Raw genomic sequence first — 57,671 nt, 5'->3', positions numbered from 1 at the left:
CTTTATGCGTGTGAGTCCGGCAGCCGCGGCTGGGGTTTCGCCTCGCCCGACAGCGATTACGATGTGCGCTTCATTTACGCTCATCCGCTGCCCTGGTATTTGCAAGTCACACCGCAACGCAATGTCATCGAGTTGCCCGTTGCGGACGAACTCGATATCAACGGCTGGGAATTGCGCAAGTCGCTGGGATTGTTGAAAAAAGGCAATGCTACACTGATCGAGTGGCTCGATTCGCCGGTGGTGTATCGCGCCGATAGCGCTTTTTTACGCGCCATGCAGGATGCCGCCATGCAGATGCATCAGCCTGAGCGCAGCTTCCGCCATTATTGGCACATGGCGCGCGGCAACTATCGCGCGTATCTCACCGGAGCCACGGTGCGGCTGAAAAAATACCTCTATGTATTGCGCCCTCTGCTGGCCGCGCGCTGGATCGAACAAGGCCGCGGTACGGTGCCGATGCGGTTTGAGCAATTGGCGGCTGCCATGATCACTGACCCGATATTGCGCCGGGCCATCGATGAATTGCTGGCCGTCAAGCGATCAGTGCAGGAAGCGGAATACGGTTCGCCGCTGCCAGTCATCGATGCATTCATCGCCGCGGAATTGCAGCGGCTGGAATCGGTATCCCCGCCCGCATTCCGTGAAATAGACTATTCCGTGCTGGACCGGCTGTTAATGGAAACCGTGCTGCAACTCGATGCATCGAGAAAGCGCTGACTCCATAACTTCTTGTGATCTGGAATTTTCCCTTTTTCCTTTGACAAAAGGGAAAAACGTACAACGCAGGAAGATTCCAGGATCAAGCCGGATACGAATTTTGCTGCCACGTGTCAACCAAATCCGCAGGGCCGGTGTTTTATACAGACCGCCACCGCACATGCTTTAACCGATTATAGGACTGACATTCATGAACGATTTGATGTGCTTCGACAAAATCATCGTCGAAAAACCCACCGTTACCAAGCACGGTTTTCATACCCGTTATATTCTGGAAAAAGACGGTAAGCGCGTGTCATGCGAATTGCGCAACAAATACGAGGACAGCATTGAGGGTGATAACGCGCAACGCTTTGCCAATCTGACATGCGGCATTTCGGCGATCAATTACGGGTTGTACACCCGGGAAATTGTGTTTGAATTTGATCTCGGGCCGCAGGAATTCCGTTTTTTCGACGAGATGCTGAAGAAAATGAGCATCGAGATTTTCGTCAGCCGTTTCCACCAGGACCCGCTGTTCATCAAGCCGGAATACGCCGTGGCGGAACCCGATGTCACGCTGGCGAATGCGTCGTGCAAGGCCAAGCTGAGTGCCGGCAGTGGCCGCGATCTGAGCGGTTTCGATACCGATCCGGATAAAATCGTGGTGCTGTCGTCCGGCGGCAAGGAGAGTTTGTTGTGTTACGGCTTGCTCAAGGAAGCCGGGATGGCGGTGTATCCGGTGTATATCAATGAGTCCGGCGGCCATTGGCGCACCGCGATCACCGCTTACCGTTCGTTCAAGCAGCACGATATCCGCACCCGCCGCATCTGGACCAATGCCGACCGGCTATGGGCGTTCATAGTCAGGAATTCGCCGCTGGTTGAAACCAACATCCGCGGCATCAAGTCGATCACCGATCCGCTGCATTTCTTCAGTTTCGCGTATTTCATTTTTTCGTCGTTGCCGCTGATGGAGCAAGAAAAAATCGGCAACGTTTGCGTCGGCAACGAGTACATCGAACCGACCAGGATTCTCGACGGCCGCAACCGCATTAACGATGTCGATTTCTTCCCGGGGATTTACGACCAGAGCCAGGAATACGACCGCTACATGACCCGCTGGTTTGACGACGCCGGTTACGGCATCCGGCAATGGGCACCGATCCGTTCGATTACCGGTTATCAGGTGCAAAAAACGCTGGCCAGAAATTATCCGGCGCTATTCGATTTACAGGTATCGTGCCACCACGCGCATAAAGGCAGCGACAGGATCATGCCGTGCGGCACTTGCCAGAAATGCATGCGCATTCTGGCGTTCTGCCTTGCCAATCACCTCGATTATCGCAAGATCGGTTATGACCGGCGCAACGTCGACTGGCTCAAGGCGAATATTCACAAGCTGGCGCTGGCCGGCGACGAAGAACTGGAACACACGTTTCATCATTTGAGCCAGCACGGTTTTCCGGTCAAAGGCCGCTATCACAGTCATATCGAAAAGCTGCATTTTGATCCGCATTCATCGGATACCGCGAATATACCCGCCGAAGTCCGGCACAAAATCTATCCGCTATTGTTACGCGAAGCAACCGGCGCTGTGCGGATGACGGCTGAAAGGCATTGGGAGCCGGTCGATGTTCTGTCGCCGTCGAAATAAAAGTGGCGGATTCAACTTTGAAGCGCAACTTTTGTAGCGTCATCCACCGGTATTCATGGAGTTATCATGATTTTTTGCGGATGACGCACCATATATTAACCCGGTACTGAAGCGTTACTCATAATCGCGCAACAACACCGGCGAACTTCAGTAAGTCAGTCATTTTAAAATTATCTGCAACCGCACTTGGTAACGTGGGTGTCCATTCCGGATCTTGCTTCAGGTATGACATCGAATCGCCCTGCAACAAGCCAATAAAAACCTCGGCAACAATGCGTCCACCAACCGGCCCGAGCCGCTCTCCGTTTTGCTTCACTTCAGCTTCACGCAAAATATAAAACCAAAGCGGCGTCCGTAGGTGCAATTTGAGATCAACAAGATCGGCAAGGTCCGTCGCATCCAGAACAGGCAAATTCATAGCTTTGGCTACACTTTGGCCGGAAGGTAAGCTGAAAGTCAGACCCCGTAGTAAATTAAGCTGCGCTAGGGATTGAAACTCGCCCCGCACACCTGGCAAATCAAATAACACGGTCGACAGTTTCGTATCAATTTTCTTATTCGGCCGGACATTGCCATCACCAAAATCAAAAAATGTTTGCCAATCAATAAAGCGGGATGGGGCTCGCTTTCCACCTCGCAAATCATCCGGATCGGGGCCATCGGGCAAACCGTCATTAAAGATCAGTTTGAAGACATGCGAATTCACATCTGACGGTGTTGGCCCAAAGTTGGAGCGATAAGACGGACGCACCTGTGAATGCCCGAAACGATAGGCGGCTGCCGAAAATTCAACTGGAATATAGGGTTGATTGCGCCATTTATAAAACTTGCGTCCATTGTTCAAAATATCATCAACCAATGGTTTACCGACTGTTTTCTCCAAAAATTCGTGCACGATAATCCACTGGTAATGCCATCGAACCAAACGCTGCGCCTCTGCAAAAACTTCGTCAGGATTGCTAAGGCCAAACTCAGCTTTCACATAATCGACAACCGCATTGTGAAACCGCAACATCGCCAGATGCAATTGAGAGACAATCAAATTCTCATCATTGCGTGGATCACCCAACAGTGCAGTTCCCTGGTTGTTGCGTGGCAAATCGAAACGTGTGGATCCATCCGCAGAAACTGCCCCGGAACCGGGAATTTCTTCAAGATAAAACTTGATACCTTCCCCGGCTGGGCTTTGGTCGTACAAATGCGGCGATGCACCCGGTCCCGACCCATACATGCTGTCCAATTCAAACAGCGGTGTCCGGAAATTCTGAATGGATTCCGGATCCGATTGCCGTTCCAAACTCGATGTCGGATCGAATGTAATGTCATGGTCAAGAAATTGACCAAGAAAAGTCATACCGGCGGAAAGATTGGGATTATTCGGATTATTGGTATTTAATGCGGGATTCACGATCAAATCGCGAGCAAGATTTGGATTCGCCATAACATCCATACTTTCCATCGCATCCATAATGCCGCCTTTCTTGCCCAATTCTTTTAGCGCATCTTTTATTTGTTTGTTATCCGTAGCAAAAGGCGGCAATGACGGAAACATCCGGCCAAATTTACCTTGCTCGTAATAAGTCGACTTGGGAGGATTATCACCGCCTAATTTATAAGAACCGTGTCGTGTCATTTCTTTCTCCAATTGATTTATCTATATGGCACAAGCAGATCATGCCGTTACGTCTGTTAAGAAGCTTCCGGTTCAACAAAACTCCAAAATACAAGAAAGTAGCATTATTGTTCGATACGCGGAAACCCTACTTCGCTAAAAATTGCCGGTCAAAAAAAACTCCTATCCATGCATGAATTCTTAAAATCGTTTCAAGATACATTGCAAGTCAGGAAGTATAGCCACAAAAATCGTGTGACTCTGTGATAAAACCCACAAGTCCGTACCGCATTTGAAATAGGTTTTCTCAACCTATTCGATAGAACATTCGCAAAATTATGTTGGAAACCTGAAAATTAAAAGAAACCTTGTAGAAAATCACATCATTCAAAAGGCGAACTCAATCGCTGAAAAAGCGTTTCAGCACGCGGATCATGTAGTCATGATCGTCCACCCCGGCGCTTTCGCGCACGCTGTGCATCGCCCACATCGGGCAGCCGACGTCGACGCTGCGGATACCGAGCTTGGCCGAGGCGATCGGCCCGATGGTGCTGCCGCACGGCAGGTCGCTGCGGTGCGAGTAGCGCTGGTACGGCACTTCGGCGTCCTCGCACCAGCGGATGAATTGCGCGGCGGAGACGCTTTCGGTGCTGTAACGCCGGTTGGCGTTGGATTTGATCACCGGCCCCTGATTGACGTACACGCGGTGATCGGCGTCGTACGCTGCCGGAAAGTTCGGATGATAGCCGTGCGCCATGTCGGCGCTGATCAGGAAGCTGTTCGCCAGCGCCCGGGCGGTGTCTTCGCGATCCATCCCGGTGGCGATGCAAATCCGTTGCAGAGTATCGGCGAGGAAGCTGCCGCCGGCGCCGACATGACTCTGGCTGCCGATTTCCTCGTGATCGAAAAACGCGCACACCAGCGTGCTGTGCGCATCATTCATGACAGTGTCGGCCAGCAATGCTTGCAAGCCGGCGTGGCACGACGCCAGATTGTCGATCTGGCTGTCGGCGTAGAACTCCCGGTTCGCACCCCACACCGCGCCTTTTTGGGTGTCATACACCGCCAGATCCCACGACAGGATTTGCGCCGCGGGAATGCCGCTGGCTTGCTCCAGCAGCGCCAGAAAATACGGTTGCGGCAATTGCTCGCCGGTCAGTTGCGCGAACAACGGCGGCAATTCGTTTTGCTTGTGCAGTTTCAAACCATCCTCGTTGACGCCGCGGTTCATGTGAATCGCCAGGTTCGGCAGACGCAGCAGCGGCTGATCAAAGCGCACCAGCCGGTACGCCAGCTTGCCGTGCTCGTCGAGATAGCTGATACGGCCCGCCAGGCTCAGGTCGCGGTCGGTGAATGTCGCCAGGATCGGCCCGCCGTAAATTTCGACGCCGAGCCGGGCAAAGCCGCTGCTCACCGTGGCGGCGTGCGGACGGATGCGGAATCCCGGCGAATCGGTATGCGCGCCGACGATTTTGAAACCCGCTTCAACCGGCGCTTTACTGCCCAATACGAACAGCACAATCGACGAATCGTCGCGCACCACGTAATAGCGCCCGCCGGCTTGCAGTTGCCATTTGGCGGTTTCATCGAGTCTGGCAAATTGAAAGGTTTGCACCGCGGCTTCAACCGAAGCGGCGGCATGCCACGGACTCGGGCTGCGATCAATGAAATCGAGTAAATCTTGAATCGGATTGTCAGGGGGCATTGGCGTTGTCATGATCGTTTATGAATCCGGTTTTCTCAGGACTGCTGAAAATAGAGCAATTCCATCAATCCGGCAATCCCCATAAATGCTATTTTTTACCGGTTGTTCATTTCATGGATGCAATGATGGATTTTCATTTTCCAGAAATTCGTTATAATGCCTTCTGTTGAAGTGAGTAAATTGAGAAATCAATCACTTAGATAACAAAAAAACAATTCTCATGTATCGGATTAATTATGCGCGCTATCGCAATGATACGACAGATTAACTTAAACCGTTTAGCAGCAATAACTATCCGGTTTGCTTGTTATGATTATCATTTTTTAAGCGCGGCTCACTCCAATAAACGGATTTTTTACCCAATCAATGGTTACTCACAGGATTAAAATTATGAATCATAAATTGCACCACTTATTAATTTCGTTTTCGGTTGCCGCAGGGCTATCGGTTTCGGCTCATGCCACAACACTGCCGGTGATTGATCTCGACGCCGCCAAAGAGTACATGCCTTTAATGGTTGCCAGCGATGATCCTGCTAATTGGATCGCGCCGCTGGGCTTGCCGTTTGACGGCGTGGCGAAGCTGTTGTTGAGCCGCAGCGACGGTAATTTCGGTTGCAGCGGTTCGCTGCTGGACGGCGGCGCCTTTCTGATGACTGCCGCACATTGTGTCACGGATGATGACGGCAATAATCTGCTCAATTCCGCTACCATTTCTTTCCAGGGCGGCACGGTCACCACAACTTCCACCGAGGCTTTTGTCTTTCCAACCTGGGATGGCCATTCGCTCGGCAACAATGACGATATCGCAATCCTCAAGCTGGATACACCGGTCAATTCCATTCCCGGTTTCGGGCTTGCGTCCGGCAGTCCGGTTCTTCAGCCGGTATTACACGCTGGCTACGGTTTGATCGGCACCGGTTCAACTGGCGCCATTCCCGGTACTTTTGGCACACTGCATTACGGTTACAACGTTTATGATGCGCAATGGAGCGGCGGCAGTTTGGCATATGACTTCGATGACGGCACCGCCGCGCACGATGTCTTCTGTATCATAGCCGGAACCTGTAACACCGGTTTACCGTTCCCTAACGAAGCCATGATCGCTTCCGGCGACTCCGGCGGCCCCAGCTTTGTTCTCGAAGGCGGCCTATTTAAACTGGTCGGCGTGCATTCGTTCGGCGCCACTTTCGGTGTGGGATTCGGCGATATTAACGATGAACTGGATTCCTCTTTCGGTGAGGTCGGCGGTGATACCTATCTGCTGCCGCATGCCGCCTGGATTGCAAGCATCACAGCAGTACCCGAGCCTCAAACTTATCTGATGCTGCTGGCCGGCTTATTCGCCATTGGCATGTTCGCGCAACGCCGCACCAATCATCATCAGGCCTAATGCCTCAGGATGATTTTTTTGTTTTAGATCTTTTCTAACAGGAGAATTATTATGAAAACATTGACTTATGCATCCATCATCGGTGCAGCTTCATTTGCTCTGTCAGGGGTGACACATGCCGCCGCCATCACTTTTGACGATCTCGCGCCTACCAACAATGGTATTTCTACCGCCGTCACTTCGGATGGTTTTGATTTTGTTGGCGATCATTTCCATATCATTGACACCTTCGATTCGAGGCTCGTTTCGAGCGGATCGAATTATCTTTCAGCCGAAGCAGCCTCTGCTTTAGGAAAATCGGTAACAATGACACACGCGGGCGGCAGCCTTTTCAATCTGGTTGGACTTGAAGTGGCTGAGCTATGGCTGCCCGGTGAATCACTCAATGACTTCTCGGACGTCATCATCACCGGCAATCAATTCGGCGGCGGCGTACTCAGCACCAGTATCACGCTTGATGGAATACGCGATGGTGTAGGCGGTGTCGATGATTTTCAATGGGCGGCCATCGGCTGGACCAACCTGGTTTCAGTGACTATCACTGGCGCCAATAGCACCGGCGCTTTCGGAGATTATTCAATTGATAATATCAATGTCTCATTGGTACCGGAACCTGAAACCTATGCTCTTTTGCTGGCCGGATTAGGTATTGTCGGTGCATTTGCACGCCGTCGTGCGATCAATGGCTAAACTTCTGAAAATCTGAAGTTACAATCGCTATCGGCTGCAAACCGGTGACTGGATGAAAAAAAGCCCCGCAAATTATGCGGGGCTTTTTTTATTGGCCGCTTAGTTGCCGTCTTTCCGCTACTTCCCCATTCTTTCGTTAAATGCCCTGCAGCTTGTTGATATCAAACTGCCATTTGAGCGGATCTTCAACGCCTACGATACTATCCGCGCCTTTTGACAAATCCAGAATTTCCGCCTGAATGTAACCGTTAGCGCGCGTGGAAAAAAATATCTTGATAATCGGCGCGGTCAGGCTTTTTTTCGATTGTTCGATGATCACGCCCAAGCGGCCGGATTTCAATTTGACGAGCGTGCCATTCGGGTAAATTCCAATGGTTTTCACAAACGCATGAAATACGGTTTCGTCGAAATGGCCGTCTTTCCATGACGCCATTTTATGAATCGATTCCGAGGGCGACCAGGCTTTCTTGTAGCATCGTTCCGAGCTGATCGCGTCATACACATCGCAAACCGCGCCCATGCGGGCAAAGAGCGTCAATTGATCGCCCTTCAGTTTTTCCGGATAGCCTTGCCCGTCGATGCGTTCATGGTGATGTAAGCACACATCCAGCGCGGATTCATGCACTTGGTAGCATGATTTGAGAATTTCCCAGCCGCGCCGCGGGTGGCTTCTCATGATCGAGAATTCTTCATCGGTCAATTTCCCCGGTTTTTCCAGAACTTCGTTAGGAACCGCCATCTTGCCGACATCGTGCAGCAATCCTGCCACACCGGCTTGCCGGAGTTCTTCGCCTTTCAAGCCTAATTGCCTCCCAAGAGCTACCATCAGCATGCAAACCGCAACGGAATGCAAATAGGTGTATTCATTGGCAGTTTTCAACCGCGCCAGACTCAGCAGCGCGTTCGGGTTGCGTTCCATGGATTGATTGATCTCATCCACCAGCTCAGTCGCTTCCGCGATTTCCAGCGCTTTCCCCATGCGTACATCGGAAAACATGCTGGTAACCGCTTCTTTGGCTTTGCTATGAATTTTCTTAGCCGCATCCATTTCTTCTGCAATCGAAACCGGTGTTTGAGATTTTATAACCGGCTTCGGAGATTCAACACTAGAATTCGGACTGATCTTGATGTCGGATTGGAGATTCTTGATATCCAATCCCTTATCGGTATCAATCCATATCTCATCGAAACTGCATCCAAGCAATTTATCCAGATCCTTCTGTTGATCCAGCTTAAATGATTTTTTCCAGAACGGGTGTTCCAGCCAATTTCCACGCAACTCATGGATATACATGCCTAATCGAACTTCATTAGCTTGAACTTTTTTTATCATAAAAAAACCACACAAGAATAATAATCAATCGACTGAACTGACTTCGCACCGGCCTCAGAGTTTATTAACGCGCCCGGTTTTCCTTTTATAATGTAGCGCTTGCCAAACGGTCCTTACATCAACAAGCTCACGATGAATCAGCAATGTGATCGCAATCTCTTCAATGGCAGCGTACAAGCAGAAAACGGCGGCCACTCTAATTGGCCAGTCGAGTAGCTCTGTGAATAACAAAACATAACTTACTACGGTTACTGCCACCGCTAGCTTTACACTCCAGGTGTGATAACTGCTAATCGTACGGAATTTTATGAGACTTACAATTACCGGCAACGTAAAACTCAGCACGATAATCAACCAGTAAAGCTTTTCCCGGATAATGATTTCCGGCCATAAAATCCAGGCGCAAACCGCCATGGTGGTGTAGATGAAAAAATCCCCCCAGCTATCGAGCCGTGAGCCCACCGCGGTTATTTGATTGAGCAATCGCGCCAAAAAGCCATCCAACACATCCGTGAATACCGCAAATAACAACACACCTATGAACCAGTGGGGTTGATGCGTGAACGCAAAGTAAAATAGAAACGGCGTCGTCAATATGCGAATCAAACTGACCAAATTGGGAATATTAATGATCTGATTCTTTCTACGATCCATGACGAAACTCCCCGGCAATTAAGGTTTCTTCCTTAGAATTCTCCAGTGATAAAGCATGTATGTGATTACAAGATCGATGATCAAAAAAACAAAAACCAGCAGCAGAATGTCAGAGAATCCTAGATTAAAAATTTTCATCACTGCCAGGGCCGGAAAAAGCGACTCCGGAACTTGATCAAGCAAGTACGCCTTGCTGCTTGGCACCATCCCCAACCGGCGCTTTATGAAACTCGATAACAGGTCTCCCAAGATCGCAAAAACTGCAATATGCAGGCCGGTTTCAAGAGAATACCCCAATACAAAGGCCGCAATGGGTGTTGCTAATAAAGCAGCGATAATTCCTCGCCAGGTTTTTGAAGATCCAAAGATACGGTTGCTATCTGCAAATTTTGCGCCGAAATCAACCGCAACATCTAAATGATCTTTCATAAGCAGCCGTACCAATACTGGCGCACCATTTGCGATTATAATTAAAAACAGTAGTTGTAAAAATTCGGTCGGCAATGTCACTAATCCATTTTGAGAAATATGCTTTTTGTCCGGTTTTTTTGACCGGTTTTTTTGACCGGTTTGGAAGTCAATAATTCAGGAACTGTATGACCGGCATATCGCTAAAAGTACTCACCTATAATATCCATAAAGGATTCAGTGCGAGTAATCTTCGTTTCATTCTTCATGAAATCAAACGTTCATTGCAACATATCAATGCCGATATCGTTTTTCTGCAAGAGGTTTATGGTGAACGTAATATTACCAATAACCGCTTTGACGACTGGCCGAATAACCAGCAATTTGAATTTCTAGCCGATCAAGTTTGGCAGCATTACGCCTATGGCAAGAATGCCATTTATAAGTCAGGCCATCATGGCAACGCCATTCTGAGTAAATATCCATTTATAGAATGGGATAATATCAACGTGTCATTATTCCGGTCGGCCAGCCGGAGTCTGCTGCACGGAGCCATTCAAATCCCCGGTATCAGTCGCAAAGTTCATATCATTTGTGTTCATCTGGGCTTATTCGGGCTGGAGAGAGAACGCCAGCTCTCCACATTGGTAAAGCGCATCAATTCGCATGTGCCATTTGATGAGCCTTTGATAATCGCAGGGGATTTTAACGATTGGCGCGGGCGCGCCGAACACTATTTACATCGTGATTTGGGTGTGAGAGAGGTTTTCAAACTCACTCACGGCACTTATGCCCGCACATTCCCTGCTTGGCTTCCGGTATTATCGATGGATCGGATTTATTTCCGGGGTCTTGATGTGATCGATTGTAACTTCTTGCATGGTCAGCCATGGCATCGCATGTCTGACCATATTCCGTTACTGGCTGAATTTCGATTGACTTAGAAAAATTACCAATAGCAAAGAACCGTATAGTCCCGCCCACTCAATGCTTTATGACGGCTTCAATAATCTGTTCTTCCGATCCTGACGGTAGTGATGATTGCGGTATGGGCGCCGGAAGCAGCTCCGGCTTATGCTCCAGTGCTAAATCAAGCACTTGATCAATCCACTTAACAGGATGAATCGTTAGCTGACTTTTCACGTTCACAGGGATGTCAGCTAAATCCTTAACATTTTGCTCGGGAATAATAACCACTTTGATACCACCACGATGCGCCGCCAGTAATTTTTCTTTCAATCCCCCGATTGGAAGTACTTCACCCCTCAGAGTTATTTCACCGGTCATGGCTACGTCAGCGCGTACAGCAATATTTGTCAAAGCCGATACCATCGCGACACAAATCCCAATCCCGGCGCTCGGACCGTCTTTCGGCGTTGCGCCTTCCGGCAAGTGGATATGAATATCGTTCTTTTGATAGAAGTCTTCCGCTAATCCAAATATATGAGCGCGGCTCCGTACCACTGACAATGCCGCTTGTATCGACTCTTGCATTACCTCGCCCAGTTTACCGGTTGTAATGGTTTTCCCTTTGCCGGGCAGCACTACTGCTTCAATCGTTAATAACTCACCCCCGACTTCCGTCCAGGCCAAGCCGGTAACCTGCCCAATTTGATTTTTTTCTTCAGCAATGCCGTAAGTATAGCGACGCACCCCCAAGAATTTATCGAGATTCTTGGATGTCACGGCCACCTTGCCTTTTCCTTTTTTGAGCAATAACGCTTTTACAGCTTTCCGGCAAATTTTTGAAATTTCCCGCTCCATTGCCCTCACCCCTGCTTCTCTCGTGTAATAACGGGCAATATCCCTGAGCGCCGATTCTGAGACAGTCAATTCACTCTCTTCAAGCCCGTGATTACGCATTTGCTTGGTTAGCAGGTAACGAGTGGCAATATTTAATTTTTCGTCTTCCGTATAACCGGATAATTTGATCACTTCCATGCGATCAAGAAGAGCAGGCGGAATATTTAAGGTGTTGGCGGTTGCCACAAACATTACGTCGGACAGATCATATTCCACCTCGATGTAATGATCCACGAAAGTATTATTCTGTTCTGGATCAAGTACTTCAAGTAACGCAGATGATGGATCACCTCGAAAATCCATTCCCATTTTATCCACTTCATCAAGCAGGAATAACGGATTCTTGACTCCCACTTTACTCATATTCTGTAAAATTTTTCCTGGCATAGACCCGATATAAGTCCGCCGATGTCCACGAATCTCGGCTTCATCACGCACGCCTCCAAGTGACATACGTACAAATTTCCGATTCGTCGCACGCGCAATGGACTGACCGAGTGATGTTTTACCTACCCCCGGGGGGCCAACTAGGCAAAGAATCGGAGCTTTCATTTTGCTAACACGCTGTTGAACCGCCAGATACTCTACAATCCGCTCTTTAACTTTTTCTAAGCCGTAGTGATCTTTTTCCAGCGCATCCTCGGCGGCTGTCAGATCCTGATTAATTTTATTCTTTTTCTTCCAAGGCAGCGCAACAAGTGCATCTATATAGTTACGCACGACCGTAGCTTCAGCGGACATCGGCGACATCAACCGCAGCTTCTTTAACTCGGATTCGGCTTTGGCGAGTGCCTCCTTGGGCATTTGAGCAGCTTTTATTTTTCTTTCTATTTCTTCAATATCAGCACCGTCTTCGCCTTCGCCCAATTCTTTCTGAATGGCTTTTACTTGCTCATTCAGGTAATAATCACGTTGGCTTTTTTCCATTTGCCGCTTAACTCTGCCGCGGATTCTTTTTTCCACTTGAAGAATGTCAAGCTCAGTCTCCAATAAACCTAGCAAATGTTCCAGGCGTTTTGGAATATCAAATATTTCAAGAACTTCCTGCTTCTGTTCCAGTTTAAGCGGTAAGTACGCTGCAATTGTGTCAACTAAGCGTCCCGCATCATCAATACCACCCATTGATGTAATGATTTCCGGAGGTATTTTTTTATTAAGCTTCACATATTGGTCAAACTGCGCAAGAATAGCGCGTCGCATTGCTTCCGCTTCCGGATTATCAGCGACATCAATTTCAATCTGCGAAGCCCTTCCGGAATAATGCGTTTCAGAATCAATCAATTCATGAATACGAGCGCGATAGTTGCCTTCAACTAAGACTTTGACAGTTCCATCGGGGAGCTTGAGCATCTGCAACAAACTGGCAATGCTGCACACTTCATAGAGATCTTCAGGAGCTGGATCATCCTTCGATGCGACTTTCTGAGCAACAAGAAGGATATTTTTATTTGACTCCATGGCCAACTCAAGTGCTTTAATCGACTTTTGTCTCCCAACAAACAATGGAATGACCATATGCGGAAAAACCACCACATCTCGCAAGGGAAGCAACGGCAATATCAACTGTTCGGAGTGCTCTAATAAAGAATTCATATCGGCTTTATAAAATTTATGACTATTTGTGAAATTATATGCACAATTCGGAGAAACTCGGCATTTACAATAACAATAACGGCTACACTAGCACAGAAGCATCGGCTTTAATCGGGCAATTAGACGTGTAAATACGTAATAATTACCCTTTATCACGACTTCCTATAAATACCGTTTGGAGAAACCCGGCAATTACTGCCATTATCAACTTTTGTTCAGCTCACTAACCGGCTATTATTTAGAGCGCTTAGCTACTTTGGGTTGATCCGAATAGATTAAAATCGGTTTAATATCATTACTCGACGAGTTGTAATCAATCACAACTTTTGAAACATTATCCAACGATGGCAAATCGTACATGATATCCAGCAATATCTCTTCCAAAATGGAGCGAAGCCCGCGAGCGCCTGTTTTCCGGGTCAGAGCACTTTTTGCGATGGACTTGAGGGCTGGTTCCCGGAACTCAAGATCAACCCCTTCCATATTGAACATCTTCCAATATTGTTTAACCAGTGCATTTTTTGGTTCTGTCAGAATCTGAATCAGTGCTGCTTCATTGAGTTCTTCCAGTGTTGCAACAACCGGCAAACGCCCGACGAATTCAGGTATCAATCCGAATTTCACGAGATCTTCCGGCTCAACTTGTTGCAAAACTTTGTTTACATTACCATTCGCTGTATTTTTCACTTCAACGCCAAACCCGATTCCGCCTTTCTCAGTACGTGCTCTGATCACCTTATCCAATCCATCAAATGCACCACCGCAAATAAATAGAATGTTTGTTGTGTCGACTTGAATAAACTCTTGATTGGGATGTTTCCGGCCTCCTTGAGGGGGAACCATCGCAATTGTTCCTTCGATCAATTTCAGCAGCGCTTGTTGCACACCTTCACCGGATACATCGCGTGTTATCGAGGGGTTATCAGATTTTCGAGAAATCTTATCGATCTCGTCAATGTATACAATCCCTCGTTGCGCTTTCTCTGCGTCATAATTACACTTTTGCAACAATTTCTGGATGATATTTTCGACATCTTCACCAACATAACCAGCTTCCGTTAGAGCTGTTGCATCGGCCATAATAAATGGCACGTCCAGTAACCGGGCCAGCGTTTGCGCGAGTAATGTCTTACCAGATCCAGTAGGCCCAACCAGCAATATATTACTTTTTGACAACTCGATATCATCACCGTCTTCCGATTTAACGACGTTTCTTAAACGCTTGTAATGATTATAAACTGCAACAGAAAGTATCTTTTTCGCCGATTCTTGCCCAATTACATATTGATCAAGTATTTGGCATATCTCACGGGGAACAGGCAGATTTGATTTAACCAGTTTTGTGGCTTCATCACCTTGCATTTCTTCACGGATAATGTCATTGCAAAGATCAATACATTCATCGCAAATAAATACCGAAGGACCTGCAATGAGTTTTCGTACCTCATGCTGACTCTTGCCGCAAAAAGAACAATAAAGAAGTTTTTCACCACTCGTTTTGTCTGGCATATTCTTTTCCCACCGTAATGAGTTTAACGACTCTTATCTTGAATAAAAATAAAACAAGAAATCCCACTTACTTAAGCACTCTCATCTCTCTGCGACAATACTGCGTCCACTAAACCGTAATTAACTGATTCAGTTGCACTCATAAAGTTATCACGATCTGTATCTTTTTCAACTTCCGAAACAGGGCGCCCTGTATGCTTTGCAAGAATTTCATTTAGACGCGCTTTAAGGTATAAAATTTCCCGCGCATGTATTTCAATGTCAGAGGCTTGCCCTTGAAAGCCCCCCAGCGGTTGATGAATCATGACGCGCGAATTGGGCAGGCAGTATCGTTTTCCTTTGGCACCGGCAGTTAATAACAATGCTCCCATGCTTGCTGCTTGCCCGATACATAAAGTACTAACATCCGGTTTGATATATTGCATCGTATCGTATATTGCCATACCGGCAGACACCATTCCGCCGGGAGAATTAATATAAAAATAAATATCTTTCTCGGAATTCTCTGATTCAAGGAATAATAACTGCGCAACTATCAGATTCGCACTCGATTCCGTAACCGGACCTACTAGAAATATTACTCTCTCTTTTAGTAATCGCGAATAGATGTCGTACGCTCGCTCACCTCTTCCGCTCGACTCAATGACCATTGGGATTAGCCCCAGATTCATTGGTTCCATATTTTTTACATCATTATTTAATTGGATCATTTCAAGAGATTCCCATGAGCTCATCAAAAGTAGCCGGTTTATTGATCTGTTTTATTTTTCCCAAAGCCCAATTTACAACGTTTTCTTCTAATGCAAGCGACTCAGCTTCCTGCAAGCGCTCAGGAGAAGCATAATGCCATTTTACTACTTGTTCCGGATTTTCATAACTCTGTGCCACGTCTTCAATAATGCTGCGCACTTGTTCTGATGTAGCTTTAAGCGCATGTTCTTTAACAAGTTCTGACAAAATGAGACCTAGCTTGATGCGATACTCCGCTTTTCCCTTAAACAGATCCGCCGACAACGGAATCTCTTTGGATTTCATACCACGTGCTTCAAGATCTTTCCTCGCATCCTGCATCAGCCGCTCAATTTCTTGGTTGATCAAAACATTCGGTACTTCCAGCGGGGTACTGTCTAGCAATACTTGCATAACCTGCTCTTTAAGTTTTGTCCTGACTCTTCTGGAAACTTCACGTTCAAGATCTTTTTGTATTCCCTCGCGTAGTTTTTTCAAATCACCGTCATCAATACCCAATGATTTGGCAAGATCAGCGTCTACTTCAGGTATTATTGGTTCTTCAAGCAAAATAAGCGTTACTTCGAAAGTAACGGTTTTTCCCGCAAGATCTTTATTATGGTAATCTTCCGGAAAAATGACATCAAATGATTTATTGTTTCCCGGCTTCATACCAATCAATGAGTTCTCAAAATCCTTAAGGAACTTCCCATCACCGATAATCAATTGCACATCGTCAGCTGTTCCACCAGTGAAATCTTTTCCATCGATCGTACCACGATAATTTATCTTGACCCGGTCACCCGCTTTTGCTTCTCGGTCAATGGATTGATAGGTTGTGCGCTGTTTACAAATCATCTCCAGCGTTTTATCAATATCCGCTTCTGACAAGCGGACTTCAGGCCGCTCGATACTGTGCTGGCTTAAATCGCCCAACGCAACGACGGGATAAATTTCAAATGTGGCACTGACAGTATATAGTGTTGCAGTATCATCACCTGAGAGCTTCTCTTCAAAACGGGGATAACCCACGACTTGCAAATTATGCTCCTTGACCGTTTCCTTAAATTCTTTGTGCACGGCATCATTCAATACATCTTGCTGCACCTGCGCACCGTACATTTGCACAACTATTTTCAAAGGAACTTTTCCTGGCCGAAAGCCTTGCAACCTCGTTGTTTTCGCAATCTGCTTCAATCGATTATCAATTTCGTTTTGCAAATTTTCTCGAGAAATCGTGATATCAAAACGGCGCTCCAGTGCACCCAGATTTTCTACATTTGATCCCATTAAAATTCCTGATTGATTAACTATTTTTAGAAATATTCTTTTTTAGCTGACAATTATTCGTTTCAAATTGATAAAACGAGTTCTCAGCAGTCATCCCATTTGGTGCGAAAGGGGGGACTCGAACCCCCACACCTCTCGGCGCCAGAACCTAAATCTGGTGCGTCTACCAATTCCGCCACTTTCGCAATTCCTGATATTTTAGGAGATTATACCGATTAATCCCGCCAACCGCAGCCGGATCGTCTAATCCAAGCGTATCGCTAACACTAAACAACCACCGGCTAAAGCCGGTGGGTTTGAGTTACGGACTGAAAGTCCGGATACGCGTCGACTAAACGACGCGTCTTATTCCGGCTCCATTTTAAAATTGTCGTTTGGATTTGGCTCAAAATGATGCTCCAAGTATTGTTTGATCATCTCTTCTGTCATCTGACCTACTGTCACGCAGAAATACCCTCGCGCCCAAAAATGCCTTCCCCAGTACCGCTTCTTCAAGTGAGGAAATTCTTCAAACAGATAGCTCGATGTTCGTCCTTTTAGTCGCCTCATGATCTCACTCGGAGCCATCTCCGGCGGACAACTCACCAGAATACGCACATGATCCTTACTTACTACACCCTGTACAATTCTCATTTCAAATGCTTCACACGTCTGACGAACCAACTCTCGTACTCGTTCTGCTACTTCTCCCTTCAGAATCTTATATCTATACTTCGTTACCCATACAAAATGATATTCAATCTGATAAACCGTATGACTTCCATATCTATAATCCATGCCACACCTCCTGTGTGGCATATTCTCGCAGCTAAAGCTGACCGGCTGAAGCCGGTGGTTTTAACCTTATGATGGACAATAAAAAGTCTGGCCACTGATGCCTTTGCTATCAGGTCCCATCAAATACAGGTAATTCTGCATTAAGTCATCGGGTTGCCGTATGGCGCTTTTAAGTTCACCAGGATGAGTTTTAATTCGCTGAGGCGAATTCACGATCCCTGGCACGATGCTATTGATGCGGAGGTTAGGCATTGTTTCCCACTCATCCGCTTGAATCCTTACCAACGCTTCAATGCCAGCTTTAGCTACCGCAAAACCGCCCCAATAAGCGGCAGGCTGATTGCCTTGCGTGCTTGAAGTCATGATAATGCTCGCATCAGGCGAAGCCTTCAGTAATGGGAGGCAAGCTTTCGTGACTGCAAAAGGTGCAATCACATTAATTTGGAATATCACTCGCCATTGCGCAGCCGTTTGATACTCTAATGGACTCAAGTCATATAGAAAAGCTGCATTATGTAAGATTCCATCCAGCCGCCCCAACTGCTCCCCGATTGCCTGAGTTAACACGGCGTAATCCTTTTCTTCTGCGCGCTCGAAGTCTAATGGAAAAATTAATGCCTGAGCTTTACCGATGGCTTCGATCTCATCATAAACGCCCTCCAATTTCTTGACTTTCCGCCCGTGAAGAATCACCGTTGCCCCATGACGCGCATAGGTTAACGCCGCCGCACGGCCCAGACCTTGTCCTGCACCTGTAACAAGAATCACTCGATCCTTGAGCAGATCTTCAGACGCAGAATAGTTTTCCGATAGGTTCATAACTTAGAATTTATCATGTTAAATTATTTTTTAATCAAAAATTACAATTGAAAAGCCCTTGATATTCCATCGATCGATAGATTCGCCATAAAAAAACAGACCCCAAAATAATCGGGGTCTGTTTAATACTTTGAAGTTGGATTCTACAGTTATGGATATTGCTGTTACATATCCATGCCGCCCATTCCACCCATACCGCCCATTCCACCCATGCCGCCGCCAGGCGCTGCCTCTTCCTTAGGCAATTCCGCGACCATCGCATCCGTCGTCAGCATCAAACTTGCAACCGACGCCGCATTTTGCAGTGCCGAGCGAGTTACTTTGGTTGGATCAAGTACACCCATTGCAACCAAATCGCCATATTCACCGGTAGCCGCATTGTAACCAAAATTGCCTTGTCCCTCAGCTACTTTATTAACCACAACCGACGGTTCATCGCCACAATTGGTCACGATCTGGCGCAATGGCTCTTCCAGTGAACGCAATACAATTTTAATACCGGCGTCTTGATCGTGATTATCGCCTTTCAGCTTTTTGACGATCGGGACCGTACGCAATAATGCAACGCCACCGCCTGGAATAACCCCTTCCTCCACCGCTGCGCGGGTTGCATGCAACGCGTCTTCGACACGGGCTTTTTTCTCTTTCATTTCAACCTCGGTCGCGGCACCGACTTTGATCAGCGCTACACCGCCGGCAAGTTTAGCCACACGCTCTTGCAGTTTTTCCCGGTCATAGTCGCTGGTCGCTTCTTCGATTTGGGTACGGATTTGTTTAACACGGCCTTCGATATTGGCAACATTGCCTGCACCATCGATGATCGTGGTATTTTCTTTACCCACTTCGACTCGCTTGGCTTGACCCAGATCGTTCAAAGTCGCTTTTTCCAGCGTTAGACCCACTTCTTCAGCGATCACGGTACCACCGGTGAGAATCGCGATATCTTCGAGCATGGCTTTACGGCGATCGCCAAATCCTGGAGCTTTAACCGCACAGGTTTTAAGAATGCCGCGGATGTTATTGACAACCAGTGTCGCCAATGCTTCACCGTCGACATCTTCTGCGATAATCAACAGCGGTTTGCCAGCCTTGGCAACTTGCTCCAATACCGGTAATAAATCACGGATATTAGAAATTTTCTTGTCGTGCAGCAGGATGAATGGATTGTCTAACAGTGCAATTTGTTTTTCCGCGCTACTGACAAAATAAGGCGACAAGTAACCACGATCGAATTGCATACCTTCTACCACTTCCAATTCGTTCTGCAATCCTGAACCGTCTTCCACCGTGATGACGCCTTCCTTGCCTACTTTATCCATGGCATCGGCGATGATCTTACCGATTTCGGTATCCGAATTTGCTGAGATGCTGCCAACTTGTGCAATTTCTTTTGCCGTTGCGCAAGGCTTAGACAGTTTTTTCAATTCTTCAACCGCCGCACCTACCGCTTTATCAATCCCGCGTTTCAGATCCATCGGATTCATACCGGCGGCCACAAACTTCATGCCTTCCTTAACAATCGCCTGCGCCAATACCGTCGCTGTGGTCGTTCCATCACCCGCCACATCGGAAGTCTTGCTGGCGACTTCTTTCAGCATTTGCGCGCCCATATTCTCGAATTTGTCTTTCAGTTCGATTTCTTTAGCAACTGAAACCCCATCTTTTGTAATGGTCGGAGCGCCGTATGAACGCTCCAGAACAACATTGCGCCCTTTGGGACCCAGCGTTACTTTAACTGCATCGGCCAGAACATTGACACCAGCCACCATTTTATGACGTGCTGAATCATGAAATTTCACTTCTTTTGCTGACATAACTTTTCTCTCCTAATCTCTCAACAATACATTATCTATAGCAAGTCACCGAACCGACGCAATTAACCTTCAATTACACCCATGATATCTTCTTCTCTCATGACTAATAGTTCTTCGCCATGAACTTTAACCGTCTGACCGGCATATTTCCCGAACAATACTTTATCGCCCACTTTAACTTCCATTGGGTACAGTTTTCCATCGTCGCCCATTTTTCCTTTGCCAACAGCCAAGATCTCACCTTGATCTGGTTTTTCCGCCGCCGAATCGGGAATTACGATACCCGACGCGGTCTTACGTTCATCTTCCAATCGCTTGACAACCACACGATCATGCAAAGGACGAATTTTCATACTGTTTTCTCCTGTAAAAATAATGGATCCCATATTAGATGCCGCCACGTGACAGCACATTTTTCTTGCAATTACCAAACAGTCAGGGTGCCAATACAGATAAACATAGTGTTAGCACTCTCAAACCATGAGTGCTGATAATAGGGATTGTGCTTCAGAATTTCAAGGGCCGGCAGTAAAAAAAATCACAACCCATTAAATCTAAGATCTATTTCAAATCGATAAGGATTGGAATGCCGCAGGTTAACAGTGGCGCAGCTTGCAATAATTACGCGATATCCGCGGTGAATACAGAAAACTGGATAAACGTTCGAAGCTAAAAAGCCAGAATCGCTTTAACCGGTAATGATCCCGCCTCCCAGACACACTTTACTTTCGTAAATCACGACCGATTGACCGGGCGTTACGGCCCATTGGTTTTGGGCAAAATCAACCTGGCAATGCTCCGGCGTCAAAACACTAATTGCGCACGGCGCATCGGCTTGGCGATAACGGGTCTTGGCGGCGTAGACCCAATTGCAATGGGGCGCTTTCCCGCTGATCCAGGTTAAATCCGTGGCGCTGAGCGATGGTTTAAATAAATCCGGATGATCATGACCCTGAACAACAATAAGCACATTCCGGGTCATATCCTTGGCGGACACGAACCACGGCTCATCAGTACCGCTGCGTGTGCCGCCGATACCCAGCCCTTGCCGCTGTCCGATGGTGTAATACATCAACCCGAGATGCCGGCCAATCACTTGACCATCAGGGGTCTGAATTTCGCCGGGCTCATGCGGCAAATAGCGATTCAGAAATTCCCGGAACGGACGCTCCCCGATAAAACAAATGCCGGTGCTATCTTTCTTCGAAAAATTGGGCAGATTGGCTTGCTTCGCGATAGCGCGCACCTCGCGCTTATACAAATGCCCGATTGGAAAAAGCGTATTCGCCAGTTGCGCCTGATTCAACCGGTACAAGAAGTAGCTTTGATCCTTGCTGCCGTCTTCGCCTTTCAACAATTGAAAAGATCTATCGGCTTTGCGTACCTGCGCATAGTGCCCGGTCGCAATATAATCGGCGCCCAGTTTATTGGCGTGATCCAGAAAAGCTTTGAATTTAATTTCGGCGTTGCACAACACATCGGGATTCGGCGTCCGCCCGGCTTGATATTCCGCGAGAAAATGCGAAAAAACCCGCTCTTTATACTCCGCCGAAAAATTCACGACTTCAATCGGAATATCGATCACATCCGCAACCGACACCGCATCCAGAAAATCCTGGCGGGAAGAACAATAATCGTCGGTATCGTCATCTTCCCAATTCTTCATGAACAGACCCAACACATCATAGCCTTGCTGCTTCAACAAATAAGCGGCAACGGAAGAATCAACACCGCCGGACATGCCGACCACCACCCGGTATTTTTTCGTCGAATCAGGATTCATAATGTGTCAGTAATTCCAGCGGATAGCGCTTGCCGGCCCGGTGATCGCGGATGCACTGCATGACCAGCGGACTGCGATGCCGCTGGCTTTCTTGCATGATTTCATCAAAACTCAGCCAAACTGCGCGGACAATGCCGGCATCAAGCACCCGCAGCGGGTCATGATGCGTGACCCGGCCACTGAACGCAAAACGGATATAGGTAATGCCGGCGCGCTGCGAATGCCATTGATAAATACCCAGCAAATAATCGGGCACAAAGGTATAAGCGGTCTCCTCGAGCGTTTCCCGGATAGCGCCCTGAATAATCGATTCGTCAGGATCCAAATGTCCCGCCGGTTGGTTGAAAAACAAGCCAAGTCCGGCTTCGGGTTCTTCTTCAACCAGCAAATACTTGCCATCTTGCTCAACGACAGTCGCAACTGTCACACTGGGTTTCCAGATCATAGATTCTAACGAAATAAAAAAACGAGGGGGCCATGCGTCTCATTGCAGCGCATATGCCATGCTTGCTAGCAATTATCGCATTGATACGATATTTCCGGTTACGATTAATTGCTGCCATGGCAACTTTTCCGGTCAGGACAAATGAACCGGAGCATATTGCTGCAGTACTTTCTCCAATTGTTCATAACTGAAAGGCTTGCTGAGGTGCGCATTCATTCCCGCGTCAAAACACTCGTTCCTGATATGTTCAAAGGCATGCGCTGTCAACGCCACGATGGGAATCGGCGGCTTGTTTTGTTGCTGCTCCAAGCTGCGTATCCGCCGCGTTGCTTCAAACCCGTCCATTACCGGCATGTTGCAATCCATCAAAATCAAATTGAACGGCTGGGTCTGATAAGCGTGAATCGCTTCCGCACCGTCGGCGGTCATCACCACTTCACATTGCATCCGCTCCAGCATCGCTTTACTAATCATCTGATTGACCGGATTGTCTTCCACTACCAATACCCGCGGACGGTATTCGCCGGCAGCCTTGAATTCGATTCCGCCCGGATCGTTCTCCCCCGCCGCGGCAACTTCAGCGGCCGCAACTTGCAATGGAATCCGCGCGCAAAATTGCGACCCCTTGCCAATCTCGCTCATTAATGAAATTTCCCCGCCCATTAATGTCAGCAAATTACGCGTAATCGCCAGCCCCAATCCGGCTCCATGGATATGCCGGGTAGTTTCGCCAACCTGGGTGAATTCCTCGAACAAGCGCGTTTGGTTCTCGGCGGAAATACCGGTCCCGGTATCCGTTACCGTCATTTCCAATTCCACGCGATCTTTCCCGGGCACCGGCTGGCATTGCACCGACAGCTTTACTTCCCCCTGTTGCGTGAATTTAAACGCATTTCCGAGCAAATTAAATAAAATTTGTTTAATCCGGTCCGGATCACCGATCAACCGGCACTGACTTGTACCATCGCGAATCACAACAAAATTCAGCGACGTTTCCTTGGTTTTCTGTTGAAACAACAATTCGACATCGGTGAGCAGAAGATCCAGATCAAATGGACGATTAGCGATCGTCAGCTTGTGCGCTTCGATTTTCGCAAAATCCAAAATATCGTCGATAACGCGTAACAACGTCCGCCCGGAATCGCGAATAACATTCAAGTATTTTTTTTGCTCAGGGTTTAAAGCGGTCATTGCCATTAATTCAGTCATTCCCAGAACACCGTTCATCGGCGTCCGGATCTCATGACTCATTGCTGCCAAAAAGACCGATTTGGCTTTATTGGCATTTTCCGCTTGCAAGCGCGCCTGCTCCAGATCGTCCGCCTGTTGTTGCAATAAAACCGCCTGCTCCCTCGCAATCCAATAATTCTGATGCTGCAACTTACCGTTGTGAATCAAAAAAATAAAATAAGCCAAGCCGATCGTCATCAATACCCACCGGCCTTCATCGGGAATAAACATGGCCAGGCCGGCAAGGCTCGGCAAATAAATCAACACGGCAAAAACCAGCATCAGACGAATCCGGGGTGAAATAGCCGCAATACCGCCTGCGACAAACCCTACGGTAGCAATGACCGCCAGCGCCGCACCGGTGTCGATTGTCTGAATGGAAGAGAAAATCCAAACCAGCAAACTGCCCCAGGTTAAAGCCGTTGCCACGTAAATTGCAGCAATCGCGAATTCCAGCAATACTTGCTTTTCATGGCTGAATTTTGCTGAAAACCGGTGAATCAACAGCCGTAAAATTGCCAATACGGTAAAAAAAACATCAAAACCCCAAATGTAGGGCTGGGCGGTTAGTTCCGGAGACATCAAGAGCGAAGCACTGCAACACAGCACATAAAACAAACCGCCCAATCGCATCCGCTGCACCATATCTTGGTTGGTGCTCATTCGTACCGCTGCAAGGCGCGCCACCTCGGGATCCGACCACATACCATTTCCTTTTGGAATAAGTTCTTATTCCATGAAATTGTATCTGAAGAACCGGCGTAACCGGTAAAAGGCTGAAAACCAGCAGCACATCGGATCGAACGATTCATTCTGCAACTTCTTGGCCGAAACGCTGCAGAAATAAATTACGCTTGAAGCAACTAGCCAAAATCAGCGCTAAAAGGTATGATGCGCAACTGATGAAACAAGGAGGTGTGGCCGAGCTGGTTTAAGGCAGCAGTCTTGAAAACTGCCGTAGGGGTGACTCTACCGTGAGTTCGAATCTCACCGCCTCCGCCATTTACAAATCCGCACACCTCCGCAACAGTCCAGAAAACCCTTGAAAATAGCTTATATAAAAGCATTTCCTTTCCGTAGCAATCCGAAATAATCCGCTAGAATCCAGTCAAAAAATGTGGTAAAAAGAGTGGTAACAATTTTTACCACATAAAGAGTTACCACACTATGGCCAAAATGGAATTGCTGACTGATTTGGCTTGCAAGAATGCCGCTACTGAAGGCGTCAAAATTCGCAAGCTTCATGATGGCCGTGGGCTGTATCTTTGGGTCTATGAAGATGGCCGCAAATATTGGCGGTTACGCTATAAGATTCATGACAAAGAAAAAAGCATTTCACTAGGCGTCTATCCTGTTGTGGGATTAAAACAAGCAAGGCAGCTTGCACAGGCTGAGCGGGTGAAGCTGATAAGCAATATTGACCCTTCGATTGATCGGCAGATCAACAAACAAAAAGCGAAGGAAGCCGCAGCTAACAGCTTTGAAGCCATCGCCCGCGAATGGTACACAAAGCAAATGCATACATGGGTAATCAGTCATACAAAGGATGTGCTGAGACGGCTTGAACTCAATGTGTTTCCTTTTATCGGCATGTACCCTATCAGCGCAATTGAAGCCCCGCAATTGCTCAATATGATCCGCATCATTGAGCAGCGCGGCTCTTATGATCTAGCGCATAGGGTGCTGGGTGTATGCGGTCAAGTATTCCGCTATGGTATATCAACAGGTCGTTGTTCTCGTGATCCTTCCGGCGATCTACGCGGAGCACTTACACCGCATAAGAAGAAAAACCAAGCTGCTGTCAAACCGGAAGAGTTACCCGAATTGCTTCGAGCAATCGCCACCTATGAATGCATTGGTGACAGACAAACACAGCTTGCATTGAAGCTGCTGGCTTTAACCTTCGTTCGTACCAATGAACTTATTGGCGCATCATGGGAAGAAATCGACACGGATAACGCGCTATGGATTATTCCATCCACGCGCATGAAAATGAAAAATGAGCACGTGGTGCCACTTACAAGTCAGGCAATGAACATACTAGCCGAATTAAAAAACATCGCAGGTAATAGCCGTTACCTGTTGCCCGGAAGAAACCCGAATAAACCTATCAGCAACAATACATTGCTTTTTGCACTGTACCGCCTTGGATACAAGGGCAAGATGACCGGTCACGGTTTCCGGGCGGTTGCTTCAACAGCATTGAATGAATCAGGCCTATTCAGCCCCGATGCTATTGAACGGCAATTAGCGCATGGTGAAAGAAATGAAGTTAGAGGCGCATACAACCGGGCGGAATACTTGCCGGAACGGAAAAGGATGATGATGTGGTGGAGTAACCACATCGAGGCACTAGAAAAGGGAGCCGAAGTTATCCCGTTATTCAGTAAATCGGTTTGATCTTTTCAGTTTCTTTTTTTGCGTTTTTATCCTACCCCCTTCAAAACTTGTCGGAATTGTCGGAATTGTCGGAACAAAGCTCAAAGAACCTCATGAATAAATGCTTTCAGCGTTCCGACATTTTTATAAAACGTTCCGACAAACCCGGATTTGTTCCGACATTTTGGGTTAATTCCGGGGTTTTTATGCTTCGATAACCGCTCTTTTCAGACTACACAAGCCGATTAAATGCAAAAATCCCGCGCGGAATTATCCTGTTGTCCACCTCACACCTGGCAAATAACCATATCGTTGTCATTGTTATGCACACGTACTATTTATTATGCGTAATCGCACACGAATAATTATTCAATGTGTATGCGAAAACGCATAAAATCCAGCGTAACTAATTGTAATAATTGGATTTCCCACTTTAACCGCACTATAAAAACCGACTGCGTATAACGTACGTTATGTTAAATTCACTAATTTAACGATTATCCACTTTTTATTAAAATTAGTTTACTTTATTAATATAATTTCCCACTTTCTATTAAAGTTGCTTTACACCTATAGTTCTGCTACCCTTGAAACTCTCATGCGCGCGCGAAGGAATTGATATGACACCGCAAGATTTCAAAAAAGGTTTGGATAAATTAGGCTGGAAACAGAGTGATTTTGCATCGGGTACAGGCGTTTCCCGTGTCAGCGTTTGCCATTGGGCGAACGGTTCCGCGCCCTTGCCAGTATGGGCACAGCGGCACCTTCAGCTATTGCTAACACTCCATGATTTAACCGCCACCCTACTCGAGCCGCCCACGAAAAAAGCCAAAATGGCGCGGCGCGAAGCTGTCGATTCTGTTGATAAGAATCTTTAGATATTATGGCTTGCAGGATGCCTACCCATCACAAAGCCTGATCAATTTTGCAAACTTGGTACAGAAAGAATTGACACGAAACGAAGAGCAGGCAGCCAAAAAGACGCGCCTATACTTGGATAGAATCATCGATTCAATAAAGTGATCACTGTGCACCGTTGATGCTCAGAATGGATTCATATCATCACTTGAAATCATTTATTGAAGTCATTCTGTATTTCTTAACATTTAAATTTACCCGCAAAGTTACCCGTTTTTTGAAAAGTACCCCCCTGTTTTTCATGTCGATTGCCTAATATTTGGGCAGTAAATTTCATGCTTCAACCGTCAAGAATTCAAGAAAATTTTTTGACTCAGAAAATTGAATTGTTCTGTAAAATATTTTTGATCACCCCATAGCCCGGCCAGGCGAAAACGGTTTCCTTCAACCGCTTGGGGTGTTTATCTCGAAGGGCAGCGCTTTGAAGGGAGTGCATGTTGAACGAAGATTTATCCGCAAGCTTTGCCGATCTGCTTGATACTGATTATCAAGATCATGTCATTACTGCAATGAAAGGGTGGTGTGACAATTACCGGTACACCAGCGGTGAAGCGTATGCCAATCTAGTAGAAACACAAATTTCAAAGCCGCTCAAATTGTGGATCAATGAAACGCTGAAAGCGGATAACTATCCTGATATTGAAGCTGCTAATACATTCGCAATTAAAGCTGACAATATTATCTACATACTGCGATATAAAACCAAACCACTTTATCCAGAGTATGTGTCCTTGCTTAATGATGCATGGTCAGAGTTCCAGCGTTCAACTGTCTATAGCTTGTATATAAAGGCTCGCGTATTAAGTAAAATTATTGACAACCAACCCGATTTGCAAGCTGCTGTTGCTGAAAAACTGCGACAACTGGAAGATGAGAAGTTCCAAGAAATTGAAGCCAGAAAACAAGCTAATTTAGAGAAGTGGCGAGATGCTGGCCCAGAAGCAGCAAGGAAGTATCACGCTGAAGACGTGGGAATCTGGGTTAAAGCAGCAAAAAAAATCTTAAAGCGTGATATGGCAAAGATTAAATCATGTCGGTTGCTGGCAAGGAAAATTATGAAAGAAACTGGGTATGCTTCTGCGGCATTCGATACGATACGAAAAGAAGAAAAAATCATAAAACTGTATAAAAAACATAATGCTAAAATAATTCTGGGTAAACAGGAACCCAGGCTCTGACATTACCCAATTTAAAAAAATAAACTACTCCGTGCATTTGGTAGCTGTGCATACACATTCACATGGAGATGTTTATTTATGGTTCAAACATTATCAACCCAGCAACACCAATTAACCCATGAAACCGGAAAATTGCCCGCAATACCGGCAACAGAAAGATTATTACCACTTCCGGAAGTTGAATCACGATCTGGATTCAAATCCAGTTTCATCTATCAGTTAATCAAAGAAAATAAGTTCCCCGCACCGGTGAAGATCGGCAATTCTAGCCGGTGGCGTGAATCTGAAGTACAGCAATGGATTCACGATCAAATCAACGGTGCATCCGGCAAGCATCCCGGGGGGGCGGCATGAGCAATCAGCTAACCCCTACCGACCTGATGCTACAAGCACGGGACACAGCGGAAACATACCTCAATCAGTCTATCCGCATTATTGATTCTAAATTCGGTGAAGGCTACGCCAAAGCACACCCCGAATTGATCGCTGGTTTTATGAAAACCGCAGCATCAGATTTTCATACCATGATTCTGAATCAGAAACTAGATGATCTGATTGCGGAAGTTCGTGATTCACTCATGCTGAGCCGGGGTAATCATGGTTAATCAAATTATCCCGGCATCGGGAAATATAGCATTGCCGTGCAATTGCGGATTGCCGCCACTTCCACCCGGTCAGATTCATGACCTGTTGCAAGAGTGGATTGCGGATCATCCATATCACACGCGGAAAGAACACATTCTTGCGTATGACCTTTTCAAGTGGTTAGAGCGGCGATCAATAGGGGGCATTCAAGATGAATGATTTTCTATTGACTTTACCGTTCTGCTGGGTTTATGCTCGCTGTGCCATTGCAAAATCAATGGACGGGTTTGACAGCCTGTTACTTGAGCGGATACCGCCGCTGAGCGGTTTTTTTGTATCCGTTATTTATTTACCCCTTTGTTTCTATGGGTGGGTATTTTGGGGAGCCGAAAGGCTCGCCGGTCTCAAGTCCGGTCTGTCAACCCGATTTATCCGCCCGCCCCGTGTTCCGCACGGGTGGCGGTTTTCTCGAAACCGTTCAGACAAAGGAGCATGAATCATGAGTAAGTCAAAAAAAACCATCAATCAAACCCCATCAATCAGTAATTCAGAAATCCTGAAGGAACTCCGAAAAGCGCGTAATTGTGTCTCAGATATAAGTTGCGCACTGGAATTTATAGACTGTGGCGACCTTGTTGATCTTGATGGGTGCAACATGTCCATCAGCAGGGAACAAATGGAAGGGCTATTTAATTTGCTTGATGGCGCTGTTGATAACCTTGAGCAAATCCAGCAAACAGTAAGGCAATACGGAACACTTAAAGAAACCACGAAAGCTATTTGTGATTCCATCGAAAAAGCCGTGAGGATTATTCTTCTTGCCGAAAAAATAGAAAGGGTGCGTCTTGCTGAGTACGAAGAAGAAAACGGCAAAAAGGATCTTCATTATCAAGTAAGTTTGGTTAAGGTATGGACTGCTGGTTTTTTGGTGTCGCTAAGATTAGCAAAGGAGTATATAGCCAATCTTTTTTATTCGATTGAAGAGTTGTGCGAAGCGATCCCTGCACCTTCTGAAGGGGGTGGTAATGCCCACGATTCCCTACATTAAACGGGTGGCAACCGCTGGGCTGGGTAGCATTGATTCCGTTCTGAATCGGTGGTTGCCCAATGGCAAGCGTGAAGGGCATGAATACCTGCCGCTGAATCCCCGGCGCTCTGATAATACGCCGGGATCGTTCAGTATTAATACAACGACAGGACAATGGGCTGACTTTGCCGATGATGCGAAAGGCGCTGATCTGGTTGCCCTGGTTGCCTATCTGGAAGATTTAAACCAAGGAGCCGCCGCCAAAAAGCTGGCTGCTTTTCTTGGAATCGAACCGGAAAAAAGCAGTCCGTCAAAACGCGCCACAAGCGATTCAAAGAAACCGGGCGATGCCAAAGCATTAACGAATTCAAAAGAAACAAAAGCCGCCCCGGTTCCGCCGGGCGGTGATATTGATGGCGATGGCTGGCAGTGCGTTATGCCGATTCCCGATAATGCGCCAAAGCCACCGGCTGCACATGCGAGACACGGGAAACCATCAAAGCGTTATCCATATCTTGCACAAGATGGCCGCATTAATTATTTTCATGATCGATATGACAAACCCAAGGGAGAGAAGAAACAATTTTCACCGCTGACACTTTGGCAAAAAGGCAATAAGTACGAATGGCGGTTCAAGGTTCCGCCAGGATTGCGCCCGCTGTACGGCTTGCCTGGATTGCTGCAATTCCCTGATGCCGCTTGCTGGTTTACCGAAGGCGAAAAGGCGGCCGAAGCCCTGCATAAACTGCTGCCTGATCATCCCGTCCTATGCTGGCAAGGTGGCAGCCAAGCGGTCGAGAAATCCGATTACGCCCCGCTTGCCGGGCGTGATTGCGTGATCTTCCCGGATTATGATTTGCCCGGAAAGAAAGCCGCCAATGATTTGATGAAGCGATTGGCCGCTGCGGGTGCACGTTCGGTTCGGGTGTTGGATGTCGACCGGTTGGAACGCGGAGCCGGTGAGCCATTGCAGCCGGGAGACGATGCCGCCGATTTGGTGGCGTGCGGCTGGGATGCTGCCCGGTTCGGTGATTTCATCAAGCGTGAGGATGCATTCCTGCCTGATGCCGGTAATGGTGAAACAAAGCCAGCCAGCAAACAGGAAGAGCCGCAGGCGGAAGCCGTGCAACGGGGATTTGAATTGTTCGATGACGGCCTGTACTTTCTGGAACCGACCAAAGACGGGCGGTTACGCCGCCGCAAGGTATGCGCCCGGCTTGAAGTGTTGGCATTGGCGCGCGATGTCGATTCGCGGGAATGGGGTACGCTGGTTCGTTTCGCTGATCCGGATAGCAAGGTTAAGCAATTAGTCATCCCTGCCCGCTCGTTCAATGGCGATGGTCTGGAAGCTTCAGGCCGATTGCTATCTGAAGGATTAACCATTGCCCCCAAAGCCCGGCAATTAGTCATTGAATACCTGCAAACACAAACACCAGAAAAACGCGCAAGAACTACGAACCGCACCGGCTGGCATGGTTCGGGCGATGGTTTGACGTTCGTATTGCCTGATACCTCAATTGGCCAATCCGATGAGGAATGGTTATTCAACGATAACCGCCCGGATTCAAATCCATTCAAACAGCGTGGCACGCTGAAGCAATGGCAAGAACACGTGGCGGGTTTGTGCGTGGGAAACAGTCGGTTAACGTTTGCGGTGTCGGTTGCGTTTGGCGCGCCGCTATTGCATCCGACCGAAATGGAATCCGGCGGCTTCCATCTTCGCGGCACGACTTCCAGCGGCAAGACTAGCGCTTTAACCGTAGCCGGTAGCGTGTGCGGTTCGCCTGAGTATTTGCAGCGGTGGCGGTCAACCGATAACGGACTGGAAAGCACCGCCCTGTCTCACTGTGATGCACTCTTGACCTTGGATGAATTGAAGATGATCGATGCCCGCATTGCCGGGGAATCGGCTTACATGCTGGCTAACGGTTCTGCCAAGGTGCGGGCAAACGTGAGCGGAGGCGCACGCAATACCGCTAAATGGCGGCTGCTGTTCTTATCCGCTGGTGAGTTGAGTCTAGCCCAGCATGTGGCTGAAGCTGGCAAGAAAACACCCGCCGGTGCTGAACTGCGCATGGCGGATATTCCCGCCGATGCCGGGCAAGGGTTGGGCTGCTTTGAGAATCTGCACGGCTTTGAGAACGGGCACGAATTCGCCAAAGCGTTGAATGCGGCCGTCAATAAATACTATGGTGCGGCCTTCCCTGCTTTCATTGAACAAGTGCTGAAACACCGGGAAACGTTGCGGGAATCGCTCTTCGATGCCCGGCAAAAGTTCGAGAAGGCAACGCTTACCAATGCCGCCAGTGGACAGGCGCAACGGGTAGCGGCAAGGTTCGCCCTTGCGGGTGCTGCTGGCGAACTGGCTACCGATTGGGGTATTACAGGCTGGCCACCGGGTGAAGCGATGCAAGCCGCTATTACATGCTTTAAAGCATGGCTGCAAGGTTTCGGCGGTGAAGGCGACAAGGAACAGCGTGCAATGCTTGAGCAAGTGCGCCACTTTCTTGAATTACACGGTGAATCACGATTCACGGATATTGAACGTACTGTGGTTGACGATAACCACACACCGCGCACGATGAATAAGGCGGGTTTCCGTGAAAAGAATCATGAGGGCAATCTTGAGTATTACTGCTATTTGGAAGTATTCAAGGCGGAAATATGCAAAGGGTTTGATCATCGGGCGGTTGCCCGGCTGTTGATCGACAAGGGGTATATGCGGGCTGGCGATGGCCGCAACCTTCAAGTAAAGAAAACCCTTCCGGGGGAAGGTTCAAAGCGTGTATTCCATGTACTGCCAGCCATTTGGAGCGAGCAAAATGATTGACTGGGACACGCTAATTACACCGGAAAGCAGCGAGCAAACCGCACAAAATACGGGTAATTGTCGGAACAAAGCCGGGTTTGTCGGAACGGAAATAGCAGATTGTCGGAACACTGAAAGCATTGATTCATGCGGATCTTCGAGCTTTGTTCCGACAATTCCGACAATTCCGACAAGTTTTGAAGGGGGTAGGAAAGAAAAAGAAAATCATGCACCCGGTGAAGGGGTGGCTTCAGATAATTTTCGCGCCACGGAAACCCACCCGATTAACCCGATAGCCGTTACCTTGTTATTAACCTGTTGTAATAAAGCAACAATCAACAAAGAAGAAACCTTAGAAGCAATTTGGAAACTTCAAACAATCCCGCAATGGGAACAAGTCAAATCATGGGCGATACTTTGCCATAATCACGGCATTGATCCGGTAAAGACAATCCGCCCCTACTACGAAGCTAGAACCACTGGCACAAGCTGCCACGGTTGCAAACACCTTGATATGAAACTGATCCCTACTGATGGCCGCTCGGTCTATCGTTTCACGTGCGCTAAACATCACGGCATGTTAGAACTTCACTTCATTGGTGAACGTGTGCTGATTGCGCCTGATTCATGCAGCGATTACCAAGCAAGAACAGCAAGCCACTGAAGCGATAAGCTACCCGAGAAACATAGCTATAGCCAAGGGGTGGGGGCGTGAAAATCTCTACAGCCTTCCGGCTTAGGTACCGCTCTCAGCCTACGTTCGCAAAAAATAGCAATTAAAGTAGGGGGGGGTGTTGGAGAAATGAATACTAATTTATATAAGGAGTTACGATGGGAAACTGTGTGAAATGTAAACAACCAATCGAAGAAAGCCAGGGCACGGGAAGGAAAAAAGCGTATTGCTCTGTTGCCTGTAGACGTTCGGCTGAATTGGAAATCAGACGGATCAACGAAAGAATAACAGGGTTAGAGAGAATCGCAGAAAGTTACCGGCTGAAAATCCCCATACTTGATCTTTACGGAAAGGAAGAAGATGTACTCGCCGAACTCAACAGACAGGAAAGTAGATTGAAGGAATTACTAGCCGGAATGGATGGCTGACTATCACCCCGGTTTGGGCCAATCAACTGCCTAAAAACCGAGAAGCGATGAAAAAAATGTGGTAAAAAACGTAGTAACTTTTCAAAAATCAAAAATAAATATGATTAACAACATTAACTTACAATACGAGTGTGAATGCCACCGCCCCAATAAAAACAAATTCCTATGCAGCATCGACCAACACGCACAAAGCGCTTGCAAAAGTAGACGAGAAGTTCCATTAGTCGAGGCTTCTTTACAGTAGGGCAAAACTGGTGGCGCAAGCACACTATAAGCAATCTATAACAGCGACCATTGTCTTTCTTGTTTAGTAAAGAAATATCAAAATCAGCTAGTTAGTAGTTAGTATTCAGCGGTTCTGCGATATGATGGAATCTGTGTTCTTGTGTTGCGTCTTATGGACAGTAAGAGCCTTTCGGGGTAAAGGAAGATGACTGACTACAAAGACCTGAATCTGAATCGCGAAACGCTGGATGCGAACATCCAGAATTTCTTGGAGTCGAACGGCTATACGCTGGACGGCGGGATTCAGTTGTTCGAAAAGCGTAAACGAGTTGTCTTTGGTGCCGCAGGCAATGAATTTGCCACTGTTGATCTGCACCTCAATGCGGCAGGCACAACCACCATTCAATGGAAAACGGGAAAGAATCAACCACTAGGCGAGCAACTTGCCGTTTACTTGAAAGCCACAATCAATCCCGCAGAATTTGAAAATGTAAATTACTCTCTCAAAGGGATAACCGATGATTCGTTTGATCCGATTCTGGATTTCCTTAACGAATCAGATGATATTGAAATCATTACTCTTCATGATGAAGCCATTTGCAAGCAGGTGACACTAAGAAGCATTGCTCACCAAGACAGTCTTACGCTTACCCACCATCGTTCTACAAGGGTTTTGCAGATACAGGGAAAGCCTCTTTCTTGCTATCGGCGCGTGATATTTATGCTCACCGGTCTTTTAGACTTAAAAGGTCTTGAGCAAGTTTTATATCGCAAAGATGACAGCAGCACGGAAATAGTTCGGAAAGAGATGGCCGAAGACTACCTCAAGGGATTTTTCCATCATAGCTATATTCATCTCCCCGAAGCAGTTAAAAAGCTTCTAATCTCTAGCTGCTGCGTCAAGCTCGCAGCTCCAAAACTACCTGACTATTGCTTATTGCTTTACCCTGATCTACGGTCGCTTGAAGGCGTCTTAAAACAGGAGATGGCCAGCTACAAGATGTCTGTGGAGGATGCTGACAATGGATTCGGCGACTTCTTCGACGTTAAGAGCGGTGTTTGCACGCTCAAGCCTGAACATGCGAAGACTGTCGGGAATGCGAAAATGGTAAATGCCTTCAATAGAGGCTATAGTTTTTTCAGAAAGCACCGTCATACAATTTCCCACATGGAAGAATTCCCCGATGGCAGCAGGATGATAGATACTTTAGATAAAGCCATTAGTTTGTCAAAAGATGCTTATGCAGCCATTGACGATCTCTATACAGCAAGAATGTAGAAATGATTAAGACATTACGCATCGTTGGTAAAATCGCTGTGGTTACTGCCACAGCCGATTTTCATCCTTTGCGCCAGCTAAAGCAACTAACCACAGAGCTCGTAAGCTTAGACTTCGAGGGTTTAGTATTGTTTGATTTGCTTGCGGTCAACGGACTGGCTCCGAATCGTTTTGTCTCCATGAAGTTCAGCAAAAGCGGATTTGAACGGGCATCGTTTGCAGTTGAAACCGAAGTGAGTTCAAGCATCCAAAACGAGCAAGATTTGATTGCCAAGAGCGATCAAACGTTTCTTCTCGGCAGCATCCTCTCATCAAGTGAATTGCAAAAGTTCAAACACTAGCCTCGCCGATTTCGTTTGCGCTGTTTACTTTACGCTTATATTCCAAGAGTGAGCGGTGTTTCTCTCAGAACTACGACGAATCCTTAGCGGACAAGCTCGAATAATCGACCTAGTCAATCTGACATTTTACATCTCAGTACCGCGACAACAGTACCAGCGAATATGTCCGCGAATTGATCCGTGCCGATGAAAAGCGCAAAGCTGAAGAACAACTTGAAGCCAAGTTACTGGAAGGATTAAGCAACCCAGAAAGTGAGTTGGCCTCTACGGACTGGAGTGAGATTCGCAAGGAAGCCTTAGGGAAGCGCTGATTAATTGACTGCACGAGCGAATTGCTTCGTTGCGCGGTACTCACTCCCTCGCCTATCAGATTGATATGTCCCGGTTGTTGCGTTCCGTGCGCCTCGCCCTTCATCACGTTCGCTGAATTAATCAGCGCTTCCTTAGCTAAGTTGGAAGCATGAAAGAAAAAACCTTGATGCCTAAAATCTATCAACGCGCGACAGCGAGGAACGACTTAGTAGAGCATCTCGTCTATCGTTCAAAAAGTATAAGCTTGGAAACAGTTGCACACTCTCCAGCATAGACGAAAGCCAGCCTCAACAATCCGGCTTAGCGCCAGAGATCGGAGCACACGTAACTTGTCACATCGATAATGGGAATTTCCTGAATCAGACAGACCGAGAGTTTTGCAAGATCGGAGAAAAATTTAGGATATCAGATGCATGTATGTCGAAGAATTATCACCGTGAGCAACAATCAACGTTTGCACATGCATCTGAAAATTTATTTCTTGAGTGCAGCCAGCTGTTCTTTGAGCGATTTGATTTCTTCTTCGGCACGAATCTGCGGTGTGATGTCGAACTGCACGCCGAGAAAATAAAGCAAGTTACCATGCGAATCGAAGAGCGGGGAAACCAGCAGGTGGTTATAAAACAGCTCGCCGTTTTTGCGGTAATTGCGCAACACCACTTCAACGGGTTTTCTATTTTTTATCGCGTCGCGCAGTTGTTGAACGCCCGCTTGATCGTGTTCGTTGCCTTGCAAGAAACGGCAGTTTTTACCGACCGTCTCTTCCAGTGTATAACCGGTGATTTGCTCAAATGCCTTGTTAACATACACCAAGGGTAAATCTTCTTGGTCCGGATCGGCCAATGTCACCCCGTTTACACACGAATCAAGAATCTTGGACAATACTTGCGGAATTAATCCAGGGTCTTTTTCAACAATAAAATCCATGATTTTTCTCCAGGTTAACCAACAATTCGCTTACGAAGACACTACCATGACTAGTTAATTGGAATTAGTCTGATCGGCTTCGATTAATTTTTTAATATTCTTGACGGTTCTTTCGGTGCCATCTTGAATCGCAATGCGCACCAGCTTCTCGAAAGGTCTTACATGCAAGTCCAGACTGAGTAACTCAAAAACAAATGTAATGCGGCTATCCAACGAATTGACCGGCTCAATCAAATAATCGCACCGGTAGGGATTGGAAACTCCCTCAAAACAGATGCGCGATCCGTTATCAAATACTTTGACTTTAAATGTCGATTCCGAGCGGTTACCCTGATCTATCCGTACTTGACGGCATACCGTTCCCAATTTAACAGGGCCATCGGTGATTTTTTCCAGTTCTTTAACTTCCGGCGACCACCGGGGATAGTTGGTGAGCAAATTATTTCCAATAAAATCGAAAAGCTTATCGGGCGGACTCTGAACGATTGTACTGGCTTTGCCAACTACCGGATTATCTTTGAACAAACCAAGCATATAATATCTCCCGCAGGATGTTCTAAACTACGTAAGTATCAACTCCTGCCAATAATAAGTCATATTGCGCTTCTACCAGCTCTTTGATGGTTAAGGCAGGGATGCCGGTGATGATGTTGCCTTCCGCAACCAACCACCCGACCGCATCCGCAGCCCCCAGACTCACAACATACCCTATCTCATGGTGTAGATACGGTTCAAGTAATCCAGGGAAGCCGGCATGCCGCAGAATGTTACGCGCCACTAGTTTACCTTTGCGAACCGCTGATTGCGCCGTCAGGGTATTTGATCCTGGCGATTGAAAATGCGAACAGTCCCCGGCTATAAAAATATTGTGCAACAGCTTCTGGTCAACAAGAATCTGTCCGAACGCATTGGCAGAAAGCGTATTCCGTTGCTTCTTGCCCAAAAACAAAATTGCTAAATCGGATGATAGCACTATTTGCGTTTTCGTTTCCTTGTCGGTCAATAAAATTTGATTCGCTTGCTGTTCGCAAAAATAAGTGTTCGGATAGAAGGCGATACCCATGTCATCCATACGCGACTCGACGTAAGCCCCAAAACCGCGAGGAAATTGTTCCAGCACGTGCTGTCCCGAATGAATCAAGGTTAGCTTGGCTTTACTGTTGACACGAAGCAGGTATTGCCGGATCTCAAAAAGAAACTGGACGCCGGTTGCGCCGCCGCCAACGACAGTAACCGATGGCGCCGTCTGATCGTAGCCATTCAACCTAGTCGACAACAAATCGGCGCCGCTGGCTCTCATAAAATCATCCAAAGTCAGTATATTGGAATCCTGCCCGGAATCGGCAGCGTTGCTCTCACAACCCGCAGCGATGACCAGATAATCAAAATCGACTATCTCACCGTTGATCACCAGTTGCTTTGTATCCTGATAGCTTTGCAAGGCTTCCGGATCAATCGGTAAGGAGGCTTGAATATGCCGGCAACCGTAACGGTTTTCAATTGTTTCAAAAGGTACCAGCAGATCCGATAGCGGGTATCTGAACGTTTCGTGTAAATGCGTTATTTTGATGTGATGCGATCGCGGATCGATGATTGTAATTCCGGTATCCGGAGCAAATTGCAAGAGATTCGTTAATGCCGCCAGTCCGGCATAACCGCCTCCGGCGATTACCACCTTTAATTGCTTATGTCTTGCGATATTAAAAGGCAAAAAAGCCACAGTCATTCCTCATTCAACGCGCTGAAAGTCGATTCCAGCGAGCAGACTAGCACAAATCTCAAACCAGCGGCTTAGGGAAGCGCTGATTAATTCAACGAACGTGATGAAGGGCAAGGCGCACGGAACGCAACAACTGAGACATATCAATCTGATAGGCGAGGGAGTGAGTACCGCGCAACGAAGCAATTCGCTCGTGCAGTCAATTAATCAGCGCTTTCTTAGAATCCAAAAAAGTGTTTAGGGTGCATTCACACCGTTGATTAGCCCGGAACGAGCGCCGCTTGCCAGTTCCGTTTGGCCCATTGCCAAAATGAGGAAACATCTCCTTGCAACAGCTCTGCTGGCGGCCGTTGCCCCAAACAATGCAACGCTTTGACTAATAGCGATAAGGCATCTTTGACATCAATCGGTATCGCGTTGGTTTGCTTGCTGAGCTTCTCACCTTGCAGATTCGTTACTACCGGCAAATGCATGTATTCAGGCGTTGGATAGTCCAGCGCTTGCTGCAGGAAAATTTGGCGCGGCGTTGAATCAAGAAGATCCGCGCCACGCACGACATGGGTAATATGCTGCATCGCGTCGTCCACCACCGCGGCTAATTGATAAGCAAATATTCCGTCCGCCCGGCGCAAGACAAAGTCACCAATATCACGGCTCAATATTTGCGAATACTTCCCTTTGATTCGATCCTGAAACAAAATGATTTCATCGTTTACTCGAATCCGTATCGCATAGGATTTTTTTCCCTGCGGCGGATGGTTCCGGCATGTTCCCGGATAAACAGGACCGTTGACTCCGCGGATGCTGGAATCCGCAATTTCCTTTCTTGAACAGGTGCAAGGATAAACAAGACTGCATTGTTCCAGGACATTCATCGCATTCAAATAAGCCTCGGCGCGCTGACTCTGATAAACCACTTCCTCATCCCATTCGAAACCAAAGCCTTCCAGCGCCGTCAGAATTTCGCTGACGGCTCCCGGCACCGTCCGCTGCCAATCGACGTCTTCGATTCTGACCAGCCATTTACCATTCTGGGATTTTGCATCAAGATAACTGCCTACCGCCGCAACCAGAGAACCGAAATGCAATGGCCCGGTTGGTGACGGCGCAAATCGCCCACGATAGGATTGACCGGCTAATCGCATATTTTCACAAGCACATTACATAAAAATAAAACCATAACATTTTCCGGCAAAATGATTCGATCGATGCATCACAATACTCTTCACAGATTCTCTAATCGTCAGGTAGATAAACTATAATTCCGGACAATTAACATCCATAATCGTATTTTCCACTTCTTGCAATTATTCTGACAAAAAAACTGAGCATGCACATTCATATTCTTGGAATCTGCGGTACTTTCATGGGCGGCATTGCCGCCATTGCACGCGAATCCGGACATACCGTCACCGGTTGCGATCAGGATGTTTATCCGCCGATGAGCACACAGCTTGAATCGCAAGGTATTCAATTGATCGCGGGCTATACACCCGAGCAAGTTGAAATCCGGCCGGATATCTTCGTGATCGGTAACGTGATTACGCGCGGCAATCCGCTTATGGAGGAAATTCTCAACAGGAATTTACCGTACATTTCAGGTCCGCAGTGGTTATCGGAAAATATCCTCAGAAACCGTTGGGTGCTCGCAGTTGCAGGCACGCATGGCAAAACCACGACCAGTTCCATGCTGGCGTGGATCTTGCAGTATGCCGGTTTAAATCCGGGATTTCTGATCGGCGGCATCCCGGAAAATTTCGGCATATCGGCACGCATTGGCAGCCTGCCGCTGTCTGCCGGTCAGGCCGGTTCGAATACTGCTGAAGTTTCACCGTTTTTTGTCATCGAGGCCGACGAATACGACACCGCGTTCTTTGATAAACGTTCAAAATTTGTTCACTATCACCCCCGGACAGCCATTTTAAACAACCTTGAACTCGATCATGCCGACATTTTCCCGGATATCGAGGCGATTAAAAGGCAGTTTCATCATCTTGTGCGGATTATTCCCAATAACGGCTTGATCGCCGCCAACGGCACAGACAGCAATCTGAAACATGTGTTGGAACAAGGATGCTGGACGCCGGTTGAGTACTTCGGCATTGAATCCGGCTGGCATACGCGATTGCGCGGAAATGACACCGGGATCTATCTGGGTGACAGCAATCAAGGATCCCTGCAATGGGATTTGCTGGGCGAGCACAACCGGATGAATGCGCTTGCAGCACTGATCGCTGCTCGGCATGCAGGAGTATCGGTGAATATCGGGCTCGAAGCGTTAGCACAATTCAGAAACGTGAAACGCCGCATGGAAGTGCGAGGTACGGTTAACGGCGTCACGGTTTATGACGATTTCGCGCATCACCCGACTGCCATCCAAACAACCCTGGACGGCTTGAGAACGCACGTTAATCAGGAAAGAATCATCGCCGTGCTGGAACCGCGCTCAAACACGATGAAGATGGGTGTGTGGAAGGATCAACTCGCAACCAGTCTGCAAACCGCCGATCATGTTTTTTGCTTTACGCGGGATTCGCAATGGGCAATAGCCGCAATGACGGCATTAAAAAAGAAAGCGCATTGTCACGATGATTTGAATCAGCTCATCCAAGCCATTACAGCCATCGCACGGCCGGGCGATCATATTTTGATTATGAGCAACGGCGGGTTTGGCGGCATTCATGACAAATTACTGACGGCTTTGCAGCAAGCTTGAGATCGCGTGAATTCCCGGCACACACTTCCGACCATTAACCACCGGCGAACTCACACAGCGCGAACACTGTATGGCCGAGATTCTCCAAGCGCTGCCGCCCGCCGACATCGGGTAAGTCGATCACGAAACAGCACTCAACCACGATGCCGCCCATGTCCTGGATCAATCCGGCAGCGGCTTCCGCAGTTCCGCCTGTGGCAATCAAGTCATCCACCAGCAACACGCGATCCCCCGGCTGTATCGCATCAACATGAATCTCAATCCGGTCACTGCCATATTCCAATTGATAATCCCGTCCAATCGTTTTCGCGGGTAATTTGTTTTGCTTTCGAACCGGTATAAACCCTTTGCCTAACTGATAAGCAACCGGCGCGCCGATAATAAAACCGCGCGATTCGATACCGGCTACCTTATCAATCGCTGCAGCCTCATAACGATGTGCAATTTCCTGGATCGTCGTGCGCAACCCGAGCGGGTCTTTCAATAAAGTCGTAATATCACGGAACATAATGCCGTGATGCGGATAATGCGGAACTGTCCGGATATGCGATTTGATCGACATGGCACAATTAAAGAATAAGGGTATAAAAACAAAAGGCCTCAACCTGAACTGGTTGAGGCCTTTATAATGACTGTAAGTTACACTAAATCAAGTCTTAGTGGTCCATTGCAGCTTTTGCATCAAAGCTGGCTGGTTTTTTAACTTGCGTCATGATGTCATCATCCCATTTGCCCTCAACATTCATATGAGCGGCAGCACCCAGTAATACCGCTTCAATCAGGTTATGACTGAGGTATACATGCAAACCAGGTTGATGGAATTGATAGGCTGCAGCAACTGCGGCACCTGCTGGCACGAACCAGGTTTCTTGGCTGGTCAGCGGTACGTCGCTGAATGAACCGCCTACCCAATACAGATCACCGTGTCCACCGATCAAGTGCGGATAGGAAGGACGGTTAGCTTGAGAGTGGATAAACAGAACTTTTTCGCCTACATTAGCTTTCAGCGCGTTATCGCCGGTAATTGCACCAACAGCGCCGTTAAACACTACGTGAGTTGGGATAAGTCCTTTAGCAACTTCGAGCATATCAGCCATGCCTTCAGCTGGTGAGCCGTATTCTTTGAATTTGCCGCTGCTGTCTTTTGGCAGGTAGAAATCTTGTTCACCGATGTAGTATGCACGGTCATAACGATATGGTTTGCCTTTTTCGTCTTTCAGGCCACCTTTTGGCAATACCATAATCGCGCCGCTCATGCCAGAAATAACGTGGAACGGAATCATGGTTCCACCAGGAGCGCAGTGATAAACGAATACGCCTGGTTTAATTGCTTTCCAACGCAGTACAACTTCTTCACCCGGTTGCACCAATGTCAAACCTGCGCCGCCCAATGCGCCGGTAGCAGCATGGAAGTCTACGTTATGCGCTAAAGTGCTTGATTTTGGATTTTTCAATGTCAATTCAACATAATCGCCTTCATGAACAACGATTAGCGGACCAGGAACGCTGCCATTGAAAGTTAACGCCCATACTTTTGCACCTGGAGCAACTTCGATCAGTTTCTCAACGGTTTCCATGGTTACTTCAACAACTTTAGGACCTTTTGAAACTTGCTCGTGCGCTGGTACATTTGGCGGAGCCACCAGTTCTTGTTTTACACGCGGTAATTTAGAAATGTCTGTAGCAGCAACAACCGTTTGTGTTGCGGCAAAACAGAGCAATCCTAAACCAACAATTGCTTGAACAGCTTTAATCATATATCCCTCCATATAAGATGAACTTTGCGCCTCATTTTTGCGCCATTCTAATTTATTGATGCAATCGTTGATTGCCCAACACCTGCCCTTCAAAAAGAGCAAAGGGCGGAACCGCGAATATACACTTTCTTCACGGTACTGTCCATTCTTAAATACTGTAAATGTCTGAAATCTTTTCACAAAAAGTCACAATGTCAACAGGGATTTGTTATCTTTGATTTCATTTTTCCTACTTAATATATTGTCTAATCTTGTAATAATTTAATTTTCCGCAGCCGCGAGATTTTCTTGCGTTCCTCCAAGCACAATTACATCCCCCGATTCCAATCGCGTCTCATTCGTCGGCAGCGGCATCGTAACCGCCAACAACCGGGGAAAAATTCTTTCATTGACGCTTTTCATCCAGCCCGAACCATAATAAACAGACTGCAATGGATCAAACATGGTAAGAATGGCTCATGGAGAGTAAAGGCGTAAAGATATTGCAGGATCGGGCCGGCCACAATCGACGCAAAACAAGATGCTATAATGAAAGCCTATTAATTATCCTGATCACCATGCCGGTACCTCATCTTTCCACAGCGCTACGCGGACCTATCCTGGAATTAGAAAATCGTATCATCAATGCCATGCCGACCATTGAACACTGGCTGCGCAAGAAATGGCGTGAACATGCGATTCCTTTTTATTGTTCGGTCGATTTGCGCAACAGCGGATTCAAGCTTGCGCCCGTCGATACCAATTTATACCCCGGCGGCTTTAACAATCTCAACCCGGAATTTTTTCCGCTTTGTGTGCAAGCCATGATGAGCGCAATTGAGAAAATTTGCCCGGAAACCCACAGCATCTTATTGATTCCGGAAAACCATACGCGCAATGTTTTTTACTTGCAAAACGTCGCAACCTTGCAAAATATCATGCAGCGCGCCGGACTGAATGTACGCATCGGCACACTGCTGCCCGAAGTGACAAAAGCCACCGCTTTCGATCTGCCGGATGGCCGATCGATCATTCTGGAACCGGTCGTGCGCAAAGACAATAAACTGGGCACCAAAGACTTCGATCCTTGCGCCGTATTGCTCAACAATGATTTATCAAACGGCATCCCCGGCATCTTGCAAGGATTACAGCAAACCGTCATTCCACCGTTGCACGCCGGCTGGTCAACCCGCAAGAAATCCAATCACTTCGCTGCGTATGACCGGATCGCTCAGGAATTTGCCGATTTGATCGGCATCGATCCTTGGTTGATCAATCCGCGCTTTACTTCTTGCGGTGAAATCAATTTCATGGAGAAACAAGGTGTTGAATGCGTCGCAGCAGCGATTGACCGGATTTTGTCGGTCATCCGGAAAAAATACCAACACTACGGCGTCGAAGAAGACCCGTTCGTCATCGTCAAAGCGGACTCCGGCACCTACGGCATGGGCATCATGACGGTTAAAAGCGGCGAGGATATCTACAGCCTCAATCGCAAGCAACGCAATAAAATGGCAGTTGTTAAGGAAGGCATGCAAGTGTCGCATGTACTGGTGCAAGAAGGCGTGTATACCTTTGAAACGATTAACCAGGCAGTGGCGGAGCCCGTCGTTTACATGATTGATCGCTATGTCGTCGGCGGCTTTTACCGGGTTCATACGGGACGCGGCATCGATGAAAACTTGAACGCGCCGGGCATGCATTTTGTACCGCTGGCATTTGAAACTTCGTGCCTGGAAGCCGATGCCGCACACCCCAACATCATCCCGAACCGCTTTTATGCCTATGGCGTAGTCGCGCGTCTCGCCTTACTGGCCGCGGCACTCGAACTGGAACAAACCGATCCGGACAAACATCCCCATCAATCCGCACCCGTGCCGGCATGAAACTCGCGTTCATCATTGATCAACTGGATTCGATCAAAACCGCCAAGGATTCCAGTTATGCAATGATCTGCGAAGCAATTGCCAGGGGATATTTGATTGATGTGATTTACCAGCACGATATCGCATTGATCAATAATACCGTAACCGGCTTTTCACGCGCACTGACGTTATCCGATACCCCGCAAACCAATGGCCATTGGTACCGGACCGGCGATCCGGTCGCAACACCGTTGCATGCTTTTGATGCGGTATTGATGCGCAAAGACCCGCCCTTCGATCTGGAATATGTCTACAGCACCTACTTGCTGGAATTGGCGGAGTCCCAAGGTGCTTGGGTTATCAATAGCCCCAAGGCCATCCGCGATCACAACGAGAAGCTCGCCATTGCTCAATTCCCGCAATTTACCACACCGACATTGGTCACCAGCCAGCCTCGCCTGATCCGGGATTTTTTGGATGAACACCAGGATATTATCCTCAAGCCGCTCGACGGCATGGGCGGCGCCAGTGTGTTCCGGGTTCATAGCACCGACCATAATCTCAGCGTCATCATCGAAACGTTGACGCACTACGGCACCCGCACCATCATGGCGCAGCGCTTTATCCCCGAAATCACGCAAGGCGACAAACGCATTTTGTTGATCGCCGGTCAAGCGGCTCCACATGCGCTGGCGCGCATCCCCAAACCCGGTGAAACGCGCGGCAACCTGGCCGCCGGCGGCACCGGCGTAGCGCAACCGCTGTCACAACGCGACCGGGAAATCGCCGCATCACTCGGCCCGGAACTCGCCCGGCGAGGCTTGATGCTGGTCGGTCTTGACGTGATTGGCGATTATCTGACGGAAATCAATGTCACCAGTCCGACCGGCATGCAGGAAATCACCCAGCAAACAGGGTTTAACGTGGCGGGAATGATGATCGACGCGATTGAATCGGGGTTCAAGAAACGCGGTATTGATTAAACTCAGGAAGGATTGCTGATTGCGGTAAGTCCGGTATCAACGACACCGGACTTACCAAAAATTGTAAAAGTATTTCTTGCTTAATGAACGGTTGCTGCCGCTTTTTCTTCGCAAATCAGATTGCTGCAATAGGTTTCATGGATACCGTCGAGGAAGCCCCACAGCGCATCGCACGCTTCTTTGGTTGCCGCCAGCACTTCAGCTTGTTTTTCCGGGGTATCGGCAAAGCGCTCGATGATTGCCCATTCGGCTTGCGAGTGATAAATATCGGCTTGTTGATGAACCGAGAAGAATTCGTAATCTTCCGGATTATCCATGCCATAGAATTTGGCGAGGCCGTCGATTTTCACTGCAGCAATATCGGGCACTTGCGACTCAAACGCGTGCAATGCGGCCAAACCAGCATAGAATGGGCGATTCAGGCAAATATCGCGGAATGTGTTGACCAAATTCTCGGTGGACGGTAATGCATCTGTATTCGCCAGGATCTGATCGTTCGCGCCTAATGCAAACGCGAAATTCTTCCACAATGCCGGGTGATTTTTGTCGCCGTGTTCTTCATCGATCAGATTTTTCAACACTTCCTGGCGCACGCTGATGTCGCCGCTATTGGTTTCTGAGTGAATGTGCGGAGTGTTGAAATGCACCGCGCTCAGGTAGGTCGGTTCCGCCAGCACGTTATAAAAATACTGCTCGGCGTAGTGACGCAGTTGTTCCTTGGTCAATTTGCCTTCGGTCCAAGCGATATAAAATGGATGTTTTAGCAGATGTTTCTCGCTGATAATGGCACTGATTTTTTGTTTGAGCAGGGTATTGGTTGTCATGATTACTCCTTATAAACCGTGATGGATAAAGATGCTGCATATCATCGCTAAATAACACCGGCAAGTCAAATTTAGCTGGCTTGCGCCGCAAACTGATCCGCTAACTGCCGGCTGGCGGCGATCATGTTGCTGAGCGCCGGTTTCACTTCTTCCCACGTGCGGGTTTTCAATCCGCAATCCGGGTTCACCCACAACCGTTCGGGCGGTATCCGCCGCGCGGCTTTTCCCAGCAATTGCACGATCGAATCGACCGCCGGAATATTGGGTGAATGAATATCGTACACGCCCGGTCCGATTTCATTCGGATATTGGAAGCGATCGAAAGCATCGAGCAATTCCATATCCGAACGGGAAGTTTCAATGGTAATGACATCCGCGTCCATACGCGCAATCGCTTCAATGATGTCATTGAATTCAGAATAGCACATATGCGTGTGAATTTGGGTTTGGTCGGCAACGCCGTTAGCGGCGATGCGGAATGCCCGGATCGCCCAATCCAGATAGTTATTCCATTGCGATTTCCGGAGTGGCAAACCTTCCCGCAACGCTGCTTCGTCGATCTGAATCATGCGGATACCGGCTTGTTCCAGCGCCAATACTTCGTCGCGAATCGCCAGCGCCAATTGCAGGCAGGTTTCCGAACGCGGCTGATCATCGCGCACAAACGACCAATTCAGCATTGTCACCGGCCCGGTCAGCATGCCTTTCATCGGCTTGCTGGTTAAGGATTGCGCGTATTGAATCCACTCTGTGGTAATCGGCTGCGCATGCTTAACATCGCCAAAAATGACCGGCGGTTTGACGCAACGCGAACCGTACGACTGTACCCAGCCGAATTCAGTAAATGCGAAGCCGTCCAAATGTTCGCCGAAATATTCCACCATATCATTGCGTTCGGGTTCGCCGTGCACCAGCACATCCAATCCTAGCGCCTCCTGCTCACGCACGCAATGTTCGATTTCTTGTTGCATCGCCCGGCGGTAATCCGCTTGCGCCAGTTGACCGGCACGGAAATCGCGGCGCGTTTGGCGGATTCGCTGAGTTTGCGGAAACGATCCGATGGTGGTGGTCGGAAACAATGGCAACCTGAACCGCTCCCGCTGCACGATTGCTCGTTGATGATACGGCGAGCGGCGGTTACCCAGCGCATTGGTAACTTCCTGCAAACGCGCTTTGACCGGCAGCTGATGCACTCGGCTCGATTGCCAGCGGCTGACGATCGCAGCCTGATTGTTCCGCAACATGCCCGCAACGCTTTCCCGGCCATGATTCAGCGCTTTTGCCAATATCGCTACCTCATGCAGTTTTTGCACCGCGAACGCCAGCCACGAATGGATCTCACGATCCAGCTTGGTCTCGCTCGCGGCATCGACCGGAACATGCAGCAACGAACACGACGGCGCCAGCCACAACCGGTCTTGTAAGCGATCGTGCACCGGTTCCAGCCAATCCAACGTCGCGGTCAGATCGGTTTTCCAGATATTGCGGCCATTGACTATGCCCAATGACAGAGTTTTATGCGCCGGCAGCCAGTCGATCACTTTGGCGACTTCATCGTGCGCCGAAACAGCATCCAGATGTAACCCCGCGACCGGCAATTCGCACGCCAATTGCAGATTGTCTTGCAGCTGCCCGAAATAGGTCGTCAACAGCAATTTCACCGGCGTGGTTTGCAGTTGATAATACGCTTGCCGCAATGCGTGTTTCCACGGTTCCGGCAGCTCCATCACCAGCACCGGTTCGTCGATCTGCACCCAGTCGATACCGGCGCTTTTGAGTTCGTTCAGCAATTGCGCATAAACCGCCAGCAATTCTTCGAGCAGCTCGAGCTTGCCGCTGCCGTCCTTGGATTTACCCAGCCACAAATAACTGACCGGCCCCAGAATCACCGGCTTGACCTGCGAATGAACCGCTTGCGCTTGCCGGATTTGTTCAAGCAAGCGGTTAGCATTCAACGCGAAGCGCGTTTCACTGGAAAATTCGGGCACGATGTAATGATAATTGGTATCGAACCATTTCGTCATTTCACCGGCGTGAACGCAGCCGCAGGCGGATTTATCGGCGGGCGAGCGGCCTCTGGCGACGCGAAAATAGCTGTCCAATTCGCTGCCAGCTAAAACCGCAACCCGCTCAGGAACGTTGCCGAGCATGAAACTGGTATCCAGCACATGATCGTATAATGAAAAATCCCCGGCCGGGATCCAATCCAGCTGCGATTGATCCTGCCAATGCTGCTGCCTAAGCGTATCCGCCGTTTCCAATAAAGCGTGTTCGGTTTGCTCCCCTTTCCAGTATTTTTCCAATGCAAATTTTAATTCGCGGTTTCTTCCGATCCGCGGAAATCCAAGGTTATGTGTCGTTACCATTGTTTCATCACCATTCGAAGTTATTCAAAGTGACGCTATTGTATGAAGGGTGATTAATAAATAATAATGATAAGTTTCAAACCTCCAATAAGGTTTCCTCATACATGATCGAACATAGCCACCTGAAAATCATCCAGGCGCTGCACGCCAACGGTACTTTGACCGAAGCCGCGAATGCGTTGTGCCTCAGCCAACCGGCGCTATCCCATCAAATCAGCTATCTGGAAAAGAAACTCGGCATCGCGCTGTGGGAACGCGAAGGCCGCAATTTGCGCTTGACGCAAGCCGGGCTGCTGTTATTGGAAACCGCCAATCAAGTGTTGCCGGTAATCGCACAAACGGAAAAGATGCTCGAAGCCTACCGCGAAGGCAAGCAAGGCATCCTGCGTATCGGCGTGGAATGCTACCCCTGCTTTGAATGGCTCACCGGCATGATCGGCCAGTACATGCGGCAAATGCCCGGCATCGATGTCGACATCGTGCAGAAATTTCAATTTTCGGGATTGGAAGGCTTACTGAATCATCACATCGACGTACTGATCACCCCCGACTTGGTGCGCAAAGACAGCATCGAATACGAAATCCTCGCGGAATATCAGTTAGTCCTGCTGGCAGCGCCCGGCCATCCGCTGGCCGATTTACAACAAATAACACCGGAGCTTTTAAGCAAGGAAACGCTGCTGACTTTCCCAGTGCCGTTGGAGCGGCTGGACATCCTCACGCATTTCCTCACCCCCGCGCACCTAGAACCGGAAAAACTGAAACCCATCGAATCGCTGGAAATCATGCTGCAAATGACCGCGCTCAACCGCGGCGTGTGCGTGCTGCCGGAATGGCTCGCCGACATCAAGAACAAAGACTTGAATCTCAAAAAAGTCCAAATCGGTGATCTAGGTCTTTTTCAGAAATTGTATCTGGCGATGCGGGAGGCGGATAACGCAGTTTCTTATATCCGTGAGTTTATTGAAGTTGGGCGCAAAACGGCTGAAAGTTCCTCAGTACAACTTATAGAAAAAGTATAAAAACACATCTTCAGAAGTAAATATACTCCAATAATTTCTTGGATTTTGCATGCGGTTGAGGAATTGGGCCTCCTTTATACTTTCCTTCATAAAAATCACTGACTCGCTTTTTCCATTTCCCACTGCGCTGCGAATGCGGATCAATTTTCAGTCGATCCAATGTCTGAACCAAGTAAGGAAAGAAACTCGGGTAATGATCATGTATCAAGTTGAGCACTTCAACCACATTTGTATATTTTGTCCCTATCGGTTGCTCCAGTTTTTTACTTTCGATACCACAAATAAGAGCTGCCCATCCTTTTAAAAACTTCTCTCTATCAACAATCGGTTGCTTATCATCATAAAATTCTTGAATGGATTTCTCCAATAAATCATAAGCATCATCTAAGTATCTAGCTTGGACTTCAGCACATAAAACCTTGTGATTGGTGATAAATTGCTCTTTCTCAATATCAAAATAAGTTGCAGTTTGAGAATCAACATTTAACGATAGCGAAGAGAATGGAACCAGCTCAAAGTATTCCTTTTGAACAATCTTAAGCCGCCATTTTCCATCAGTTTCACACTTAAATGGCTCAACTTCCGGTCGCTGTGTATAAATCCTGAAATAGGCACAACTTTTTGTTTCTGAGAGGATTGCACATTCTTCATCAACCAAAAACAAATGTTGACCATTTGAACAAAAGTTATCGGCATGCAGCGTACGCCAATCTTTTTCCTTCAGGCGATCGTAGATCCATATTAGCAAGGTTTCTTGTTTGCGGTAGAAATTGGTTCTTTCTGCAACCACTTGTGGATACGTGTTGGATACTTGCACTTCAAAGACTATCTGTTGCATATTCCATTTTGAAGCGACATCAGGCTTTCTCCAACCATCAGAAAAACTAGTCCATCTTTTCTCTATCTCTGGTTCTGAAAACCTGGGATCAGATCGCAATACTCTCACTGTAAGCTCTTTAGTTTTGATATGTCGCAAGCCTTCACGTTGACCATGATAGCGAATCCGATCGCGCTCTTCGGAAGATATCATTCGATTTTGCTGATAGATGCATTTAGCTTTTTCGGAAGCAATCTTTTCTCTGTGCACAAAATAGTGGCCACCGTGCGCATGCTTACGCAAATAAACACCATGGCCACAATAAAAACACGAAAATTTTTCACTAATTTCTTGCCGAATTTTAGGGCGGAGAGAATGAATTTGTTTTTCAGTTTGAGTCACTATCCAATCTCTAACCTCAATAATCTCACCATCAGAGGCACGGCGCACCATTTCCACTTGCAATGTATCTGTACTCTTAGCTAGATCAGTTGAATTAAAGCGGATATCCATGGATTCTTAGCCTAGTGAGGTAGGCTGCAAAGTTACAAAAATTCTCTTTAATGCGAGCAAATATTAGAACTTCATTATCTCGCAGAATATCCAGATAAACTACCACCCTTTTACCTTTCTTAAATAGTACATATGGATGAACAATCAAGCCTGCTGGCGTTATTCACTAGCAGTTTTTTAGCCGCCACCTTGCTTCCCGGCGGATCGGAGGCGGTATTGGTGGGGGTTCTGCTGGCCTACCCCGATTTGCATTGGCCAGCGCTAACCTTGGCAACGATCGGCAATACCCTGGGCGGCATGAGTTCGTATCTGATCGGCCGGTTGCTGCCGGATGAAAAAGCGTTGCATGAAAAACTGGGTGGCAAAACACGCGGATTGGAATGGGTGCGGCAACATGGCACACCGGTTTTGCTGCTATCGTGGGCGCCGCTGATCGGCGATATCTTATGCGTGGCAGCCGGGTGGTTGCGCGCCAATTGGTTGTGGGCGCTGCTGTTTATTGCGGTGGGGAAATTTGCCCGTTATTGGGTGATTGCTGCTGCGGTGAATTAAGCGGTGCTTCGATCCGGTTTATTTGCTGAATAAACCGGATCGAAGCTGATAGTTACATTGAGACCTTTGCACGGTTACTACGCGGCACGATAATTGCGTTAAAAATTCGCGAAAAATGCTCATTTACCCCGTTGTAAACTCCGCTTGTTCGCAAATTTTTGCCTTATTCTCGTACCGCTCATGACACCGTGCAAAGGTCTCACATTATTCCTGATTCTCAAACAGTCTCTGCAACTCACCATTTTCGTACATTTCGGAAACGATATCCGAGCCGCCGATGAATTCGCCATTGACATATAACTGCGGAATCGTCGGCCAGTTTGAATAATCCTTGATACCCTGACGGATTTCAGGATCTTCCAGAACATTGACTGTAAAAACATTATCAATGCCGCAAGCCTTCAAAATATTCACTGCGTTTGCGGAAAAGCCGCATTGCGGTTGTTCCGGCGTGCCTTTCATGTACAGTACGACCGGATGTGTGGTTACTTGTTGTTCAATTAAATCTTCAACATTCATGGTGTTAATTCTCCAATAGATCGTTCCAAAAGTTTATTACAGATACCAGGTTCAGAGTTTCTCAAGCGTCATTCGTTGTTGCACTGATCACGCCATATATAGCTCACATTGAAAAATTCAACTGCCCGCCGCTGACGCGCATTATGCCAGCCAAGTCAGGCTTGGAACAAATATTATTGAATCCCGCTCGCTGCAGTAATTCCCTGCAAGCTTCCGCTTGATCATAACCATGTTCCAGGAGTAACCAGCCATTGGCAGCCAGATGGCGGGGCGCGGCCGCGATAATCTGATTAATACAAGCTAAACCATCATCGCCAGCCGATAAAGCCAATGCCGGTTCAAACCGCAAATCACCTTGTTGCAAGTGTGGATCACGTGCGGCGACATACGGCGGATTTGAAACAATCAGATCAAATTTCTCTCCGGAAAGTTCATCGAACCAATTCCCGGCCACAAATTCCAGATTGGTTACACCCAGCGTCTTGGCATTCCGCTGCGCAACGACGATAGCATCCGGCGATAAATCCACCGCAACGGCATGCGATTGAGGACGATGCTTGGCAAGGGTAATGGCGATCGCGCCGCTGCCGGTTCCCAGATCCAGGATTCGCCCAGTTTGTTCCTCCGGGATTTGCTGCAGCGCCCATTCGACCAGCAGTTCGGTTTCAGGCCGGGGAATGAGAACCGCTTCCGTGACTTGAAAAGTCAAGTCGTAAAACGGCCGCTCGCCGGTCAAGTAGGCCACCGGTATTCCCTTCGCGCGCTTCTGGATCAATTGCGAGAATGTTGCCGATTGCGGCCCGGTCAACAGGTGCTCGGGATGCGTCAGCAGAAAGGCGTGATTGGCATGCAACACATACTCCAGCAACAGCCGCGCGTCCACCGGGTCAATCGACCGGCAGGCGGCCGCTAATGCTTGTGCAATGGTTTCGTGCTGCATCGAAGAAAGAACCGGACCGGCAATCAGGCGGCAACTACTCCTGTACCGATGCCGCCAGCAATTCCGCTTGATGTTCCGCCACCAGCGCCGAGCAAAGTTCATCGATATCGCCGTCCATGATCTGATCCATTTTATAAAGCGTCAGATTGATGCGATGATCGGTTATCCGGCCTTGCGGAAAATTGTAGGTGCGAATCCGTTCCGACCGCTCCCCGGTTCCCACCAGGGATTTCCGCGTCGCCGCCTGCTCCGCATGTTGCGCGCGCATTTGCTTGTCGTGAATCCGCGCAGCCAGCACGCTCAGCGCTTGCGCTTTATTTTTGTGTTGCGAACGGCCATCCTGGCATTCCACCACGATACCGGTCGGCAAATGCGTCACGCGCACGGCGGAATCGGTTTTGTTAATGTGCTGGCCGCCCGCGCCGGAAGCACGGAAAGTATCGATACGCAATTCCGCGGGATTCAGCACCACTTCGCTGACTTCATCGGCCTCCGGCATCACCGCCACGGTGCAAGTCGATGTATGCACGCGTCCCTGCGTTTCAGTTACAGGAACCCGCTGCACGCGATGACCGCCGGATTCGAATTTCAATCGAGAATACGCGCCTTGGCCAATGATTTTGGCAATGATCTCTTTGTAACCGCCGATATCCGACAAACTCTGCGAAATGATTTCCACTTGCCAGCCTCTTCTTTCCGCATAGCGGGAATACATCCGGAACAAGTTACCGGCAAACAGCGCCGATTCATCGCCGCCGGTTCCGGCGCGGATTTCCAGAAAAATATTGCGTTCATCGTTGGGGTCTTTCGGCAGTAGCTGTTTTTGAATTTCAGCTTCGATTTTAACGAGTTTTTCTTTCCCGGCCTGGATTTCAGTTTCGGCAAACGCCCGCATCTCGAGATCGGCATGCATCTCCCTCGCCGTTTGTATGTCTTGCTCGCATTGTTGATACTCGCGGTACAGTTCCACAATCGGAACGATTTCCGAATGTTCGCGGGTCAGTTTGCGATAGTTGTCCAGATCCGCGGTTGCAGACTCGCTACTCAATACCTGGTTTAGTTCGTCCAAGCGCACACTCAAGCGAGTGAGCCGGTCCGTGATGTTTTTATTCATTGCGGGCGATGCAGTTGGTATAGCCGGTTAATCAATCCGACTAATTCCTCTCGTTCATCTGTCGTGGCGTGATTCAGCACACTGGAAGGCATGTGCAAGAATTTATTGGTAAGGCTGTTACTTAATGCTTCAATAACTTTATCGGGATCTTCTCCCTTTTCAAGCAATCTTTTGGCACGGGCCAGTTCGTGACGGCGAAATCGTTCGCCCTGGTCGCGCAATGCACGAATCGTCGGCACGACTTCGCGAGTGGCAAACCACCGCATGAAATCGACAACATTCGAATCAATGATCGTTTCCGCCTGCGCGACGGCATTCTGGCGTGAATCCAACCCTTCCTTGACGATCTCGGCCAAGTCGTCCACATAATAAAGAAACACGTCGTCCAATTCAGCCACTTCGGATTCCACATCGCGCGGCACCGCCAGATCGACGATGAATATCGGGCGATGCTTGCGGATTTTGATGGCGCGTTCGACCATACCCTTACCCAGAATCGGCAGCGGGCTTGCCGTGCAGGTTACGACAATATCGTGCAGCGCCAATTGCTCCGGCAAGTCACTGAGCGTAATTGCTTGCGCATTAAACCGGCTGGCCAATGCCTCAGCGCGCTCCGTGGTACGGTTGGCTACGGTTATTTTTTTGGGACTCCTCGCGGCAAAATGACTGGCGCATAACTCGATCATTTCCCCTGCGCCGATAAATAACACACGTTGCTCGTTGATCTCGCCGAAGATCCGTTCGGCCAGGCGCGCTGCCGCCGCAGCCATCGAAACGGAATTGGCGCCGATCTCGGTTGAGGTCCGGACTTCCTTGGCGACATAAAAGGTGCGTTGAAAAAGCTTGTGCAGCAGCAAACCCAATGTGCCGGCATGCTCCGCGGATTTCACCGCACTCTTTAACTGCCCGAGTATTTGGGGCTCTCCCAATACCATGGAATCCAGACCGCTGGCTACGCGGAAGGCATGCTTGACGGCCTGTTCGCGCGGCAGCTTGTACAAGTAAGGATCCAGATCGCGCGTCGGCAAATGATGAAAGTCGGCAAGCCAAACAACCGCTTCCTCCGGTTTATCGGTGCAACAATAAACTTCCGTGCGGTTACAAGTGGAGACGATCGCGGCTTCTTTGATCGGATTGCGTCCGATGAGATCGCGCAACGCATGCTCCATCGTATTTTCGGGAAATGTTACCTGCTCGCGCACATCTAGCGGCGCAGTGTTGTGATTGATGCCGAAAGCAAATAACTGCATGAATGTTATTGTTAACTATCGAAAACTAATGGTAAGAAATAACCGCTAATTATAATAGTAGGAACTCTTTATTACCATCGTTCAAAAAAATTATTTAACGCCACCGATACCGGAACATTAATGCCAAGGCGTAACCGGAATGATGGAAATGCTGTTTTTAGGCGACCCTTCAATAATCCGGTCGCTATAGGTTAAATAAACCAGCACGTTGCGTTTGGGATCGTAAAACCGGACGACCTGCAGCGTTTTAAATAACAGCGATGTGTTTTTCTTGAAAACTTCCTTACCATCCTCGTCGCCATTTTTTACTTTCTCCGGTAAAGAAATCGGACCGATCTGACGGCAAGCGATCGACGCGTCCGATGTGTCTTCGGCAACGCCAACTGAACCGCTAATCCCACCAGTTTTTGCCCGGCTTAAATAACAGGTTGCTCCGGGAATCTGCGGGTCATCAAATGCTTCAATGACAATCTTATCGTTCGCGCCGAGCATTTTAAACTTGGTCGAGACGCTCCCGATTTGTTCCGCCCATAAAATATTGGATAACATCATCGCAACCAGGAACAACCCAAATTTCAAAGAATTCATTTTTTTCTCCATCAAAGCGATCAATAGATTCTTATTTCAGCTTCAGAAATTTTTTTAAAAAGTGTGAACTGTCGGCGCTAACGATTCCGGCCAACGCTTATTGCCTAAAATCACCATGATGCCATTGAGTGCCGGCACAGCAGTTAGTTTCATATCGAATCCTACAACAATACCGCGTAATTTGGAATGTAATTTATAAATCAACAACTTCAATTCTATTCCAATTATCGCCGGCATTCGGACATGAGCTTCACTATTGACTTGAAAAAACCGGTAATAATCATAGAGAGATTCCGGCTAAAAGATTGGTTGCCGCACGGCAATAAGAAGGGAAAACGGATTATCAGTATATTGGTAGGCGCGATTGGATTCGAACCAACGACCCCCACCATGTCAAGGTGATGCTCTAACCAACTGAGCTACGCGCCTAAAAAACGGATTCTAACCGAAACAGGTAAGCGCCACAAATAATATTGCAAATAGTTAAGCAAAACAATTTATCCATAAGCAACGAGAAAAGTGCGGCGCTTGATTCGGCCAATTCCGGCTTGACACCCAACTTTGATTTCTGTAGCCTGCGCCAACTTACCTCAGGTGCCTTCAATTTTCTTTTTTTGAAGGTTAAACGGGAAGCTGGTGCGCATCAGTCAAATGATCGAGCAAAGCCAGCACTGCCCCCGCAACGGTAAATGAGCAGAGGTCAGCTTGTAACAAGTCTTTTTTGCAGAACAGCGCATCAAATTTATCTTCTCAAGCAACCTCGAATATCTGCATAGTGCCACTGTGTTCGACACGGGAAGGCGCAGATAAGGGTGTCATTCCACTCATCAGTCCGGAGACCGGCCCGAAGTAAACTCACAACGGTATTGCGGAGGGCAATATGCGGCGGTCGAGCGGTTCTTGTTCGCGAACGGCGCATCTGACCTAGCCGGTTCCTTCTGCATCCCAATTTTAGAATTCGACAACGCGCGGGTGTGCGCGAAGGAATCAGATCATGCAGAAACGCCTTTTAACGGCGATACCGGCGCTATGGTTAGGCGCCATCCCTCATAGCTTAGCCAGTAGTATCGAACATCAGGAAAAACCGGTCATCGTCACCGCGACACGGACAGCGCAAACAGCGGAC

54 protein-coding genes, 3 tRNA genes and 1 riboswitch (2 of these 58 only partly in view) are annotated in these 57,671 nt (G+C 48.0%); of the genes, 24 read left to right on the top strand and 33 right to left on the bottom strand.

All coding sequences use genetic code 11. The features are described 5' to 3' along the window. Together RBH92_RS04140 and RBH92_RS04135 are read left to right on the top strand one after the other, a co-directional pair. Positions 1 to 717, top strand: partial view of a nucleotidyltransferase domain-containing protein gene (locus tag RBH92_RS04140; RefSeq protein WP_307933387.1) — the 3' portion only. The gene continues 99 nt to the left of window position 1, outside the view; the window shows 717 of its 816 coding nt (coding positions 100–816); the start codon falls outside the window, past its left edge; the stop codon is at positions 715 to 717. Between the two features lie 190 nt (positions 718 to 907). After that, positions 908 to 2,353 (top strand): hypothetical protein, encoded by a 1,446-nt coding sequence (locus tag RBH92_RS04135; protein ID WP_307933386.1) that lies wholly within the window; start codon positions 908 to 910, stop codon positions 2,351 to 2,353. A gap of 118 nt (positions 2,354 to 2,471) precedes the next feature. Here the strand turns inward: RBH92_RS04135 and RBH92_RS04130 are convergent, their stop codons facing one another. Together RBH92_RS04130 and RBH92_RS04125 are read right to left on the bottom strand one after the other, a co-directional pair. After that, entirely contained in the window at positions 2,472 to 3,986 is a 1,515-nt protein-coding gene (locus tag RBH92_RS04130; RefSeq protein WP_307933385.1) for a peroxidase family protein, read from the bottom strand. 379 nt (positions 3,987 to 4,365) lie between these two features. After that, positions 4,366 to 5,682, bottom strand: a complete 1,317-nt coding sequence (locus RBH92_RS04125; RefSeq protein WP_307933384.1) for a M18 family aminopeptidase — start codon at positions 5,680 to 5,682, stop codon at positions 4,366 to 4,368. 378 nt (positions 5,683 to 6,060) lie between these two features. Here RBH92_RS04125 and RBH92_RS04120 point away from each other — a divergent pair, with 378 nt between their 5' ends. Together RBH92_RS04120 and RBH92_RS04115 are read left to right on the top strand one after the other, a co-directional pair. Next, entirely contained in the window at positions 6,061 to 7,062 is a 1,002-nt protein-coding gene (locus RBH92_RS04120) for a trypsin-like serine protease (protein ID WP_307933383.1), read from the top strand. 51 nt (positions 7,063 to 7,113) lie between these two features. Then, positions 7,114 to 7,752: an FxDxF family PEP-CTERM protein gene (locus RBH92_RS04115; RefSeq protein WP_307933382.1), complete on the top strand. Its 639-nt coding sequence runs from the start codon at positions 7,114 to 7,116 to the stop codon at positions 7,750 to 7,752. 136 nt (positions 7,753 to 7,888) lie between these two features. On the opposite strand, the gene RBH92_RS04110 is transcribed toward RBH92_RS04115, so the two are convergent. Genes RBH92_RS04110 through RBH92_RS04100 form a run of 3 tightly spaced genes read right to left on the bottom strand, consistent with a single transcriptional unit; the run spans position 7,889 to position 10,243 of the window. Beyond that, on the bottom strand, positions 7,889 to 9,085 hold the full coding sequence (locus RBH92_RS04110) for a cyclic di-GMP phosphodiesterase (RefSeq protein WP_307933381.1): 1,197 nt from the start codon (positions 9,083 to 9,085) through the stop codon (positions 7,889 to 7,891). 54 nt (positions 9,086 to 9,139) lie between these two features. Beyond that, complete coding sequence (locus tag RBH92_RS04105) at positions 9,140 to 9,739, bottom strand: CDP-alcohol phosphatidyltransferase family protein (RefSeq protein ID WP_307933380.1); 600 nt, start codon at positions 9,737 to 9,739, stop codon at positions 9,140 to 9,142. Between the two features lie 18 nt (positions 9,740 to 9,757). Further along, positions 9,758 to 10,243: a CDP-archaeol synthase gene (locus RBH92_RS04100; protein WP_307933379.1), complete on the bottom strand. Its 486-nt coding sequence runs from the start codon at positions 10,241 to 10,243 to the stop codon at positions 9,758 to 9,760. A 92-nt stretch (positions 10,244 to 10,335) separates the two neighbouring features. Here RBH92_RS04100 and RBH92_RS04095 point away from each other — a divergent pair, with 92 nt between their 5' ends. After that, a complete protein-coding gene (locus RBH92_RS04095) occupies positions 10,336 to 11,091 on the top strand; it encodes an endonuclease/exonuclease/phosphatase family protein (protein ID WP_307933378.1) in 756 nt (251 codons plus the stop codon). 40 nt (positions 11,092 to 11,131) lie between these two features. Here the strand turns inward: RBH92_RS04095 and lon are convergent, their stop codons facing one another. The 12 genes from lon to RBH92_RS04035 all read right to left on the bottom strand — a co-directional run bounded on the left by lon (position 11,132) and on the right by RBH92_RS04035 (position 24,644). Beyond that, entirely contained in the window at positions 11,132 to 13,543 is a 2,412-nt protein-coding gene (lon, locus tag RBH92_RS04090) for an endopeptidase La (RefSeq protein ID WP_307933377.1), read from the bottom strand. A 234-nt stretch (positions 13,544 to 13,777) separates the two neighbouring features. Beyond that, positions 13,778 to 15,052 carry an ATP-dependent Clp protease ATP-binding subunit ClpX gene (gene clpX, locus RBH92_RS04085; protein WP_307933376.1) on the bottom strand — a complete coding sequence of 425 codons (1,275 nt, stop codon included), beginning with the start codon at positions 15,050 to 15,052 and terminating at the stop codon, positions 13,778 to 13,780. Between the two features lie 71 nt (positions 15,053 to 15,123). After that, positions 15,124 to 15,762: an ATP-dependent Clp endopeptidase proteolytic subunit ClpP gene (clpP, locus tag RBH92_RS04080; protein WP_307933375.1), complete on the bottom strand. Its 639-nt coding sequence runs from the start codon at positions 15,760 to 15,762 to the stop codon at positions 15,124 to 15,126. A gap of 1 nt (position 15,763) precedes the next feature. Then, complete coding sequence (tig, locus tag RBH92_RS04075) at positions 15,764 to 17,071, bottom strand: trigger factor (RefSeq protein WP_307933374.1); 1,308 nt, start codon at positions 17,069 to 17,071, stop codon at positions 15,764 to 15,766. A 100-nt stretch (positions 17,072 to 17,171) separates the two neighbouring features. Then, positions 17,172 to 17,256: transfer RNA gene (locus RBH92_RS04070), tRNA-Leu, on the bottom strand. Between the two features lie 160 nt (positions 17,257 to 17,416). Further along, positions 17,417 to 17,848: an IS200/IS605 family transposase gene (tnpA, locus tag RBH92_RS04065; RefSeq protein ID WP_307932278.1), complete on the bottom strand. Its 432-nt coding sequence runs from the start codon at positions 17,846 to 17,848 to the stop codon at positions 17,417 to 17,419. Between the two features lie 66 nt (positions 17,849 to 17,914). Continuing rightward, the gene (locus RBH92_RS04060; protein WP_307933373.1) at positions 17,915 to 18,667 is read right to left on the bottom strand and encodes a YciK family oxidoreductase; all 753 of its coding nucleotides are present in this window, start codon (positions 18,665 to 18,667) and stop codon (positions 17,915 to 17,917) included. A 164-nt stretch (positions 18,668 to 18,831) separates the two neighbouring features. Further along, positions 18,832 to 20,481: a chaperonin GroEL gene (gene groL / locus RBH92_RS04055; protein WP_292922636.1), complete on the bottom strand. Its 1,650-nt coding sequence runs from the start codon at positions 20,479 to 20,481 to the stop codon at positions 18,832 to 18,834. Between the two features lie 62 nt (positions 20,482 to 20,543). Continuing rightward, positions 20,544 to 20,834 carry a co-chaperone GroES gene (gene groES, locus RBH92_RS04050; protein ID WP_307933372.1) on the bottom strand — a complete coding sequence of 97 codons (291 nt, stop codon included), beginning with the start codon at positions 20,832 to 20,834 and terminating at the stop codon, positions 20,544 to 20,546. A gap of 335 nt (positions 20,835 to 21,169) precedes the next feature. Further along, complete coding sequence (gene mnmA / locus RBH92_RS04045) at positions 21,170 to 22,264, bottom strand: tRNA 2-thiouridine(34) synthase MnmA (RefSeq protein WP_307933371.1); 1,095 nt, start codon at positions 22,262 to 22,264, stop codon at positions 21,170 to 21,172. Further along, positions 22,254 to 22,709, bottom strand: coding sequence for an NUDIX hydrolase (locus RBH92_RS04040; RefSeq protein WP_307933370.1), 456 nt, complete (start codon positions 22,707 to 22,709; stop codon positions 22,254 to 22,256). The genes mnmA and RBH92_RS04040 overlap by 11 nt, the downstream gene beginning before the upstream one ends. Positions 22,710 to 22,841: 132 nt before the next feature. Then, positions 22,842 to 24,644: a response regulator gene (locus RBH92_RS04035; protein ID WP_307933369.1), complete on the bottom strand. Its 1,803-nt coding sequence runs from the start codon at positions 24,642 to 24,644 to the stop codon at positions 22,842 to 22,844. A gap of 206 nt (positions 24,645 to 24,850) precedes the next feature. Between RBH92_RS04035 and RBH92_RS04030 the strand changes: the two genes are divergently transcribed. The 13 genes from RBH92_RS04030 to RBH92_RS03970 all read left to right on the top strand — a co-directional run bounded on the left by RBH92_RS04030 (position 24,851) and on the right by RBH92_RS03970 (position 36,092). Continuing rightward, positions 24,851 to 24,941: transfer RNA gene (locus RBH92_RS04030), tRNA-Ser, on the top strand. A 165-nt stretch (positions 24,942 to 25,106) separates the two neighbouring features. Then, positions 25,107 to 26,339 (top strand): tyrosine-type recombinase/integrase, encoded by a 1,233-nt coding sequence (locus RBH92_RS04025; protein WP_307933368.1) that lies wholly within the window; start codon positions 25,107 to 25,109, stop codon positions 26,337 to 26,339. Positions 26,340 to 26,938: 599 nt separating this feature from the next. Then, entirely contained in the window at positions 26,939 to 27,196 is a 258-nt protein-coding gene (locus RBH92_RS04020) for a helix-turn-helix domain-containing protein (RefSeq protein WP_307933367.1), read from the top strand. 474 nt (positions 27,197 to 27,670) lie between these two features. Continuing rightward, positions 27,671 to 28,414, top strand: a complete 744-nt coding sequence (locus RBH92_RS04015; RefSeq protein WP_307933366.1) for a hypothetical protein — start codon at positions 27,671 to 27,673, stop codon at positions 28,412 to 28,414. 78 nt (positions 28,415 to 28,492) lie between these two features. Continuing rightward, a complete protein-coding gene (locus RBH92_RS04010; RefSeq protein ID WP_307933365.1) occupies positions 28,493 to 28,768 on the top strand; it encodes a helix-turn-helix transcriptional regulator in 276 nt (91 codons plus the stop codon). Beyond that, complete coding sequence (locus RBH92_RS04005; RefSeq protein WP_307933364.1) at positions 28,765 to 29,019, top strand: hypothetical protein; 255 nt, start codon at positions 28,765 to 28,767, stop codon at positions 29,017 to 29,019. Before RBH92_RS04010 ends, RBH92_RS04005 begins: the two co-directional genes overlap by 4 nt. A 479-nt stretch (positions 29,020 to 29,498) precedes the next feature. Next, positions 29,499 to 30,047 (top strand): hypothetical protein, encoded by a 549-nt coding sequence (locus tag RBH92_RS04000; RefSeq protein WP_307933363.1) that lies wholly within the window; start codon positions 29,499 to 29,501, stop codon positions 30,045 to 30,047. Further along, a complete protein-coding gene (locus RBH92_RS03995) occupies positions 30,025 to 32,856 on the top strand; it encodes a DUF927 domain-containing protein (protein ID WP_307933362.1) in 2,832 nt (943 codons plus the stop codon). Before RBH92_RS04000 ends, RBH92_RS03995 begins: the two co-directional genes overlap by 23 nt. Next, on the top strand, positions 32,849 to 33,499 hold the full coding sequence (locus RBH92_RS03990; RefSeq protein ID WP_307933361.1) for a hypothetical protein: 651 nt from the start codon (positions 32,849 to 32,851) through the stop codon (positions 33,497 to 33,499). The genes RBH92_RS03995 and RBH92_RS03990 overlap by 8 nt, the downstream gene beginning before the upstream one ends. Positions 33,500 to 33,666: 167 nt before the next feature. Continuing rightward, positions 33,667 to 33,936, top strand: coding sequence for a hypothetical protein (locus RBH92_RS03985; protein ID WP_307933360.1), 270 nt, complete (start codon positions 33,667 to 33,669; stop codon positions 33,934 to 33,936). A 430-nt stretch (positions 33,937 to 34,366) separates the two neighbouring features. Further along, positions 34,367 to 35,440, top strand: a complete 1,074-nt coding sequence (locus RBH92_RS03980) for a type II toxin-antitoxin system RnlA family toxin (protein ID WP_307933359.1) — start codon at positions 34,367 to 34,369, stop codon at positions 35,438 to 35,440. Positions 35,441 to 35,442: 2 nt separating this feature from the next. Next, positions 35,443 to 35,781, top strand: coding sequence for a type II toxin-antitoxin system RnlB family antitoxin (locus RBH92_RS03975; RefSeq protein WP_307933358.1), 339 nt, complete (start codon positions 35,443 to 35,445; stop codon positions 35,779 to 35,781). A 173-nt stretch (positions 35,782 to 35,954) separates the two neighbouring features. Next, the gene (locus RBH92_RS03970) at positions 35,955 to 36,092 is read left to right on the top strand and encodes a hypothetical protein (RefSeq protein ID WP_307933357.1); all 138 of its coding nucleotides are present in this window, start codon (positions 35,955 to 35,957) and stop codon (positions 36,090 to 36,092) included. A 475-nt stretch (positions 36,093 to 36,567) separates the two neighbouring features. On the opposite strand, the gene RBH92_RS03965 is transcribed toward RBH92_RS03970, so the two are convergent. The 4 genes from RBH92_RS03965 to gluQRS all read right to left on the bottom strand — a co-directional run bounded on the left by RBH92_RS03965 (position 36,568) and on the right by gluQRS (position 39,885). Then, positions 36,568 to 37,020, bottom strand: a complete 453-nt coding sequence (locus RBH92_RS03965; RefSeq protein WP_307933356.1) for a PAS domain-containing protein — start codon at positions 37,018 to 37,020, stop codon at positions 36,568 to 36,570. A gap of 54 nt (positions 37,021 to 37,074) precedes the next feature. After that, a complete protein-coding gene (locus RBH92_RS03960) occupies positions 37,075 to 37,554 on the bottom strand; it encodes an SRPBCC family protein (protein WP_307933355.1) in 480 nt (159 codons plus the stop codon). Between the two features lie 22 nt (positions 37,555 to 37,576). After that, on the bottom strand, positions 37,577 to 38,746 hold the full coding sequence (locus RBH92_RS03955) for an NAD(P)/FAD-dependent oxidoreductase (RefSeq protein ID WP_307933354.1): 1,170 nt from the start codon (positions 38,744 to 38,746) through the stop codon (positions 37,577 to 37,579). A 254-nt stretch (positions 38,747 to 39,000) separates the two neighbouring features. After that, the gene (gene gluQRS, locus RBH92_RS03950) at positions 39,001 to 39,885 is read right to left on the bottom strand and encodes a tRNA glutamyl-Q(34) synthetase GluQRS (RefSeq protein ID WP_307933353.1); all 885 of its coding nucleotides are present in this window, start codon (positions 39,883 to 39,885) and stop codon (positions 39,001 to 39,003) included. A 185-nt stretch (positions 39,886 to 40,070) separates the two neighbouring features. On the opposite strand from gluQRS, the gene mpl reads away from it, so the two are divergent. Continuing rightward, complete coding sequence (gene mpl / locus RBH92_RS03945) at positions 40,071 to 41,456, top strand: UDP-N-acetylmuramate:L-alanyl-gamma-D-glutamyl-meso-diaminopimelate ligase (protein ID WP_307933352.1); 1,386 nt, start codon at positions 40,071 to 40,073, stop codon at positions 41,454 to 41,456. 34 nt (positions 41,457 to 41,490) lie between these two features. Here the strand turns inward: mpl and RBH92_RS03940 are convergent, their stop codons facing one another. The 3 genes from RBH92_RS03940 to RBH92_RS03930 form a co-directional block, all read right to left on the bottom strand. Further along, on the bottom strand, positions 41,491 to 42,018 hold the full coding sequence (locus tag RBH92_RS03940) for an adenine phosphoribosyltransferase (protein ID WP_292922654.1): 528 nt from the start codon (positions 42,016 to 42,018) through the stop codon (positions 41,491 to 41,493). 94 nt (positions 42,019 to 42,112) lie between these two features. Next, positions 42,113 to 43,213, bottom strand: coding sequence for a copper-containing nitrite reductase (gene nirK, locus RBH92_RS03935; protein ID WP_307933351.1), 1,101 nt, complete (start codon positions 43,211 to 43,213; stop codon positions 42,113 to 42,115). Positions 43,214 to 43,474: 261 nt separating this feature from the next. Beyond that, positions 43,475 to 43,657 carry a TrkA C-terminal domain-containing protein gene (locus RBH92_RS03930; RefSeq protein ID WP_307933350.1) on the bottom strand — a complete coding sequence of 61 codons (183 nt, stop codon included), beginning with the start codon at positions 43,655 to 43,657 and terminating at the stop codon, positions 43,475 to 43,477. 113 nt (positions 43,658 to 43,770) lie between these two features. Here RBH92_RS03930 and gshA point away from each other — a divergent pair, with 113 nt between their 5' ends. Further along, positions 43,771 to 45,078, top strand: coding sequence for a glutamate--cysteine ligase (gene gshA / locus RBH92_RS03925; protein ID WP_307933349.1), 1,308 nt, complete (start codon positions 43,771 to 43,773; stop codon positions 45,076 to 45,078). Beyond that, on the top strand, positions 45,075 to 46,040 hold the full coding sequence (gene gshB, locus RBH92_RS03920) for a glutathione synthase (RefSeq protein ID WP_307933348.1): 966 nt from the start codon (positions 45,075 to 45,077) through the stop codon (positions 46,038 to 46,040). The genes gshA and gshB overlap by 4 nt, the downstream gene beginning before the upstream one ends. A gap of 80 nt (positions 46,041 to 46,120) precedes the next feature. Here gshB and RBH92_RS03915 read toward each other — a convergent pair whose 3' ends face one another. Next, positions 46,121 to 46,864 carry a 4-aminobenzoate synthase gene (locus RBH92_RS03915; protein WP_307933347.1) on the bottom strand — a complete coding sequence of 248 codons (744 nt, stop codon included), beginning with the start codon at positions 46,862 to 46,864 and terminating at the stop codon, positions 46,121 to 46,123. Between the two features lie 71 nt (positions 46,865 to 46,935). Next, positions 46,936 to 49,230: a 5-methyltetrahydropteroyltriglutamate--homocysteine S-methyltransferase gene (gene metE / locus RBH92_RS03910; RefSeq protein WP_307933346.1), complete on the bottom strand. Its 2,295-nt coding sequence runs from the start codon at positions 49,228 to 49,230 to the stop codon at positions 46,936 to 46,938. Positions 49,231 to 49,334: 104 nt separating this feature from the next. On the opposite strand from metE, the gene RBH92_RS03905 reads away from it, so the two are divergent. Then, on the top strand, positions 49,335 to 50,252 hold the full coding sequence (locus RBH92_RS03905) for a LysR substrate-binding domain-containing protein (RefSeq protein ID WP_307933345.1): 918 nt from the start codon (positions 49,335 to 49,337) through the stop codon (positions 50,250 to 50,252). Positions 50,253 to 50,262: 10 nt separating this feature from the next. On the opposite strand, the gene RBH92_RS03900 is transcribed toward RBH92_RS03905, so the two are convergent. After that, the gene (locus tag RBH92_RS03900) at positions 50,263 to 51,582 is read right to left on the bottom strand and encodes a competence protein CoiA family protein (RefSeq protein ID WP_307933344.1); all 1,320 of its coding nucleotides are present in this window, start codon (positions 51,580 to 51,582) and stop codon (positions 50,263 to 50,265) included. 132 nt (positions 51,583 to 51,714) lie between these two features. Between RBH92_RS03900 and RBH92_RS03895 the strand changes: the two genes are divergently transcribed. Next, the gene (locus tag RBH92_RS03895) at positions 51,715 to 52,134 is read left to right on the top strand and encodes a YqaA family protein (RefSeq protein WP_307933343.1); all 420 of its coding nucleotides are present in this window, start codon (positions 51,715 to 51,717) and stop codon (positions 52,132 to 52,134) included. 204 nt (positions 52,135 to 52,338) lie between these two features. Here RBH92_RS03895 and grxD read toward each other — a convergent pair whose 3' ends face one another. The 6 genes from grxD to RBH92_RS03865 form a co-directional block, all read right to left on the bottom strand. Continuing rightward, on the bottom strand, positions 52,339 to 52,653 hold the full coding sequence (grxD, locus tag RBH92_RS03890) for a Grx4 family monothiol glutaredoxin (RefSeq protein WP_292922675.1): 315 nt from the start codon (positions 52,651 to 52,653) through the stop codon (positions 52,339 to 52,341). Positions 52,654 to 52,756: 103 nt separating this feature from the next. Then, positions 52,757 to 53,593, bottom strand: a complete 837-nt coding sequence (gene prmC, locus RBH92_RS03885) for a peptide chain release factor N(5)-glutamine methyltransferase (protein WP_307933342.1) — start codon at positions 53,591 to 53,593, stop codon at positions 52,757 to 52,759. A gap of 34 nt (positions 53,594 to 53,627) precedes the next feature. Beyond that, positions 53,628 to 54,707, bottom strand: a complete 1,080-nt coding sequence (gene prfA, locus RBH92_RS03880; RefSeq protein ID WP_307933341.1) for a peptide chain release factor 1 — start codon at positions 54,705 to 54,707, stop codon at positions 53,628 to 53,630. After that, positions 54,704 to 55,957 carry a glutamyl-tRNA reductase gene (gene hemA / locus RBH92_RS03875; RefSeq protein WP_307933340.1) on the bottom strand — a complete coding sequence of 418 codons (1,254 nt, stop codon included), beginning with the start codon at positions 55,955 to 55,957 and terminating at the stop codon, positions 54,704 to 54,706. The genes prfA and hemA overlap by 4 nt, the downstream gene beginning before the upstream one ends. A 117-nt stretch (positions 55,958 to 56,074) precedes the next feature. Continuing rightward, positions 56,075 to 56,545: a CreA family protein gene (locus RBH92_RS03870; RefSeq protein WP_307933339.1), complete on the bottom strand. Its 471-nt coding sequence runs from the start codon at positions 56,543 to 56,545 to the stop codon at positions 56,075 to 56,077. 352 nt (positions 56,546 to 56,897) lie between these two features. After that, positions 56,898 to 56,974, bottom strand: a tRNA-Val gene (locus RBH92_RS03865). A gap of 146 nt (positions 56,975 to 57,120) precedes the next feature. Further along, a riboswitch (cobalamin riboswitch) is annotated at positions 57,121 to 57,407 on the top strand. A 132-nt stretch (positions 57,408 to 57,539) separates the two neighbouring features. Here RBH92_RS03865 and btuB point away from each other — a divergent pair. After that, a protein-coding gene (gene btuB, locus RBH92_RS03860) for a TonB-dependent vitamin B12 receptor (RefSeq protein ID WP_307933338.1) crosses the window boundary here: on the top strand, positions 57,540 to 57,671 show its 5' portion. 1,716 nt of this gene lie beyond the right edge of the window; 132 of the gene's 1,848 nt are visible here — the first part of the coding sequence; the start codon lies at positions 57,540 to 57,542; its stop codon lies off the right edge, out of view.

The organism is Nitrosomonas sp. sh817, from assembly GCF_030908545.1.
Taxonomy (GTDB): Bacteria; Pseudomonadota; Gammaproteobacteria; order Burkholderiales; family Nitrosomonadaceae; genus Nitrosomonas.
Note: the sequence above shows the minus strand (reverse complement) of the source record. Positions and strands in the feature narration are given on the sequence as shown.

Coding starts and splice junctions, on each gene's coding strand:
- RBH92_RS03955 (WP_307933354.1), bottom strand. CDS start 38,746: ATGACTGTGGCTTTTTTGCCTTTTAATATCGCAAGACATAAGCAATTA.
- mnmA (WP_307933371.1), bottom strand. CDS start 22,264: ATGAATCCTGATTCGACGAAAAAATACCGGGTGGTGGTCGGCATGTCC.
- RBH92_RS04135 (WP_307933386.1), top strand. CDS start 908: ATGAACGATTTGATGTGCTTCGACAAAATCATCGTCGAAAAACCCACC.
- RBH92_RS04020 (WP_307933367.1), top strand. CDS start 26,939: ATGACACCGCAAGATTTCAAAAAAGGTTTGGATAAATTAGGCTGGAAA.
- prfA (WP_307933341.1), bottom strand. CDS start 54,707: ATGAATAAAAACATCACGGACCGGCTCACTCGCTTGAGTGTGCGCTTG.
- RBH92_RS04040 (WP_307933370.1), bottom strand. CDS start 22,709: ATGATCTGGAAACCCAGTGTGACAGTTGCGACTGTCGTTGAGCAAGAT.
- RBH92_RS04010 (WP_307933365.1), top strand. CDS start 28,493: ATGGTTCAAACATTATCAACCCAGCAACACCAATTAACCCATGAAACC.
- RBH92_RS04115 (WP_307933382.1), top strand. CDS start 7,114: ATGAAAACATTGACTTATGCATCCATCATCGGTGCAGCTTCATTTGCT.
- RBH92_RS03900 (WP_307933344.1), bottom strand. CDS start 51,582: ATGGATATCCGCTTTAATTCAACTGATCTAGCTAAGAGTACAGATACA.
- prmC (WP_307933342.1), bottom strand. CDS start 53,593: ATGCAGCACGAAACCATTGCACAAGCATTAGCGGCCGCCTGCCGGTCG.
- RBH92_RS04000 (WP_307933363.1), top strand. CDS start 29,499: ATGAGTAAGTCAAAAAAAACCATCAATCAAACCCCATCAATCAGTAAT.
- RBH92_RS03930 (WP_307933350.1), bottom strand. CDS start 43,657: ATGTTTGATCCATTGCAGTCTGTTTATTATGGTTCGGGCTGGATGAAA.
- RBH92_RS04005 (WP_307933364.1), top strand. CDS start 28,765: ATGAGCAATCAGCTAACCCCTACCGACCTGATGCTACAAGCACGGGAC.
- RBH92_RS04095 (WP_307933378.1), top strand. CDS start 10,336: ATGACCGGCATATCGCTAAAAGTACTCACCTATAATATCCATAAAGGA.
- RBH92_RS03990 (WP_307933361.1), top strand. CDS start 32,849: ATGATTGACTGGGACACGCTAATTACACCGGAAAGCAGCGAGCAAACC.
- RBH92_RS04060 (WP_307933373.1), bottom strand. CDS start 18,667: ATGAACCTATCGGAAAACTATTCTGCGTCTGAAGATCTGCTCAAGGAT.
- RBH92_RS04105 (WP_307933380.1), bottom strand. CDS start 9,739: ATGGATCGTAGAAAGAATCAGATCATTAATATTCCCAATTTGGTCAGT.
- RBH92_RS03985 (WP_307933360.1), top strand. CDS start 33,667: ATGGGAAACTGTGTGAAATGTAAACAACCAATCGAAGAAAGCCAGGGC.
- gshA (WP_307933349.1), top strand. CDS start 43,771: ATGCCGGTACCTCATCTTTCCACAGCGCTACGCGGACCTATCCTGGAA.
- RBH92_RS03915 (WP_307933347.1), bottom strand. CDS start 46,864: ATGACAACCAATACCCTGCTCAAACAAAAAATCAGTGCCATTATCAGC.
- gluQRS (WP_307933353.1), bottom strand. CDS start 39,885: ATGCGATTAGCCGGTCAATCCTATCGTGGGCGATTTGCGCCGTCACCA.
- hemA (WP_307933340.1), bottom strand. CDS start 55,957: ATGCAGTTATTTGCTTTCGGCATCAATCACAACACTGCGCCGCTAGAT.
- RBH92_RS03905 (WP_307933345.1), top strand. CDS start 49,335: ATGATCGAACATAGCCACCTGAAAATCATCCAGGCGCTGCACGCCAAC.
- mpl (WP_307933352.1), top strand. CDS start 40,071: ATGCACATTCATATTCTTGGAATCTGCGGTACTTTCATGGGCGGCATT.
- RBH92_RS04035 (WP_307933369.1), bottom strand. CDS start 24,644: ATGTGGTCGGATCCCGAGGTGGCGCGCCTTGCAGCGGTACGAATGAGC.
- groL (WP_292922636.1), bottom strand. CDS start 20,481: ATGTCAGCAAAAGAAGTGAAATTTCATGATTCAGCACGTCATAAAATG.
- metE (WP_307933346.1), bottom strand. CDS start 49,230: ATGGTAACGACACATAACCTTGGATTTCCGCGGATCGGAAGAAACCGC.
- RBH92_RS03980 (WP_307933359.1), top strand. CDS start 34,367: ATGACTGACTACAAAGACCTGAATCTGAATCGCGAAACGCTGGATGCG.
- tnpA (WP_307932278.1), bottom strand. CDS start 17,848: ATGGATTATAGATATGGAAGTCATACGGTTTATCAGATTGAATATCAT.
- RBH92_RS03975 (WP_307933358.1), top strand. CDS start 35,443: ATGATTAAGACATTACGCATCGTTGGTAAAATCGCTGTGGTTACTGCC.
- nirK (WP_307933351.1), bottom strand. CDS start 43,213: ATGATTAAAGCTGTTCAAGCAATTGTTGGTTTAGGATTGCTCTGTTTT.
- clpP (WP_307933375.1), bottom strand. CDS start 15,762: ATGATCCAATTAAATAATGATGTAAAAAATATGGAACCAATGAATCTG.
- RBH92_RS03960 (WP_307933355.1), bottom strand. CDS start 37,554: ATGCTTGGTTTGTTCAAAGATAATCCGGTAGTTGGCAAAGCCAGTACA.
- RBH92_RS04015 (WP_307933366.1), top strand. CDS start 27,671: ATGTTGAACGAAGATTTATCCGCAAGCTTTGCCGATCTGCTTGATACT.
- clpX (WP_307933376.1), bottom strand. CDS start 15,052: ATGCCAGACAAAACGAGTGGTGAAAAACTTCTTTATTGTTCTTTTTGC.
- RBH92_RS03995 (WP_307933362.1), top strand. CDS start 30,025: ATGCCCACGATTCCCTACATTAAACGGGTGGCAACCGCTGGGCTGGGT.
- grxD (WP_292922675.1), bottom strand. CDS start 52,653: ATGAATGTTGAAGATTTAATTGAACAACAAGTAACCACACATCCGGTC.
- tig (WP_307933374.1), bottom strand. CDS start 17,071: ATGGGATCAAATGTAGAAAATCTGGGTGCACTGGAGCGCCGTTTTGAT.
- gshB (WP_307933348.1), top strand. CDS start 45,075: ATGAAACTCGCGTTCATCATTGATCAACTGGATTCGATCAAAACCGCC.
- RBH92_RS04025 (WP_307933368.1), top strand. CDS start 25,107: ATGGCCAAAATGGAATTGCTGACTGATTTGGCTTGCAAGAATGCCGCT.
- RBH92_RS04130 (WP_307933385.1), bottom strand. CDS start 3,986: ATGACACGACACGGTTCTTATAAATTAGGCGGTGATAATCCTCCCAAG.
- RBH92_RS03965 (WP_307933356.1), bottom strand. CDS start 37,020: ATGGATTTTATTGTTGAAAAAGACCCTGGATTAATTCCGCAAGTATTG.
- RBH92_RS03940 (WP_292922654.1), bottom strand. CDS start 42,018: ATGTCGATCAAATCGCATATCCGGACAGTTCCGCATTATCCGCATCAC.
- lon (WP_307933377.1), bottom strand. CDS start 13,543: ATGAATTCTTTATTAGAGCACTCCGAACAGTTGATATTGCCGTTGCTT.
- groES (WP_307933372.1), bottom strand. CDS start 20,834: ATGAAAATTCGTCCTTTGCATGATCGTGTGGTTGTCAAGCGATTGGAA.
- RBH92_RS03895 (WP_307933343.1), top strand. CDS start 51,715: ATGGATGAACAATCAAGCCTGCTGGCGTTATTCACTAGCAGTTTTTTA.
- RBH92_RS04120 (WP_307933383.1), top strand. CDS start 6,061: ATGAATCATAAATTGCACCACTTATTAATTTCGTTTTCGGTTGCCGCA.
- RBH92_RS04110 (WP_307933381.1), bottom strand. CDS start 9,085: ATGATAAAAAAAGTTCAAGCTAATGAAGTTCGATTAGGCATGTATATC.
- RBH92_RS03870 (WP_307933339.1), bottom strand. CDS start 56,545: ATGAATTCTTTGAAATTTGGGTTGTTCCTGGTTGCGATGATGTTATCC.
- RBH92_RS04125 (WP_307933384.1), bottom strand. CDS start 5,682: ATGACAACGCCAATGCCCCCTGACAATCCGATTCAAGATTTACTCGAT.